Raw genomic sequence first — 57,671 nt, forward strand, 5'->3', positions numbered from 1 at the left:
ACCCCGATAGACACGACCAGCATAAGCCGACCATCAAAAGGATTGTGCTTTTTCCATCCGTTGATGAGCGGCTTATGTCTCGAGTGTCTGGGTGATGGAACAAGACGAGTTATTTCCCCACCAACCCCTTTCTATCTAGAGCAACGGGCCCAATTGTCTCGAAACTGAGTCTTCCAGAAAAGGGAGCTTTTTTGTAAGATTGAAGCGGGGGATTAACAGGATCTAATAAAAAGTAATAAAGCAGGTGAGTGAATTGAAAACGTTTCGTCTGTCGCAATCGTCATCGGCCTCAGTAGACTTGAAACCAAACGTAACAGCTGTAGGTTTCTTTGACGGGGTTCATAAAGGTCATCAGCAAGTGATCAGCACGGCTATAGAGAAAGCTCAGGAATGGAACTTGAAAAGTGCCGTAATGACTTTTGACCCTCATCCTTCTGTAGTTTTAAAAAAGGAAAAGCAGCATGCGCACTACATTACTCCCCTTAAAGAAAAACAGGAAATTCTTGAGAATATGGGAGTAGATTATTTATTCGTCATTCATTTTGATACTGACCTGGCTGCTTTATCTCCTCAAGCATTTGTAGATGAATATTTTGCTAGTTTAAAAGTAGAGCATGTCGTAGCAGGATATGACTTCAGTTATGGGCACAAGGGGAAGGGCTCCATGAAAACACTTCCTGAACATGCTAAAGGGAGATTCACTCATACTGTCGTTAAGAAAGTTGCCCAGGACGAGGATAAAGTTAGTTCTACAAGAATTCGTGCCTTACTTGATGAAGGAAGGGTTTCTGAGGTTCAAAAGCTTTTAGGGCGAAAGTTCGCGGTGCGAGGAGAAATCAGTGAAAAGAGCTCGGAGAAGTGTTTTACCATCGATGTGAGCCCTTCTTATTATCTTCCTCATTCTGGCGTTTACGCTGTAATGATCTCGTATCAACAAAGGCACTATAAAGGAATGGCGGTTCTAAAGAACAGTGAGCTTACTGGAAATGAAAAAACGAACCGAAAGCTATTTCTTCATTTTCTTGAAGCTCCACACTCTGAACTCCCTGCAGAGTTTATCGTTTATTTTCATCAATTGATCAGAGAAGAAAACCTCTCTGGTCAGATGAGTGAACTCAGTAGTCAAAGGGAAAAAGATAAAGCGGATATCCGGCATTTTTTTCGCATAGGTTAAAGGTTATCCTTGCATTTTGTCTTCAAAAATTGTAATCTTTACTATGGAACCTTCGCTTGGCGGCACGTAACTCCGACGTCCGCTCGGGGAAAGGGAATTTTAAATTTTTACAGGAGGTGTAGCTATAATGGCTATCACACAAGAACGTAAACAGGAACTAATCAATGAGTACAAGACTCATGACACTGACACTGGATCTTCTGAAGTACAAATTGCTGTACTTACAGCTAAGATTAATGCATTGAATGAGCATTTGCGTACTCACAAGCAGGACCACCACTCTCGTCGTGGCTTGCTTAAAATGGTAGGTAGACGCCGTAACCTATTGAACTACCTGCGTAATAATGACATTACACGTTACCGTGATTTAATTAAAAGTCTTGGCTTGCGTCGTTAATGATGGTAGAAAAAGCGGGAGTATTCCCGCTTTTTCTGTATGTTTACATACATAAGGGTGTAAACTGAGATTAAACCCTTAATTGTACTAATGAGTTATTTTGAGAGGAGTTAAGTTTTATATGGCAGATGAAAAGCAAGTGTTTTCAATTGATGTGGCCGGCCGTACTTTTTCTGTAGAAGTAGGCGAATTAGCAAAACAAGCTAATGGTGCTGCACTTATCCATTATGGAGATACAACCGTTCTTTCTACAGCAACGGGGTCCAAAGAACCGAAGGACCTTCCATTTTTCCCTTTAACAATTAATTATGAAGAGCGTTTATACGCAGTAGGTAAAATTCCTGGAGGTTTCATTAAGCGAGAAGGCCGTCCTAGTGATAAAGCAGTCCTGGCTTCCCGCCTGATCGACCGCCCAATCCGACCTCTTTTTCCTGAAGGATTCCGTAATGATGTTCAAGTTATAAGTTCTGTGATGAGTGTGGATCAAAATTGCTCATCAGAAATGGCAGCGATGCTGGGTTCCTCTATTTCCCTTGGCATATCCAACATTCCTTTTGAGGGGCCTATCGCCGGCGTAATTGTTGGACGGGTAAACGGTGAATTCGTGATTAATCCAACTGTAGAAGAGCAAGAGAAAAGTGATATTGATTTAACAGTAGCCGGAACGAAAGATGCGATCAACATGGTAGAAGCTGGAGCTGAGGAAGTTCCGGAAGCAGACATGTTAGAAGCAATTATGTTTGGGCACGAAGAGATTAAACGTCTGGTTGCATTCCAGGAAGAAATCATCGCGGCTGTCGGCCGTGAGAAAATGGAAGTACAGTTGTTCGATCTTGAAGCAGAACTGAAACAAAAAGTTGAAGAAGAAGCTACAACTTCCATCGTTTCTGCCATTAAAACAGAAGAGAAAAAAGCAAGAGAAGATGCGATTGAGCAAGCTAAAAATGACGTGATTGCTTCATATGAAGAACAAGAAGCAGATGAGGAAACGATCAAACAAGTTGGAGCTATTCTAGAAAATATCGTTAAGACCGAAGTGCGCCGTTTGATTACGAAAGATAAAGTTCGACCAGACGGAAGAGGTGTAGATGAAATCCGTTCCTTAACTTCTCGTGTAGGTCTACTTCCGCGGACGCATGGTTCAGGGTTGTTTACAAGAGGACAAACCCAAGCTCTTAGTGTTTGTACATTAGGTGCCTTAGGCGATGTTCAAATTTTAGATGGACTGGACTTGGAAGAATCTAAACGTTTCATGCACCACTACAATTTCCCGAAATTCTCAGTCGGAGAAACTGGGCCAATACGTGGACCTGGCAGACGGGAAATTGGACATGGCGCATTAGGGGAGCGTGCTCTCGAAGTAGTGATTCCATCAGAAACTGAATTTCCTTACACGATTCGTCTTGTATCAGAAGTTCTGGAATCCAATGGTTCTACTTCTCAGGCAAGTATTTGCGCGAGTACATTGGCCATGATGGATGCTGGTGTACCTATTAAAGCTCCAGTCGCCGGAATTGCAATGGGGCTCGTGAAATCAGGCGATGATTATACGATACTGACTGATATTCAGGGAATGGAAGATGCCCTTGGAGACATGGACTTTAAAGTAGCAGGAACTGAAACAGGTGTAACTGCTCTTCAAATGGATATAAAAATCGAAGGGTTATCCCGAGAAATTCTTGAAGAAGCACTAGATCAAGCTAAAAAAGGCCGTATGGAAATTTTGGGTCATATGCTTGAAACACTTCCAGAAACCCGAAGCGGACTTTCCCAGTACGCTCCGAAGATTATGACCATGAAGATTAATCCTGATAAAATCCGTGATGTTATTGGACCAAGCGGGAAACAAATTAATCAAATCATCGATGATACTGGCGTTAAAATCGACATTGAACAAGATGGAACCGTCTTTATTTCTTCTACGGATGCTGACATGAATGCTAACGCTCAAAAGATAATTGAAGACATCGTGCGCGAAGTAGAAGCAGGGGAAGTTTACGATGGTAAAGTGAAACGTATTGAGAAATTCGGAGCCTTTGTTGAGTTATTCAAAGGAAAAGAAGGTCTTGTACACATTTCTGAAATGGCTGAAGAACGTATCGGTAAAGTTGAGGACGTTGTATCTATTGGGGATACTATTAAGGTGAAAGTCAAAGAAATTGACAATCAGGGACGAATCAATCTTTCCCGTAAAGCTATTCTCGTAGAAGAGAAGAAAAAACAGGAAGCTAATACAGAACAGTAGCTTCAACTTAAATGAAATAAAGATGCTGGCCTGCCAGTTTCTTTTTTTCGTGTAAGGGTCTAACTAGTTTTTTACTTTCATACACTTTTTTAGGAGTGGATTGTATGAAAGTAAGAAAAGTTGGACTTTTTTTTATGGTGATTTTTTTTACTGTAGGAGTTGGACTGGCCTACCTGACAGTTGGTCTACCGGAAGCTCCGGTTTCAGGTAGTGATGCTCTATATCAGGAGATTGAGAAGAAAAAAGTTAATTATGAATGGAAAGCTGAAGATGCACGGATTGATTCTGTGTGGAAAAAAACACCTGGAATTATCGGACGCTCTGTTGATGTAGAAGCCTCTTATTTAAAGATGAAGGAAAAAGGTAAGTTTGACCCGAAACTGCTCGTATTTAAACTGATTAAGCCTAAAGTTTCCCTTAGTGATCTTCCTCCTTCTCCTATTTACAGAGGGCATCCAGAAAAGCCGATGGTTGCGTTTTTAATCAATGTATCCTGGGGAGAAGAATACATTCCTGATATGATAGAAACCTTCAATGAACATCAGGTAAAAGCAACGTTCTTTATTGACGGAGCGTTTGCACAAAAATTTAACGAACTGGTTCAGATGATTGAAGAGGAAGGGCACACCATCGGTACTCATGGTTATAACCATAAAGATATGGGGCGGATGTCGAAGGAGGAAGCCAGAAAAAATCTGGAACAAGCAAATGAATGGTTATTCGCTCTGACAAAGACTCAGGTTAAATACTTTGCGCCTCCATCAGGGAGTTATAACATGGCTGCGGTCGAAGCAGCTCACGAGATGGGAATGGAAACCGTGCTATGGACTGTGGATACGGTGGACTGGAAAAAGCCGACTCAAGACGTACTGATGAACCGAGTGATGGGACGCATTCATAACGGAGCTACCATTCTAATGCATCCTACAGAAGTTACAGCCGGCAGTCTGCCGGAGCTTATTCAGTCGATTAAAAAAGAAAATTATCGGATCGGTTCTCTTCCAACGCTGCTCAGTGAAGAACGTTAAGGAAAGGGTGGACCATAATGAGGTTAAAATCACTAGCTAAAAAGGAAGTAATTGATGTGGAAAATGGCCAGAAACTCGGTGTGCTCGGCAGAGCTGATGTCATATTTGAGCCAAGTACAGGAAAAATTGAATCTATCGTTATTCAAAACAATGGAATGACAGGGATTGGACCTGCAAGAAAAGAATTAATCATAGACTGGGAACAGATTCAGACCATAGGAGAAGATACGATTTTACTAAAAAATAGTTCAGATTAATTATAGGGTTTATATTTCATTCAAGCTCCAATGTGAGGCTTATTTCACTTCCCCTTAGTTCTTAATGTAAATCAGGACGGATAAAAAGGAGAGCAGGCGAACCCCAAAACCTGAACGATCTTCATGTTGGGATCATTTCAAGATAAGGGATAAATTAACCTATTGATGTAACAGAAAGAAAAAATAGAAGTTTAAAGAAACCATCCTATGGAATCCATAAGATGGTTTTTTAATGAATTTTTATTTCTTTGAATGGGACCCGTTCATTTGCTTTCACTAACTGTCTGGTACGGCATAGGATACAAGGAGATTAGATCATAGAAAAAGGAGACATCCGGCATGCTGACAGGATTTCATGTAGCGGTTATAGGGGGCGATGCCCGGCAGATCGAAATCATTCGAAGACTGAATGGTTGGGGTGCAACTGTTTATATAGCCGGCTTCAATCAGTTGAATGAAAGTTTTACTGAGGCCATCGACCTTGACTTTGACAGTGATCAGGTAAAACAATTGGATGCGATTATCCTTCCTATTCCAGGAATGGATGAAGACGGGAACGTGGACGGAATTTTTTCTAACCGTCTGATATCAATAACGGAAGATTGGCTTAAAAAGACCCCTGAACATTGCTTGATCTTTACAGGGATTTCAAATAATTATTTAAATGATTTAACCAAACGTGTAAACCGATCTCTTATTCCTTTGATGGATCGTGACGATGTTGCCATATTTAATTCCATACCCACTGTGGAAGGGACGCTTATGCTGGTAATCCAGCATACGGATTTTACGATTCATGGATCAAAAGTAATCGTTCTTGGATTAGGGCGCGTAGGGATGGGGCTCGCCAGGACATTTGATCATCTTGGAGCAGAGGTGTCTGTGGGGGTAAGATCTTCTAAGAGTGCTGCAAGAGTATATGAAATGGGATTGACTCCAATTGACATGACAAACCTTGAGGACGCTGACCTGGAATGCGATATACTTTTGAATACTGTTCCTCAGCTTGTGGTTGACTCTTCCATGATTAAACAGCTTCCCTCACATGCATTAATTCTAGACCTTGCTTCTAAGCCAGGAGGAACAGACTTCGGCTACGCAGATAAAAGGGGGATTAAGGCTATTCTTGCTCCGGGTCTCCCCGGTATTGTAGCGCCAAAAACAGCGGGGCAGATCATTGCTGATGTTGTCTATCGCTTATTAAGTAAGAATATTAGGAAGGAGATCGATCATGACGCATAGTTTAAAAGGAAAAACAATAGGATTTGGTCTTACCGGTTCTCATTGTACCTATCATGAAGTGTTTCCTGTTATGCGGGAACTTGTAAATATGGGAGCGATTGTAGTTCCGATCTTATCTTATACCGTGCAAAAAACGGATACTCGTTTTGGGGATGCTGCCGATCACTTGAAGACCATTGAGAAGATTACGGGGGAGAAACCGATCATGACCATTCCGGATGCTGAACCCCTGGGGCCTAAACGTCCACTGGACTGTATGGTAATTGCCCCTATGACGGGGAATTCCACCAGTAAGTTTGCTAATGCACTGACGGATTCTCCAGTTTTAATGGCTGCAAAAGCTACTCTTAGAAATGAAAATCCAGTAGTTTTAGCCATTTCAACAAATGATGCGCTGGGGTTAAATGGTGTAAATGTGATGAGGCTGATGGCCACGAAGAATATTTATTTTGTACCGCTTGGTCAGGATCATCCATACAAGAAACCGAATTCTTTGGTAGCTGACATGACGCTTATTCCGAAGACGATTGAGAAAGCGATTGAAGGGAAACAGCTTCAGCCTGTTTTAATTGAACGTTATAAAGAGTAAATTTCCTGTTAAGGACCAACTGGCTGTGGTAATATGATAAAATAACAAAAATAGTGACAAATTCAACTATTCTAACAATAAATAAAGAAAAGGGGTTACTAATTATGAGCCAATCCAACACATATAACGTTGCTGTAGTAGGTGCTACAGGAGCTGTCGGTCAAAAGATGCTTGAAACACTTGAAGATCGAAACTTTCCAATTAATCAATTAAAACTTTTATCCTCCAGTCGTTCAGCCGGTCTGAAGACGACATTTAAAGGAAAAGAGTACGTAGTAGAAGAAGCTTCTCCTGAAAGTTTCACAGATATAGACATTGCATTATTTTCTGCTGGTGGATCCGTTTCAAAAAAACTAGCTCCAGAAGCCGTGAAAAAAGGCGCTGTTGTCATCGATAATACTAGTGCATACCGTATGGCTGAAGACGTACCTCTTGTCGTACCAGAGGTGAATGAAGCAGATATTAAAAATCACAAAGGTATCATAGCCAATCCGAACTGTTCCACGATTCAAATGGTAGCAGCCCTTGAACCGATCAGAAAATCATTAGGAATAAATCGAGTAATCGTTTCCACCTATCAGGCCGTTTCAGGTGCTGGGAATGAAGCTGCAGATGAACTGAGAGAACAATCTCAGGCGTTTTTGAACGGAGAGGACCTTGAAGCTAATCTGCTTCCTGTTAAAGGAGATGAAAAGCATTACCCAATTGCCTTTAACGCCCTGCCGCAAATTGATGTTTTTCAAGATAATGGATATACATTTGAAGAAATGAAAATGATTAATGAAACCAAGAAAATTATGCATATGCCAGAGTTATCTGTTGCAGCCACATGCGTTCGTTTACCGATTTTTACATCTCATGCGGAAAGTGTGTATATTGAGGTTGAACAAGACGGTGTATCAGTGGAAGAAATCCAGCGTCTATTAGCGGAAGCTCCAGGTATTGTTCTGCAGGATGATCCTGCTACACAAACCTATCCTACTCCATTAAGTTCGGCTGAAAAAAAGGATGTATTTGTTGGACGCATCCGTAAAGATTTGGATGAAGACCGCGGATTCCATTTATGGGTGGTCTCCGATAACCTCTTAAAAGGGGCCGCATGGAATTCAGTTCAAATTGCAGAGCGAATAGTTGCTAATCAATGGCTGTAAACTTTTTATGAGTTGAGGTGGCCGAATGAAGCTGCTTGTACAAAAATTTGGAGGAACATCGGTCCGGGATCGGGAAAGCAGATCCCGGGCAATCACTCATGTCAAAAAAGCCCTTCATGAAGGGTATAAAGTAGTGGTTACCGTGTCGGCAATGGGAAGGAAAGGAAGCCCCTATGCGACCGATACGATCTTAGGTTTAATTAATTATCCAGATACGTTGGTGTCAGAACGAGAACAGGATCTTCTTATGTCTTGCGGGGAGACCATCTCCTCCATTGTTTTTACCCATGAGTTAACGAGGGAAGGGGTTTCAACTGTTTCTTTAACAGGAGCACAGGCTGGATTTTTAACGAATGACGATTTTACAAGAGCTAAAATTATTCGGATGAATCCGGCAAGAATCTATAAAGAGCTTGAAACTCATGACGTGGTAGTAGTAGCTGGTTTTCAGGGGCAGACGGAAAAAGGTGAAACGACTACGATTGGCCGAGGAGGCAGTGACACATCCGCTGCAGCACTCGGAGCGGCATTATCAGCTGAGTTCATTGATATTTTTACAGACGTAGAAGGAATCATGACGGCGGACCCACGAGTGGTTACATCAGCTCGACCATTAAATGTGATTACGTATAATGAAATCTGTAATTTAGCCTATCAAGGTGCGAAGGTTATTCATCCAAGAGCAGTTGAAATAGCAATGTACGCTAAGGTGCCTATTCGTGTCCGTTCAACTTATTCAGAGCTGCCAGGAACGTTGGTAACTGGAATAAAAGAACCTCCTGCTGGGAAAGACATTTCCGATCGTGTCGTAACAGGAATTGCCCATATGATGGGGCTGACTCAAATAAAAGTTCTCTCAAAAGAAGATCCCTCAAAATTACAATCCGATGTTTTTAAGTCTATGGCTGCTGCCAACATTTCGGTTGACTTCATCAATATTTCTCCAAGTGGCGTCATTTATACCATCAATCATATTTATACAAAAAAAGCGGTCAGCATTCTTGAGGATTTAGGGTACGAACCTGAAATAAAAGAAAAGTGTGCTAAAGTTTCTACTGTAGGAGCGGGAATCGCCGGCTTCCCTGGCGTTACGGCTAAAATCGTTCAGTCTCTAACAGATTCCGGTATCCAGATTCTCCAATCAGCTGACTCCCATACAACGATATGGGTGCTGATTAAAGAAGAGGATCTAGTTCAGGCTGTTAATGCGCTTCACGAATCTTTCCAGCTCAACGTAGAAACGGTGAAAGGGGAAAGAACATCATGAATTTCGGGAAAGTCTTAACAGCCATGGTTACCCCTTTTGATAATCATGGAAAGATGGATTTAAAGAAAACAACGGAACTTATCGACTATTTATTAGCCAATGGAACCGATGGATTAGTGATCGCTGGTACAACTGGTGAATCACCAACTCTTTCACCTGAAGAAAAAGTGGAACTCTGGGAACATGTGGTTAAGGTGGTAAATGGACGTGTTCCGGTAATTGCAGGGTCCGGGAGCAATAGTACAGATAATTCCATTCATCTATCCAAACGTGCAGAAAAAGCAGGGGTAGATGCTGTAATGCTGGTAGCTCCTTATTACAATAAACCGGACCAAAGAGGTCTGTATCAACATTTTAAGACAATTGCAGAAGCTATTAAGTTACCCGTAATGATTTATAACGTCCCAGGAAGATCCGTTGTGCAGCTGACCCCTGATACAATCGTTTCCTTATCCCATATTAAAAATATAGTATCTGTCAAAGAAGCAACAGGAGATTTAGATGGAATGTCAGAAATCATTTCCCGTACAGAGGATTCTTTCTCCTTATACAGCGGTGATGACAATCTTACACTCCCTGCTTACGCGATTGGAGCTCATGGTATTATCTCTGTATCAAGCCACATCATTGGAAATGAAATGCAGACGATGCTTAAGCTTTATAAAGAAGGAAAGGATAAAGAAGCCGCGGCTCTTCATCGAAAACTTCTGCCGCTGATGAAAGGGATGTTTAGTGCTCCCTCCCCTACACCGGTGAAAGCAGCTTTAAAGATGATTGGAATCGATACCGGAGGGGTGCGATTACCGTTAGTACCATTATCCGATAAAGACCATGCGACAATACAGCATATATTGAGGCAGGTAAAGCCTTATGAAACCGAAAAGGGAGTGTAGTCCCTTTTCGGTTTCATTTTTGGCAGGAAAACGGCTGTTTCTTTCGAGTGACTTGCATGTATGATAGCAGCTTTCTTGAGTCATACTACGTGAAAAGAGCGAAAGGAGCCCTGCCTTATGAAAGAATCTCCTCAAGAACATGAAAAGGATAAATCCAAAGGACAATCGTCCATTGTGGATAAGATCCAGCAGCTTGGTCAATCCAATGTACCTCAGCCTGCTGATTCCAATATTCACGTGCTCCCGATTATTGGGCAAATCGAGGGTCATGTTCAACTGCCTTCTCAAAACAAAACAACGAAATATGAACATATGATTCCTCAGCTTATAGCAATTGAGCAGAATCCTAAGATTGAAGGATTAGTCGTACTGTTAAATACTGTAGGTGGAGATGTGGAAGCTGGACTCGCAATTTCTGAAATGATTGCTTCTTTGTCCAAACCTACTGTTTCTATTGTTCTCGGTGGAGGGCACTCCATTGGTGTTCCTATTGCCGTTTCTTCGAATTATTCATTTATTGCTGAAACTGCAACTATGACTATTCATCCAATTCGCATGACCGGACTGGTCATAGGCGTTCCGCAAACGTTTGAATATATGGATAAGATGCAGGATCGAGTGGTTAATTTTGTGACCAGACATTCTAATGTAGACGAGGAAAAATTCAAAGAATTAATGTTCGCCAAAGGAAACCTGACCCGTGATATAGGCACAAATGTTGTCGGTCAACAAGCCGTAGACCACGGCCTTATCAATGCTGTAGGTGGAGTTAAAGAAGCCATGAGTAAACTGAATGAATTGATCGATCAGAACAAAGTTGACGGGAAGAAGGTCGTACAATGATTCACTATACACCCCTAAGTGAATACGATATTTTTCCTTCCAATGAAAAAGAACATCAAATTGTTTATAATCAGGACAAAAAGTGTTCTGTAAAATGTCAAGATATGGGTGATGGAAAAAAACAAATTGTACAGGTTTTATCTACGGATCCAGCGCATTATATGGATCCAGCCTTACAGCCAGGACAATGGTTGGACTCGTAACCCAATCATTTCCTGTGGTATAATGGTTACACTGGCTAGTCAGGATGTCGAGCATGTTTTCTTCTCCTTCTTAGAAGAGACAATCGGCATCCTTCTCTTTTCAAACTGTGTCTATTATTCTCTCAACCTATTGGATGTGTATATATCTACTTACAGGCTGCTCCAGCGCGCAAAAGTACAAACATTTTATATGGAGGTGTCTATTTTAATGGCTAGAAAAAGAAAAGCTTCTTCAAAATCTAAGAAAAAACAATCTGGATTAAAACAGCAGGTTAAGTTTGAATTGGTGGGATTGCTCTTTATCTTAATTTCTGTGTTTGGAAGCGGAGCATCAGCGATCAGCGACGGAGCTGTACCCGGTGGACTGGAGCGTATCTGGCAGTTTTTCTTCGGTGTATGGTATTTTGTGGCTTCATTATTTTTTCTTATACTCGGGATTTTCTTAATGGTTAAGAGGCGTTGGCCGTCTTTTCTACATAAACGTTTAATTGGAGTATATATTGTATTTGTCTCGCTTTTATTGTTCACTCACTTAGAAACTCTATCCGATGAACTTGCTGCAGGTGAAGGTTCAATTTTAGCTATGACCTGGGAACGTATCACTGGCATGATGAGGGGAGAGCTGTCTTTTTATAGCATCGGCGGCGGTCTTTCAGGCGCTTTCCTCTTGTCCATAACCTATTTTCTATTCTCAGGGACCGGAGCGGCCATACTATCGTTCTTTCTATTTTTAATTGGGATCATTTTTATTAGTGAATGGTCGATAGGCAACTTTGTAGGTGTGGTTGGAAACAAAGGGAAAGAGATTATGCAGGACCAGGTGAAGCGTCTAAAAGAATCCAGAACTCATTCCAAAGAGAAAAAATCTCTTTCCAAACAACCAGAAGAAACTACGGTCCTTGAAATAAATGAGCCGGAGACTCAGGAGTATGAAAATTCGGCTGAACCGATTATCCAGGACTTTACAGATCACGCTTATGCGAATGAGGAGAAGCCAGAACCTCATTCGTCCGAACAAATATCTCCTAAAGAAGAGTATGAGAGAGAGGAACCCAGTCTGGAAAAATCCATGCCTACAGCTGAATTGGAGAATTTCGATTATCAATTGCCTAGTATGGAGCTTTTAGATGAACCGACCTCCAGCCCTCAGAGTCAGGGGCGTTCCCACATTCAGGCGACGGTTCGCAAACTCGAGAAAACGTTTCAGAGTTTCGGTGTAAAAGCAAAAGTGACCAAAGTTCACGTGGGACCTGCTGTTACGAAGTATGAGGTGTATCCAGATACAGGAGTTAAAGTAAGTAAAATAGTTAATTTAAATGATGACCTGGCTCTTGCGCTGGCAGCCAAGGATATTCGAATTGAAGCCCCTATTCCCGGAAAGTCTGCAGTTGGAATTGAAGTTCCTAACCAGGAAATATCCATGGTTTCCTTAAGGGAAGTTTTGGAAACAGGGAAGTCCAACACAGAAGCGAAATTAGGTTTTGCTCTGGGCAGAGATATATCCGGTGAGGCAGTTATGTCAGAGTTAAACAAGATGCCACACCTGCTTGTAGCTGGAGCCACAGGCAGTGGTAAAAGTGTGTGTATCAATGGAATTATTACTAGCATTTTAATGAGGGCTAAACCTCACGAGGTAAAAATGATGATGATCGATCCAAAAAAAGTTGAGTTGAATGTTTACAATGGTATTCCTCATTTACTGGCTCCAGTCGTAACTGATCCAAAAAAAGCATCTCGGGCTCTTAAAAAAGTCGTCTCAGAAATGGAACGCCGCTATGATTTGTTTTCAGATACAGGTACCAGAAATATAGAAAGTTATAACGAATATATTAAAAAACACAATAAAGAAAGTGACGACACCCAGCCTCAGCTTCCTTATATCGTGGTATTAGTGGATGAATTGGCAGACTTAATGATGGTTGCTTCCAATGAAGTGGAAGATGCGATCACCCGGCTTGCCCAAATGGCACGTGCGGCGGGTATTCACCTGATTATTGCAACCCAGCGCCCTTCAGTAGATGTTATTACAGGGGTCATTAAGGCAAACATTCCTTCGCGCATTGCGTTCAGTGTGTCCTCTCAAACAGACTCCAGAACCATTTTAGATTCCGGTGGTGCTGAAAAACTGTTAGGACGAGGGGATATGCTCTTTACTCCGGTAGGATCCAATAAGCCAACCAGGGTACAGGGAGCTTTTCTGTCAGATGAAGAAGTGGAACGAGTGGTCAATTTCTGCGTGGAGCAACAGAAAGCTCAATATCAGGAAGAAATGATTCCTGAGGAAGAAAATGAAGTGAAGCAAGAGGTAGATGATGATCTTTATCCTGAAGCGGTACAAATGGTTATTGAAATGCAGAGTGCCAGTGTATCCATGATTCAGCGCAGGTTCAGGGTGGGTTATACGCGGGCTGCCCGCTTAATAGATGCGATGGAGGGTAATGGAATCGTAGGACCTTATGAAGGAAGTAAGCCAAGGTCTGTACTTGTCTCGCAAGTTTCAGAAGAGCAGTCCTCTTAATTGTTTATTAGCTGATCTAAATTCAGCACCAGCTGCTATAGTCATAAAGTCATAAATAGAGTTAGGACAAAACAGAAAAATGTCCTAACTCTATTTATTTATTTACAGAATAGTGTTATATTAATTAAAAATTGTGATGTGTCAAACGTCAGAGGTCAGATCACTCAATTGCAGTTTAATAGACTTGAGGTGTAGATAATGTCCATAAAGCATGATACGCGTCACCTGTACTTGCAGGTGATTGAGCAGATAAAAAAAGATATTGAAAACGGTATCTTTATCGAGAAACAGAAATTACCTTCTGAGTTTCAACTATCCAAATCTCTTGGGGTTTCAAGGGCGACATTAAGAGAAGCACTTCGACTCCTGGAAGAAGAAGGAGTTGTGACTAGAAGACATGGCGTAGGGACATTTGTAAATCCGAAGCCGCTTTTCACATCTGGAATAGAGGAACTTGATAGTGTAACAGGGATGATTGCGAAGTCGGGCATGAGTCCTGGAACGCAGTACTTAACGGCTGAGCTTGTGGAAGCTACTGCAGAAGACCGCAAACGCTTTGCTGTGCTGGATCTACATAATTTAGCAAAAGTGGAACGTGTCCGAACAGCAGATCAGGAACCGGTAGTTTATTGCATTGACAAAATTCCTGAGGGACTTCTGCCTATTGACCAAATTCGCGAAGCAGACTCCATGTTCGGAATTTTGGAAGCCTATACAGGTAAATCAATCAGCTATGCGGTCACCCATATCGAACCTATTGGCTATCATGAAAAAATTTCACCAATCTTGAATTGCGAACCCGAACAAGCTCTGCTGTTATTGAAACAAATGCATTATACAGCGGATGATGAACCAATGCTTCTGTCTTCCAATTACTTTAGAGCTGATAAATTCAGCTTCCACGTTTTAAGAAAAAGAGTGTAAGCGTTTTCAATAGTGTGTACCAATGAAAATATTGGGAGGTGAGGCTTGCTGAAAAAGAGGAAAAGTAACACTTTTGATGTGGTTCAGGGGTCAAACTTAATAAATTAGGGGGAGTTATTTTGTTTAAAAATCGTCGTTTTCTTTTAGTTTTTTCACTATTATTAGCCATTGTTTTAGTTCTTGGAGCGTGTGGTAGTTCTGATGGGGGCGGAGACTCAGCAGAGGACTCAGGAGGAGATAGTGAGAATAACAATGAAAACTCTTCTGAGAACGCTGGCAACGAAGATTTTTCAGTAGCCATGGTTACTGATGTAGGCGGCGTAGACGATAAATCGTTCAACCAGTCTGCATGGGAAGGTTTGCAAGCATTTGGCGAAGAAAATGGAATGTCTAAAGGTGAAGGTTACGACTATGCGCAATCAGAAAGTGATGCCGATTATACAACAAACCTTAACCGTCTTGTCCGTCAGGATTATAACTTAATTTATGGAATTGGATACTTATTACAGCCAGCTATTGAAGAGGTTGCCGCACAATATCCGGATACAAACTTTGCTATCGTTGATTCTGGCGCAGAGGGTGACAACGTGGCAAGTATCCTATTTAAAGAACACCAGGGATCTTTCCTTGCGGGTGTGGCCGCAGCAAAGAAAACCCAGTCTAATAAAGTTGGATTTGTAGGTGGAGTAGACGGAGCCTTAATCAACAAGTTTGAAGCTGGGTTTGAGGCCGGTGTTAAATCTGTAAATGCTGATATTACAGTTGATGTACAATATGCAGAAGCTTTCGACGCCCCTGATGATGGAAAACTGATCGCATCAGATATGTATTCAAAAGGTATTGATGTTATTTATCATGCTTCAGGTGCCACGGGAAATGGTGTTTTTGCTCAAGCCAAAGACCTTAAGAAAAATAACCCAGATGAAGATGTATGGGTAATCGGTGTAGACCGTGACCAGCATGAAGAAGGCGCTATTGGAGACAATAACGTAACGCTTACTTCTATGGTGAAGCGTGTGGATATTGCCGTACAGGATGTAGCTAATCAAGCTATGAACGGAGAATTCCCAGCTGGAGAAACTATTGAATACGGCTTGGACGATGAAGCCATCAGCCTGGCTCGTACAAATGAAGAAGCTTTAACAGACGACATTATTACAGCGATTGAAGATTGGAAAGAGAAAATCATCAACGGCGATGTCGAAGTACCTAGCACTCGTGAAGAATTAGAAACTTATGTGAATTCCTTATAAGGATGACTGGAAAAAGGCTGGTGTAAGCCGGCCTTTTTTTACTGTATGGAACAAAAATCATCAAATGAAGAGTTATCATACCCGGCCCTCTTCATTTGATGATTTTTAAAGAGCATGACTGGGACTTAAGCTTAGATGGATTCATCTTAGACAAAAAGGGAGTGAGGGCAGCAAATGGAATACGTTATTGAAATGCTTAACATTCGTAAAGAATTTCCAGGGATTGTGGCTAATGATAATATTAACCTTCAAGTTGAGAAAGGTGAAATCCATGCTCTGCTTGGTGAAAATGGAGCAGGAAAGTCCACATTAATGAATGTTTTATTTGGTCTTTATCAGCCTGAAAAAGGCGAAATAAAGGTAAAAGGCAAGAAAGTAAAAATTACAGATCCCAATGTAGCCAATAAGCTCGGCATTGGAATGGTTCACCAGCATTTTATGCTGGTTGATACATTTACGGTAACTGAGAATATCGTTTTAGGAAGTGAACCTAAAAAGGGTGGGACTGTAGATATAAAGAAAGCTGAAAAGGAAGTAAAAGAGCTCTCTGAGCGATATGGTTTAAATGTAGATCCAAGTGCTAAGGTTCGTGATATCTCCGTTGGGATGCAGCAGCGGGTAGAAATATTAAAAACTCTTTATCGGGGTGCTGAGATATTAATTCTGGATGAACCTACAGCCGTTTTAACCCCTCAAGAGATCAAAGAATTAATAGGGATCATGCACAGCCTTGTGAAAGAAGGAAAATCCATCATCCTCATTACTCATAAGCTGAAGGAAATTATGGAAGTCTGCGACCGATGTACGGTAATTAGAAAAGGGGAAGGAATCGGAACCGTTAATGTGGCTGATACTAATCCAACTGAATTAGCCTCGCTGATGGTTGGACGTGAAGTAAGCTTCTCTACAGAAAAAACCCCGGCTAATCCTAAGGAAACCTTCTTATCCATCAAGGACTTATATGTAAAAGATGTGCGCGGAGTGGACATGGTTAAAGGATTAAACCTCGAAGTTAAAGCAGGGGAGATTGTAGGAATTGCTGGTATTGACGGGAATGGCCAATCGGAGCTAATTGAAGCAATTGCGGGTTTGCGAAAAAGTGAATCAGGAAGCATTAAACTTCATGATCAAGTGATTACGAACTTATCACCTAGAAAGGTTACTCAGTCCGGAGTTTCTCATATTCCTCAGGATCGTCACAAATTTGGGCTCATACTAGACTTCCCGGTTGGTGAAAACATGGTGCTGCAGAGTTACTATCAGCAGCCTTTTTCCAAAAAAGGAGTCATGAATTTTAAGAATATATACAAAAAAGCACAGGAATTGATTGAAGAATATGATGTGCGTACCCCGAATGCCTATACGAAAGCTAGATCGCTGTCAGGCGGAAATCAGCAAAAAGCCATTATAGGACGTGAAGTTGACCGTTCTCCAGATTTAATTATAGCTGCGCAGCCTACACGCGGGCTTGATGTTGGGGCAATTGAATTCATCCATAAGAAATTGATTGAAGAACGTGATAAAGGGAGAGCCGTGCTGCTGCTATCTTTTGAACTGGAAGAGATCATGAATTTAAGTGATCGAATTGCGGTCATGTTTGATGGAAAAATCATTTCAGAGGTTAAACCGGAAGACACAAATGAACAGGATCTCGGTCTTATGATGGCAGGGAATACTCCACAGAAAGCAGGTGGGAGCTAAATGTTTGCCAATCGAACAGTTAATATTCTTATTCCTATAATATCCGTACTGCTCGGATTATTATCAGGGGCTGTTATTATGCTTGTTTTTGGTTACAACCCCTTGAAAGGCTACGCTGCTTTATGGACAGGCGCTTTTGGGGACGCTTATTTCTTCGGAGAAACACTGAGACAGGTTACGCCTTACATTCTTTCAGGACTCGCTGTCGCCTTTGCACTTCGTACAGGACTCTTGAATATTGGAGTCGAAGGCCAGGTCTTTGTCGGCTGGGTGGCATCCGTATGGGTGGGGGTAGCTTTTGAATTACCTATGATTATCCATCTTCCACTAGCTGTTCTGGCCGCTGCTTTTGCCGGTGCTTTTTGGGGGTTTATTCCCGGAATTTTAAAAGCTAAACTTGGCGTTCATGAAGTTATTGTCACAATTATGATGAACTACATTGCATTGTACTTATCTAATGAGATTGTAAGAAATGTTATTACAGATGGCAAAGATCGCACCGATTCTATCGCTCCTACGGCTTCACTTGCCTCTGAATGGCTGGCTGAACTGACTTTTTTTTCACGCCTTCATTGGGGATTATTGATTGCATTATTCATGGCTCTAGTCATGTGGTTTCTTCTAAATAAAACCACGCGAGGATTTGAATTACGCTCAGTGGGTTTTAATCAGCACGCATCAAACTATGCGGGCATGAGTGTAGGGAAGAATATAGTACTTGCTATGGTTATCTCGGGAGCTTTTGCGGGCCTGGCGGGCGCGATGGAAGGACTGGGAACCTTTGGTTACATGTCTGTTAAATCAGGATTTACGAATATTGGTTTTGACGGGATCGCTGTGGCTCTTCTTGGAGCGAACACTGCCCTTGGAGTGGTTCTTGCTGCCTTTTTGTTTGGTACTCTTAAAATTGGGGCCCTTAACATGCCGACCGTAGCTGGGGTTCCTACAGAGTTAGTGGAAATAGTCATCGCACTCATCATAATCTTTGTAGCATCAAGTTATATGATTCGCTGGATTATTTTACGCTTCAAAAAGGAGGGGAAATAAAATGGAATTTTTAGATATTCTGGCACGAATTATTCCACCTGCCATTTTCTTTGCATCCCCTCTGATTTTTACAGCCCTCGGAGGTGTATTTAGTGAACGTTCGGGGATCATTAATATAGGACTTGAAGGTCTTATGGTAATGGGAGCCTTTGTAGGTATTGTTTTTAATTTGACCTTTCATGAGGTTTTAGGTGATGCCACCCCTTGGGTTTCGATATTTGTAGCAATGGTAGTATCCGCTGTTTTTGCACTTGTTCACGCGGTAGCATCAATCACCTTCCGTGCCGACCAGGTGGTTAGTGGAGTGGCCATAAACTTTCTTGCCTTAGGAGTCGGTCTGTTTCTCACAAAGCAATGGTATGATAAAGGACAAACTGACATGGTGGACCGCCCTTTCTACACCATTGATATTCCTGTGCTGAATAAAATTCCAATCCTGGGTGACCTGTTTTTCTCGGGATGGTACCTAACTTCTTATTTAGCGATTATTTTAGCTTTCGCTGCCTGGTTCGTCATTTATAAAACTCCATTTGGCCTGCGTCTGCGGTCTGTCGGGGAGCATCCAATGGCTGCAGACACCAATGGTATAAATGTCTATGCTATGCGTTACGTAGCAGTTATGATCTCAGGAGCGCTTGGTGGTCTCGGTGGTTCCGTTTACGCTTTAACCATAGCACTTAACTTTTCCCATGCTACTATTGTAGGTCAAGGGTTTATGTCTCTTGCAGCCGTTATTTTCGGAAAGTGGCACCCATTGGGAGCATTAGGAGCGGCTATTTTCTTTGGACTTGCCCAAAGTTTAAGTATTGTTGGATCCAGTTTGCCTTTATTAGAAGACGTTCCTCAAATATTTTTATTAATTGCTCCTTACGTCCTGACGATTCTGGCTCTTGCTGGATTTATAGGACGAGCGGAAGCTCCTAAGTCTCTGGGTGAGGCATATGTTAAAGGAAACCGTTAGAATAAATTAAGCCCGGTCCACACACCGGGCTTAATTTTTTACATTTTGAAACATATACCTTAGCATAGGACGTAGCTTTCTATGGATGAATTACGTGGAGTGAGTCTATAATAGTAGAGAAACGACAAGGAGGATGGGAAATGAAGATTAAGGAAGAAGTACTGCTTGAAAAACAAGGATATCGATTACATATTCTACCTAGTAAAAAATACAAGACCATATCAATCGTGGCTAAATTTAAAACCCCATTAAAAAGAGAAGGAATTACAGAGCGGGCTTTGCTGCCTCACGTACTGCAGAAAGCTACGAATAATCATCCGAATGTAAGAGAATTCCAATCATCTTTTGAAAATTTATATGGAACGGTGTTATCGAGCGATGGAACGAAAAAAGGGGAAAATCACGTCATCAGTTTCCGTATGGAAGTTGTTAACGAAGCCTACCTTAATGATCAAGAGCCTATATTGGAAGAAGCTTTGAAACTGTTCAATGAAGTTCTCTATGCACCTAAAATTGAAGGAGAAGGCTTCGATTCGTCCATTGTAGAACGTGAAAAACAGACGCTCGAGCAAAAGATTACTTCAGTAAAAGACGATAAAATGAGTTATGCCAATATGCGTTTAATGGATCACATGTGTAAAGATGAACCTTATTCTTTACATGTAAGCGGTTATCAAGAGGATATCTCTTCAATCACTCCGGAAAGTCTTTACACTTATTATCGTTCGATGATAAAAAATGATTTGCTTGATGTTTATGTAATTGGAGATATAGATCAAGCTGATATTGAGAAAATGACTGATCAGTACTTCTCCCGTGAGCACAGCAGCAATCAGGATAACGATCAGGTATCTACTTCCAAAGACGTAAAAGAAGTAAATGAAGTCGTTGAACGTGAGGAAGTGAACCAGGGTAAACTTCATATTGGATACCGTACGTACACCAAATTCGGTGATTCAGATTATTATGCCCTGCAAATTTTTAACGGATTATTCGGAGGATTTCCAAGTTCTAAATTATTTATGAATGTTCGTGAGAAGCACAGTCTTGCTTATTATGCTGCTTCTCGTTTTGAAAGTCATAAAGGGTTGCTTCTTGTATTCAGTGGTGTGGATCCAAAAGACTACCAACAAGCGAAATCCATTATTTTAGAACAGATGGATGCGATGCAAAACGGAGATTTCACCGAAGATCAGGTTGAAGAAACGAAGGAACAAGTGATCCATCAGCTTCAAGAGACCATGGATAATGCCAATGGAATTATAGAGATCCTTTACCATCAAATGCTCTCCGGAGCTGAAATGCCTGTAAATGATCTAATCGAACACATCCGAAAAGTAACGAAACAGGATGTTGTATCTATGGCAAATAAGATTAAACTTGATACGATTTACTTCTTAACCAGCCTTGAGGGAGGGGAATAACTGTGGAAGAACTAGTCTATGACCAGATCAATGAAACCGTCTATACAGAAACAATGGATAATGGATTGAAAGTGTTCCTGCTTGCCAAACCGGAAATGGCTAAAACATTCGGAATTTTTACTACGAATTATGGATCCATTGACCAGACGTTCACGCCTATTGGTCAGGAAGAGAAAGTGACCGTTCCTGAGGGGATTGCACACTTCCTGGAACATAAGCTGTTTGAAAAAGAAGATCGTGATGTGTTTCAAGACTTTACGAAGCTTGGGGCGTCCGCAAATGCTTTTACTTCTTTTACAAAAACTGCTTATTTATTTACAGCGACCAGTCAAATAGAAAAGAACGTGGAGACCTTGCTTAATTTCGTTCAGGATCCATACTTCTCAGAGGAATCTGTGGAAAAAGAAAAAGGTATCATCGCTCAGGAAATCCGGATGTATGATGACCAACCGGACTGGCGTTCCTTTTTTGGAACCATTCAAAGTCTGTATCACCATCATCCTGTCAAGGTAGACATCGCAGGCACAGTAGATTCCATCCAAAACATCACAAAAGATGACCTTTATACTTGTTATGAAACATTTTATCATCCTTCCAACATGGTTTTATTTGTAGCTGGAAATATACAACCAGAAGCAATGATGGAGCAAATTCGTAACAATCAGGATAGTAAAGAGTTTCCGGCTGCTCCGGAAATTAATCGCTCTTATCCTGATGAGCCGGCGGAAGTTGCAAAAGCCAATAACTCCATCACGATGCCGGTTACGACCGCAAAAGCAATGGTCGGGGTGAAGGAAAAAGTTACTCATTTAACAGGTAAGGAATTACTTCGAGCCGAGCTCCTTTCCAGCATGATTCTTGATTACTACTTTTCTAAGAGCGGTGCTTTTTATGAAGAGTTATATCGAAATGATTTAATTGATGACAGCTTTCAGTTTGAAACAGAGCTGGATCGTCAATTCGGATTTACGATTCTTGGTGGAGATACAAGAAAGCCGGAAGAAATGACTAAACGTGTGAAAGAGATGCTTCATAAACTAAAAGAAAATAACATCTCTGATGAAGACTTCACCCGAATGAAGCGTAAAAAAATCGGTCAGTTCATGCGGGCATTAAATTCCCTGGAATTCATTGCTAACCAGTTTACTCATTACCACACGCTTGGCGTAGATCTGTTTGACGTTCTGCCGGTTATTGAATCTCTTACTTCCAAAGATGCTGAGGAATACTTGCAGCACTGGATTAATGAAGAAGCTATTTCGGTCTTCCAGGTCAAGCCTCAGGAAAATGAGTAAACGTTGTCTAATCGTTGGAGCAAGCGGTGAAATTGGATCTAGTGTCACCCAGACTCTTGTAGAAAAAGGGTATCTTGTCGGCCTGCAATACCACTCGAATTGGCGCATAATAGAAAATTTGAAAAACCAGACTCCTGAAAGCCAATGGCTTGGAGCCCTACAAGCGGATTTAACAACTACGGTGGGGATTAAAGCTTTTTTGCAACTCGTATCTAAGGAGTGGGAGGCTATTGTATTTTGTGGGGGACATCTATGGAAAGGCCTTTTCCAGGACATGACCGACGTGGAAATGGATGAATTGTATCATGTCCATCTTAAAGCTCCCTGGATGATTTCCCGGCATGTCCTTCCCTTTATGATCCATAATAAAGCAGGAAATATAGTGATCGTTTCTTCCGTATTTGGCGAAGAAGGAGCAAGTATGGAAGTAGCATACAGCTCTGTAAAAGGTGCGCAAATAAGCTTTGTGAAAGCTTTGTCTAAAGAAGTTGCGCCTAGCGGAGTTCGAGTAAATGCAGTAACGCCAGGTGTTATCGCAACAAAAATGAATGACATGCTTTCCCCTGAAGAATGGAATACTCTGGAAGATGAAATTCCTCTTGGAAGAGCTGGGCAGCCCTATGAAATAGCTGATGCCATCAGCTATTTATTGAGTGATCAATCCAGTTATGTCACAGGACATGTACTGCGAGTAAATGGCGGTTGGTAATAAAATGTGTGCATAAAATGTTTGTTTCCTCTCATACTAAGTATGAAAAACTTAGAGGAGGTAACAACAATGTCTGTTCTTGAAAATTTTGACTCTTGGAAAGACTTTCTTGGCGATCGTTTGCATCAAGCACAAGGGCAAGGGATGGATCAACAAGCTGTATCAGAACTTGCTTTCGAAATTGGTGGATATCTTGCTAATTCAGTAGATGCAGAAAATGATCAGGAAGCTGTTCTGCGTGATCTTTGGAACGTAGCTGACCAAAAGGAACAACACGCTATTGCTAATATGATGGTGAAACTCGTACGTAACGAAGGAACTCAAGCTTAATTCGTCAAAAACCGCACATGCATTGTGCGGTTTTTGCTATTTTTCAAAGATAATCCATTTCCTGGCTTTCTTATTCAATAAAAATCCTTTATGATAGATAGTGAGTTGTGCATGTTCTTAAAGGACAAAAAATGACATTTTCCAGAGGAGCTTTGTCATGGAGAAAAAAGAATGGTACTTAGAATACGAAATACAGTATAATCGGCCAGGTCTGCTTGGAGATATTTCTTCTTTGCTTGGGATGATGGCGATTAACATTGTTACAATAAATGGTGTAGAGAATTCCCACCGGGGAATGCTGCTCTTATGCAAAGATGAAGAGCAGATTATCCGTTTAAAATCAATTTTAGATACGATGGATACCATTAAAGTTACAAAATTACGCCGTCCCAAATTAAGAGATCGTCTTGCTGTCAGGCACGGAAGATACATACATAGCGATGTGGATGACCGTAAAACCTTCCGATTTAACCGTGAAGACTTAGGGGTGCTCGTCGATTTCATGGCTGAGCTGTTTATGAAAGAAGGGCATAAACTTGTCGGTATTCGCGGAATGCCCCGAGTTGGTAAAACGGAGTCTGTAGTAGCGGCAAGCGTATGTGCAAATAAAAGATGGCTTTTTGTCTCCAGTACTCTGTTAAAGCAGACGGTCAGAAACCAGTTAATTGATGAAGAGTACAGGGAAGATAATCTTTATATTATTGATGGAATTGTTTCTGCTAGACGTGCAAGTGAACAGCACTGGCAGCTTGTAAGGGAGATCATGAGGCTTCCGGCTACCAAAGTGATTGAACATCCAGACATTTTTGTACAGGAAACAGAGTATAAACTCGATGATTTCGACTACATTATTGAATTAAGAAATAACGATGATGAGGAAATCACTTACGAAACGGTGGAAAAGCCAGACATGTCGATGGGTGATGGGTTTTCCATGTTTGATTTTTAACATAATGGATGGTGTTTTACATGGAGAAGGAGATTGGAGCTCGGTTAAGGAGCGCGCGCGAGTCTAAGGATATGTCTCTTGAGCAAGTACAGGACATAACTAAAATTAAGACGCGCTACCTTCATGCTATTGAAGAAAATGACTTTAGTGTGCTACCGGGCAAGTTTTATACACGGGCTTTTGTAAGAGAATATGCCTCTGCTGTAGGTCTTGATCCTGAACAGATAATGGAAGAGCATAAAAATGAGATGCCGACATTCGAGAAAGAGGAAGCAGCTCAGTATAAACGGGTCCAGCAACAGAAAGAACCCTCTGCGAAGAGGACAAACGTTTACAAATACTTACCGACTGTCATGACGTTTGTCCTTGTTGTTGGTATATTGTTTGTCGCTTATATTTTTATAATGGGTGGTAATAATGACCTGGGAAGCGGAGCCGCTGAGCAGGAAGCTTCAAGTAACGATATCAATGTTCCAGAAGCCTCTGATACAGAAGACAGCGAAAGTACTCCCGTCAGTTCAGAATCAACAGATGAAGGCACGGTTAGTGATGAGGAAGAATCAGAAGATCAAGCCGGTGGAGAGGAGACTTCTTCAAGTGAGGAGGCTTCTTCAGAAGAATCTGAAGAAAACGAGTCTTCTGAAGTTTCCCTCGCTGAAAAAGGAACGGGCAATTTTCCAGAACATACGTATAACATCGCAACTGGAGAAGAAAAATCTTTGACTATTGAACTGGAAGGTACGGCCTATTTGGAGGTACAAGGTGAAAAAAATGGAGAAAATTTAATCTCACCTATTGAATATAGTCCGGAGGATTCACCAGTTAAAGTTGATGTTTCGGATAAGAAACAAGTGTTTATTAAAACGGGGAACGCCCTTGGAACCATTGTGAAAATCAATGGGCAACAAGTAGATTTTCAAACCGAGCAGGCTACCCAAAAGCTTTTGCTTAACTTTAATTAAGTGAAATTTTTCAAAAAGGCTGTCCTGGAGGTAGATCATAGAGGGAATGATCACCTTCTATCATTAAAGGGACAGCCTTTTATTTTAGTGTATTTTAGGAGTGTGACAAAATGAACTTACCAAACAAAATTACGATTTCAAGAATATTACTCATCCCCATTTTTATCATTTTAATGAGTGTTCCTTTCGAATGGGGTTCTATTCAAATGGGGGATCGTGAATTACCCGTGGCTCACCTGGCAGGAGCCATACTATTTATTTTAGCTTCAACGACTGACTGGATTGATGGCTATATTGCAAGAAAATATAATCTGGTAACAAATCTTGGAAAATTCTTAGATCCTCTCGCGGATAAACTTTTAGTAAGTGCAGCTCTAATTGTACTCGTAGAGATCGGTCTTGCTCCAGCTTGGATTGTAATTGTGATTATTAGCCGGGAATTTGCAGTTACAGGTCTGAGGCTTGTTGCAGCAGGTGACGGGAGCGTTTTAGCAGCGAGTCAAATGGGGAAATTGAAAACTTGGATACAAATTATTTCCATTTCTCTATTACTGCTTCACAATTGGCCTTTTGCTTACCTGAACCTGCCTTTAGGAATAATAACTCTTTACTTAGCACTTATTATTACATTCTATTCGGGTTATGAATACTTCCAGAAGAACTGGCATGTTATGAGGGATTCCAAATGAAGGCGGAAATTATAGCTGTAGGCACTGAACTGTTACTTGGCCAAATATCTAATACGAATGGACAGTGGATTTCTCAAGAATTTGCAAGCATAGGCATACCAGTTTTTCAGCATAGTGTCGTAGGTGACAACATGAAAAGAGTAGAAGATGTTTTTCACACTGCTCATAGCCGGTCGGATGTTATAGTCGTCACAGGCGGTCTTGGACCCACCGAGGATGACTTAACCAGAGAAGCTGCCCATGGCGTAATTGGGCAGAAACTCATAGAAGACCAGGATGCGATGAAGAAAATAGCTCAATTTTACGAAAAGAACAAACAAACGATGACAGCTAACAATCGAAAACAAGCACTAGTTTTCGAAAAAGGCAGGGTACTTCCTAACGAAGAAGGAATGGCGCCGGGCCAAATTGTAGAACATGAGGGGAGAGTATGGATCTTTCTTCCAGGAGTTCCCTCTGAAATGAAATCGCTTATGAAAAGCGGAGTTGTTCCTTACCTTCAGCGTACTTATAACCTGCAGTCTGATATCGTTTCTGAAATGATGTACTTTATAGGTATTGGTGAATCAACCTTGGAAAATAAGCTCTCTGCGTTAATCTTAAACCAGACGAACCCCACACTTGCTCCACTGGCAAGTGAAGGGGAAGTGGGGCTCAGAATTACCGCAACTGGAGAAACAGGAGCAGAGGCAAGACAAAAAATTTCTAAAATGAAAGAGACCATATTACAGATCGTGGGCTCCTATTACTATGGAAGTGATGATGTCTCGATTGAGTCTACAGTGCGCGATTTACTAAAAGAACGAGGTTACCGTCTCGGTGCAGCAGAAAGCCTTACAGGCGGCCAATTCATAGAGCAGCTAATTACCCTGCCTGGCGCTTCTGCTGTTACGCAGGGAAGCCTTGTAGCTTACACTCCTCTCATGAAGGAGAAAGTGATTGGGGTGCCGCCATCCCTAATTGAGCAGTATGGAACGATCAGTTATGAATGTGCAGAAAATATGGTACTGAATGCTCAAAGGATTTTAGATGCTGATGTGGCGGTCAGCTTTACAGGGGTTGCTGGACCGGATTCTAGTGAAGGACATGAACCGGGAACCGTGTTCATAGGACTGCAAATAGAGGATAAGCGCCCGTATGTATATCACTTTCAATTTCAGGGAGGCAGAGATAAGATTCGTTCTCGTGCTGTTAAAAAAGGATACGAATTAATTTTTCACCATATCAAAGATTTATAATTCTCCCGATGATCTTATGGAATAATTCCTTTTTTCGTAAGAAGAAATAGAATTTCTGATAGACATACATTTCAAAAAAGGGAACATTTATTCGCTTTTTAGTTGGCAAACTATGAAAAACAAGTTATGATAGGGATAGAAATTTTGAAAGGCGGTATATTTATATGAGTGATCGTAAACAAGCATTGGATTCAGCTTTGCGTCAAATAGAGAAGCAATTTGGTAAAGGTTCAATCATGAAAATGGGAGATGGAAGTGAACAGAAAGTAAACACAGTACCCAGCGGGTCACTGGCGTTGGATGTTGCGCTGGGGGTAGGCGGCTATCCTCGAGGCAGAATTGTAGAAATATATGGACCAGAATCTTCCGGTAAAACAACAGTAGCTCTTCACGCTATTGCAGAAGCCCAGAGAAAAGGCGGAACGGCAGCTTTCATCGATGCAGAGCACGCGCTTGATCCTGTTTACGCCCGTCGTCTAGGGGTGGATATCGAAGAGCTTCTATTATCCCAACCTGATACAGGGGAGCAAGCTCTGGAAATAGCAGAAGCGCTCGTACGTAGCGGTGCAGTAGATATGGTTGTTATTGACTCCGTAGCTGCCCTGGTTCCGAAAGCAGAAATTGAAGGGGAAATGGGTGACGCCCATGTAGGATTGCAGGCCCGTTTAATGTCTCAAGCTCTTCGTAAACTATCAGGAGCAATCAGCAAGTCAAAAACAACTGCAATCTTCATTAACCAGATTCGTGAAAAGGTTGGGGTTATGTTTGGTAATCCTGAAACGACCCCGGGCGGCCGTGCTCTTAAATTCTACTCTTCTGTCCGTTTAGAGGTGCGCCGTGCCGAAACTCTGAAACAAGGAAATGAGATGGTCGGTAATAAGACGAGGCTTAAAGTTGTAAAGAATAAAGTGGCTCCGCCTTTCAAACAAGCAGAAGTCGACATCATGTATGGGGAAGGGATCTCCAGAGAAGGAGAGTTACTGGATATCGGAACAGATCTTGACTTAATACAGAAGAGCGGTTCCTGGTACTCTTACGAAGGTGAACGGTTAGGTCAAGGAAGAGAGAATGCCAAACAGTTCCTTAAAGAAAATAGTAAGGTTTATGAAGATGTTAAGCGTCTTATTCGTGACCATTACAACATGGAACCTAAAGAAGAGGAAAGTGAAGAAAGTAAAGAAAGTAAAGGAAGTAAAGGAAGTAAAGGAAGTAAATCGGACAGTCAGGAAACCCTTGATGTGTAAATGTTTGATTTTCTGAGCTAATTTGGATTCATTCCACCATCACAGAGATTTTTCAAATAGAAGCAGTGGCTCTCATGCACTGCTTCTGTCTTTTTTTACATAAAGTTATGCTTGATAGAGGTAATGTCAGATTCGGAGTATAAAGACTGACTGTTTGAAATATTTCAACTAATCTACAGGATAGATTTGACGTTTCCTTGACATTCCATAGTGGCAGGCATAAAATGAATGTGTATCATTTTCATCTTTATAACCTTATTTAAACTTAATCACACATTGAAAATGAAACGTTTGTACTACCGACAAACGGACCAAGTTCATAGCAAGAGGAGGTGAAAACATGGGTATAATATCCTCGCTCATCTTCATTTTGCTTGCCCTTATCGTCGGTTCTGTTGTTGGTTATCTTATTCGGAAATCGATTGCGGAGGCGAAAATTTCAAGTGCTGAAGAACTTGCAAAACAGATTGTAGAAGAAGGTCGTCGTAATGCAGATTCAGCCAAAAAAGAGGCTCTTCTGGAAGCTAAAGAAGAGAACCAGAAACTTCGCCAGGAAGCGGAAAGTGAAAACCGCGAACGCCGCATGGAACTGCAGAAAACTGAAAATCGTTTAACACAGAAAGAAGAGAATCTCGATCGTAAGAGTGATATGCTTGACCAGCGTGATCTTTCACTCGAAAAGAAAGAAGGAACTCTTGCCGAGAGACAACAACAAATTGAAGAAATGGAAAGCAAAGTGAATGCTATGCTTCAAGAACAGCAAACAGAGCTTGAACGCATATCAGGCTTGACATCAGACCAGGCGAAACAGGTTATTTTAGAACGAGTTGAGCAAGAAGTATCCCACGAGTCAGCTCTTATGATTAAAGAAGCAGAAAACCGTGCCAAAGAAGAAGCTGATAAAAAAGCGAAAAGCATTCTTTCACTTGCCTTACAGCGATGTGCTGCCGATCACGTGGCAGAAACAACGGTGTCAGTAGTCAACTTGCCGAACGATGAGATGAAAGGACGTATTATCGGCCGTGAAGGTCGTAATATCCGTACTTTAGAAACATTAACAGGTATTGACTTGATTATCGATGATACACCGGAAGCTGTCATTCTCTCAGGGTTTGACCCAATCCGCCGTGAAACTGCAAGAATGGCTCTTGAAAAACTTGTGCAGGATGGACGAATCCACCCGGCTCGTATTGAAGAAATGGTGGACAAGTCACGCCGAGAAGTAGATGACTACATTCGTGAAGTAGGGGAAGAAACCACTTTTGAGGTTGGAGTGCATGGTTTACATCCTGACCTTGTTAAAATTCTTGGTCGCTTGAAATATCGTACAAGTTACGGGCAAAATGTCCTTAAACACTCCACAGAGGTTGCTTACTTATCTGGTTTACTTGCTGCAGAGTTAGGTGAAGATGAAGTGCTTGCCCGTCGAGCAGGTTTACTTCACGACATAGGTAAAGCGATTGACCATGAAGTCGAAGGAAGCCACGTAGAGATTGGGAAAGAATTGGCTACTAAGTATAAAGAAAATGAAACGGTAATTAATGCGATTGCTTCACACCACGGTGATGAAGAACCTACCTCAATCATTTCTGTACTGGTAGCAGCCGCGGATGCTCTTTCAGCAGCTCGTCCGGGTGCAAGAAGCGAGACACTTGAGAATTATATTAAGCGTCTTGAAAAACTTGAAGAAATCTCTGAGTCCTACGAAGGGGTCGAAAAATCATTTGCCATTCAAGCTGGCCGTGAAGTACGCATAATGGTTCGTCCTGATGAAATTGATGATCTTGAAGCTACTAGATTAGCCCGAGATATTCGCAACCGAATCGAGGGAGAACTCGATTATCCAGGTCATATTAAAGTAACAGTTATTCGTGAAACACGTTCAGTGGAGTATGCGAAATAAAAGATATGAAGCGGCCCGCGCGGCCGCTTCATTTATGTTTAAAATAAAATGATAATAGAAACAGAGAGGGATTAATGATGAAGATATTATTTATAGGAGATGTTGTAGGATCACCAGGCCGGGATATGGTGGATGAGTATTTGCCGAAATTAAAACAGAAATACCAGCCGACCGCAACAATAATTAATGGAGAAAATGCTGCTTCAGGTAAAGGGATTACAGAAAAAATCTATCGTCGTTTCCTGGAAAAAGGGGCACAGGCTGTAACTCTTGGAAACCATGCTTGGGATAAAAAAGAAATTTTTGACTTTATAGACGATGCAGAGTATCTCGTGCGTCCTGCCAACTTCCCGGAAGGGACTCCTGGGAAAGGTTTAACCTTCGTTAAAACTCCGAAAGCTGAGGTAGCTGTCATTAATTTGCAAGGACGCACCTTCCTTTCCCCTAATGACGACCCTTTCAGAAAAGTGGATGAATTAATAGAAGAAGCCAAGAAAAGAACATCTATCATCTTTCTTGATTTTCATGCTGAAGCCACCAGTGAAAAGCAAGCGATGGGCTGGTATGTGGATGGAAGAGTAAGTATAAATGTGGGTACACACACTCATATTCAAACCGCAGATGAGAGGATCCTCCCCGGTGGTACGGCTTATATATCGGATGTGGGTATGACCGGACCTTACGATGGGATTCTTGGTATGGAGCGGGAGGCTGTACTTAAACGCTTTCTAACAAACTTACCTGTACGTTTCGAAGTTCCAAAAAAGGGAAGATCACAATTAAGCGGATTTTTGGTAGATGTGGACGAACGGACAGGCAAAGCAAAAAAGGTAAATCGAATTCAGATCAATGATGATCATCCTTTCTTCGAATGATTATTTGAATTTTGTGACAAATTGATTCATAATGAAAAGGTAATATTCTACATCTCCAAGAATATAGTAGTTATGGAACAACTATAGTGATTGAAGGAGGAGCTAGTAATGGAAGTATTAAAAGTATCAGCTAAATCCGTACCTAATTCAGTAGCAGGGGCTTTAGCCAACGTTGTTAGAGAGCGCGGCACTGCTGAAATTCAAGCCATTGGTGCAGGTGCATTGAATCAAGCAGTTAAAGCGGTGGCAATTGCTAGAGGGTTTGTAGCCCCTAGTGGATTAGATTTGATTTGCATTCCAGCCTTTACTGACATTATGATCGACGAGGAAGAACGTACGGCGATCAAATTGATTGTCGAACCTCGATAGAATTAATATAAAGCTTACCTTCATACAAGCCGAAGTCGTACTCCTCAGAGTGCGGCTTTTTTTGTGTGCATATGTGTTTTCAGAGTGGACAGTAATAGTTGATAATAAAACTATTCATGTTAAAATTGTTTTATATAGAGGTTTTATGCCTCGTATAAATGATTAGGGGTGTTCACTGTGAATGGAACAATGAAAGCAATTGTTAAACACCATCGCGGTAAAGGAGCAGAGCTCAAGGAAGTAGCTATTCCTTCCATTCGTGATGATGAAGTACTAATACGAGTCCAGGCAACGTCCATATGTGGAACAGATGTGCACATTTATAACTGGGATGAGTGGTCTGAGAGCCGAGTGAAACCACCTTATGTTTTCGGCCATGAATTTGCAGGTGAAATTGTTGAAGTCGGAGAAAAAGTAAGTAACTTCACAGAAGGTGACTATGTGAGTGCAGAAACACATTTAGTATGCGGACACTGCCCTCAATGCCTGACGGGTAAATCCCATATTTGTGAAAATACTAAGATTATAGGTGTTGATACGCAAGGGTGCTTCGCCGAGTATGTAGCTCTTCCTGCTAGTAACTTATGGCGCAACCCGAGTGACCTACCAACAGATATAGCTTCCATACAGGAGCCGATGGGAAATGCTGTACATACCGTCCTAAATGGCGATGTGGCTGGTAAGTCTGTGGCTGTGATTGGGTGCGGCCCTATCGGTTTAATGGCTGTTGGTGTAGCTAAAGCAGCGGGAGCTTCCCAGGTATTGGCTTTTGATCTAAATCCCTATCGTTTAGAGTTAGCGAAACAAATGGGTGCTACTAAAACGATTAATTCAAGTGAAGAAGACCCTGTAGTCAAAGCTAAAGATCTTACTGATAGACACGGGGTAGATGTGGTTTGTGAAATGAGCGGACATCCTGTAGCCATGGATCAAGGGTTTAAAATGATCACAAATGGAGGGCGTGTGTCGATATTAAGCCTCCCCACGAAAAGAGTAAGCCTTGATGTAACGAATGATATTGTTTTTAAAGGGATAGAAGTGCAAGGAATTACGGGGCGCAAGATGTATGAAACGTGGCAGCAGGTTTCCCGGCTGCTTCAATCAGGACAGGTGGATGTTAAACCAATAATTACTCATCACCTGAAACTGGAAGAGTATGAAAAGGGATTTGATTTAATGAATCAAGGTGCATGTGGAAAAGTTGTATTGCATCCATAATTGTTAAGGAGGAGATACCATATGAAAGGTTTTGAATACTTGCAGGAACAATTAGAAGAAATGAAGGGTGAAGGGACATTCAGGAGTTTGATTCCTCTGGAGTCAGCTCAAGGGTCAAGAGTGACTATTAAAGGTAAAGAAGTTATCCAGCTGTCATCCAATAATTATTTGGGGTTAACATCTCACCCAAAGATGAAAAAAGCGGCGGAAATAGCAAACGAAGAATTTGGTGTTGGAACAGGATCGGTTCGTACTATTGCGGGAACATTGCAAATGCACGAAGAATTTGAAAAGAAACTTGCTAAATTCAAGCACACGGAAGCAGCTCTTGTTTTTCAATCCGGATTCACAACCAACCAGGGTGTGCTTTCTTCTATTTTAGGAAAAGAGGATGTAGTTATTTCTGATGAATTAAACCACGCCTCCATTATCGACGGCATTCGCTTAACGAAGGCGGATCGAAAAATTTATAAGCATGTGGATATGAATTCATTAGAGGAAGCCTTGCAGGCAAGCTCAGAGTACCGAACGCGTTTAGTTGTAACGGACGGAGTCTTTTCCATGGATGGGAATATTGCTCCGCTCCCGGAAATTGTAGAACTTGCAGAAAAGTATAATGCCTTAATTATGGTTGATGATGCTCATGCCAGCGGAGTGCTAGGCGATAATGGACGTGGCACGGTTAATCATTTTAATTTGGATGGTCGTGTTCATATCCAGGTGGGTACGTTAAGTAAAGCTATTGGTGTCCTCGGCGGATATGTGGCCAGTACGCAAACACTTAGAGAATACCTAATTCATAAAGGACGTCCATTTTTGTTCAGCACTTCTCATCCCCCTGCAGTTACAGCAGCTAACGATGCAGCTATCGATGTACTTCTGAATGAACCTGAGTTAATTGAAAAACTTTGGGACAATACGAAATATTTCAAAGACGGTCTATCTTCTCTTGGGTTTGATACAGGAATCAGTGAAACACCAGTGACACCTGTTATGATTGGCGACGATGCCTTAACCCATAAGTTCTCTGATGCGTTATTTGAGCATGGCGTTTTCGCTCAAGGAATTGTCTTCCCGACGGTACAGCGTGGAAAGGGAAGGGTTCGTACGATTGTAACAGCTGAACATTCAAAGGAAGAGCTTAAAGAGGCCTTAGATGCTTTTGAAGCTGTTGGTAAAAAACTAGGGATCATTTAAAGTTCATGTTAAGCCGCTGTGACCATTAGTCATGGTGGCTTTTTTTTGTGAAAACTGATACTATTTTGGAGTATGGAGATAAATTCTCAATTCTACTTAAAATTCAGAGAAAAAATTGATATAATAAGACAGTTAGAAGGCTCGGCTTGAAAGGAGATCGCAATGAACGAACAACAGCGAAATGACATGTCCCGTATTCGTCAGGTTAATCCTGAAGATACGGCGTCAGATAAAGATAATTTGGACCGTCTGAAAGAGAAATCAAGTGAAGATTTCATGAAATATTTTGAAACTACTTACCAGCCTCCAAATATGAGGGATGCACAGCGCAGAAAGAAAAAGGAAACAGACGTGCATTATGATTTTACAATACCTGAAGATATGGATCAGTCTGGTAAAGGAAAGAAATATATGATCCGTACATACGGATGTCAGATGAACGAACATGACACAGAGGTTATGGCCGGTATCTTTGAAGAAATGGGATATGAGTCCACTTCGGATACGAAAGAAGCGGATATCATCCTCCTTAATACTTGTGCGATAAGAGAGAACGCTGAAAACAAGGTTTTCGGTGAAATTGGTCACTTAAAACCATTAAAAATGGAAAACCCAAATTTAATTATCGGTGTGTGTGGATGTATGTCTCAGGAAGAATCCGTAGTGAATCGCATTCTTAAGAAGCACCCTTTTATCGATTTAATTTTTGGAACGCATAACATTCACCGGCTGCCTCAGCTTGTGAAAGAAGCTATGTTTGGAAAAGAAATGGTTATCGATGTATGGTCTAAAGAAGGGGACATCATTGAAAACCTTCCACGTTCCCGTAAAGGAAAGATTAAAGCGTGGGTTAATATCATGTACGGCTGTGATAAGTTCTGCACCTATTGCATCGTTCCATATACACGAGGCAAGGAACGAAGCCGACTGCCAGCTGATATTATTCAGGAAGTGAGGCATCTGGCTGCCCAGGGGTATAAAGAAATCACCTTGCTTGGTCAAAACGTGAACGCTTATGGTAAGGATCTTGAATTAGATTATGGACTTGGCGACTTGATGGATGAGCTTCGAAGCATCGATATTCCGCGTGTTCGATTTACGACCTCCCATCCCCGTGACTTCGATGACAGGCTCATTGAAGTACTTTCTAAGGGCGGCAATATGCTCGACCATATTCACCTGCCTGTCCAATCTGGTAATACGGATGTTCTTAAGATCATGGGACGTAAATATTCAAGAGAAGAATATTTAGAGCTTGTCCAGAAGATTCGCAAAGCGATGCCGGAAGCTACTCTTACTACGGATATTATCGTTGGTTTTCCAAATGAAACAGAAGAACAGTTCCAGGATACCTTGTCGCTTGTGGAAGAAGTCGGATTTGAAGCGGCCTATACATTTATCTACTCTCCACGGGAAAACACACCAGCTGCTAAAATGCAGGATAACGTTTCTATGGAAGAGAAAAAAGATCGTCTTCAGCGCCTAAATAAGCTGGTTAATGAACAGTCAGCACAGGCAATGAAGCAATATGAAGGCGAGATTGTGGATGTGCTTGTAGAAGGAGAAAGTAAGAATAATGAGGAAGTGCTAGCTGGATACACGAAGCGTAATAAACTAGTTAACTTCCGTGCTCCAAGATCTTCCATCGGTCAAATTGTACCGGTGAAAATAACTAAAGCGAAAACCTGGTCTCTAGATGGAGAAATGGTGGAAGCAAGCGTAGAGGTGAAGTAAATGGCAGAGTACACGAGAAAGCAAGTTATAGATGAAGCTCATAAACTGGCTAATATGATGGCAAATATAGAAGAAATCGACCGCTTTAAGCAGTTGGAAGCAAAGCTGAATGATAACCAGAAAGTACAATCTCATATTAAGAAGATTAAAGCTTTGCAGAAACAAGCTGTAAACTTTCAAGCTTATGGAAAATCAGAAGCGTTAGAGCGTGTTGAAAAAGAAATTGACCGACTGCAGGATGAGCTCGATGAAATACCTGTAGTAGCTGAATTTAAAGAGAGTCAAACAGTCATTAACGATATCCTTCAGATGGTTTCTAGCACGATCTCGCGAGAAGTCACAAATGAAGTAATCCGCTCCACAGGTGGAGACTTACTCAAGGGCGAAACGGGTTCAAAAACTAAAGGGAGCAGCTGCAGTTAATTCCTTAAATCGATGTCCCAAAAAAATATTTTTTTCGCTCAAATACATGTCCGCCATAGGGTTTATCCCTTTGGCGGATTTTTTTCGTGCAGTTTTTTTGGGCTCTTGCATAGAATGAATTAAACACGTCCTTAGATCTTTATCATGTTAGTAACCATTCGCCCAACCCCTGCATAGGATGGGCGGTAGAATAAGGAGGAGTGAAACCCTATGTCTTTTTTTGAGCGTGATTACAGGGAGATTATTACAAAAGCTGTAATTGGGAAAGGTAAAAAGTTTACAGAATCCACGCATACGATCAGCCCCTCGCACCGCCCGACAAGTATCCTGGGTTGTTGGGTCATTAACCACATTTACAATGCAAAGAAAAAAGGGGAGCATGTGGAGGTCTCAGGAAGCTACGATGTGAATGTTTGGTATTCGTATAATGATAATACGAAAACCGAGGTAGTCACAGAACGAGTGAACTATTGTGATCTTGTAAAACTCTCTATTAAAGATGACAACTGTATTCATGACGACGTGGAAGTAATAGCTAAAGTTGTCCAGCAGCCTAATTGTTTAGAAGCGAATATAACCGCCAATGGTCAAAAGATCGTTGTAGAAGTGGAAAGGGAATTTACCGTGGATGTTATCGGGGAAACCAAACTTTGCGTAAAAGTTGATCCTCATGGTTGTGATAAGGATGACGATTATGAATATGAGCTATCATCTGATGATTTTTCAACTATTGAAACTGATTTTCTTCCTTCCTCCAGTAGTGACGACGATAAGCATGATTAGATACAAACTCCTTGCTGACTTCAGCGAGGATTTTCTTTTTTTAGAACTCTTTTTACATACCGTAGATCTCTATTTTAAGTTTCTATACCTTCATATCCGATTTCGTTTATGAAAGAGTAATCAGGGTGGGGAGAACTACCTTTTCTGTACACCTTTCTCTATTCAAAAACCGTGTAACCCAGTCTTTCGAATACTATTCTATAGAGGTATAACTATTTATGACCATACACAGAAGCAGGGAATAGTACTTTTACAAGGTCGAAGTGACTACTTCCCTTTCTTAAAACAAGTGTGCTTTCATTCAAGGGAGCTAAGGATGTGTGCTATAATTGGAACAGTATGAACACAGAACGTTTTGGAGGATTGACTTTATGGCACAATACACACCTATGATGCAGCAATATTTAAAGATTAAAGCAGAAAATAAGGATGCTTTCCTTTTCTTTCGTCTTGGGGATTTTTATGAAATGTTTTTCAATGATGCGCTCCGCGCGTCCAAAGAACTTGAAATTACATTAACAAGCCGCGATGGTGGAGCTGAAGACCGGATACCTATGTGCGGTGTGCCTTATCATTCGGCTGAAAATTACATAAAGCAACTGGTTGAAAAAGGATTTAAAGTAGCGATTTGTGAACAAGTGGAAGATCCAAAAGTGGCCAAAGGAGTAGTGAGGCGAGAAGTTGTTCAGCTAATTACTCCTGGTACAGTTATGGAAGGCAGCATGCTTGAGGAAAAAGAGAACAATTACCTTGCTTCCCTTAGTGCGTTTGATGATGGTACTTATACGGTAAGCTACAATGACCTGACTACAGGAGAAAATAACGTGGCATTAATCACTGGAGGGTTCGATGCCGCAATCAGTGAATTATACAGCCGCCCTGTTAAGGAAATTGTGGTAGCAAGTGATTTCAATCACGAACAGCAGGAGATCCTTAAAGATCGACTGGGTTACACCATTTCTCATCAGGATGAGACGTCCATTCACGAAGAGTTTCAAGATTTAGTAAAAGAGGTTCATCAAGACAAGCTTCTGATTGGCTTTGGCCGTTTGCTACAATATATTCAATTGACTCAAAAACGCTCCCTCGATCATTTACAGCCTGTTAGAGTGATTGAGTTGAATCAGTATATGACCCTTGATATGTACTCAAAAAGAAATCTAGAGTTAGTCGAAACCCTGCTGAAGAAAGGGAAGTCTGGCAGCTTATTATCAGTCGTAGACAAAACAATTACGGCTATGGGAGCGCGGATGTTAAAAAAATGGATGGAGCGGCCTCTTCTTACAAAGCAGGCGATAGAAGCTCGGCATGATCAGGTAGAAGGCTTACTGAACCAATTTTTCGAGCGGGAGACTCTAAGGGATCAGTTAACCTCTGTCTATGACCTCGAACGGCTTGCTGGCAGGGTAGCCTACGGTAATGTGAATGCCAGAGATCTAATTCAACTGCGAAATTCTTTACGAAAAATACCTGAAATTCTGGACACACTGAGGTCTTTCGATCATCCGTCCATGAAAAGCCTCTATGAAACAATCGATCCGCTTCAGGATCTTAAAGACTTACTTGAAGGCAGCATAGCAGATGATCCGCCGATCACAATCAAAGAAGGTGGATTAATTCAAGACGGTTTCCACCAGCAGTTAGATGAATATCGAGATGCTTCAAAAAACGGGAAGCAATGGATCGCTCAATTGGAAAAGAAAGAAAGAGAAGCCACTGGAATAAGATCCCTTAAAATCGGCTACAATCGTGTATTCGGATATTATATTGAAGTAACGAAGGCGAATTTACGCCACCTGCCTGAGGGGATATACGAACGGAAACAGACATTAACGAATGCAGAGCGATTTATTACCCCTGAATTAAAAGAAAAAGAAACCATGATTCTGGAAGCTCAAGAAAAGAGTGTAGATTTAGAATATGAACTTTTTCTTGAAGTAAGAGAAAAAGTAAAAAAGTATGTTCAGCAACTGCAGCGATTAGCTGAACAAATCAGTCGTATTGATGTACTCCAGGGTTTTGCCCAAATTGCCGAGACGAATGGATACGTCCGTCCCGACTATGGAGAAGCCAGATTAGTAGATATTAAACAGGGGCGTCATCCAGTTGTAGAAAACGTACTTAAGAATGAAACCTTCGTTCCTAATGATATTTATATGAATGAAGAAACGGATGTGCTTCTCATTACGGGGCCGAACATGTCTGGTAAAAGTACGTATATGCGACAGCTTGCGTTGATTGCGATTCTTGGACAAATGGGAAGCTTTATACCTTGTGAATCTGCAACTCTTCCAATATTCGATCAAATCTTTACAAGAATAGGAGCCGCAGATGATCTTGTTTCCGGTCAGAGTACCTTTATGGTAGAAATGCTTGAAGCTAATCATGCTCTGAGTAACGCCACAGAACACAGTATGATCCTGCTTGATGAAATTGGCCGGGGGACAAGCACTTACGACGGGATGGCTCTTGCTCAGTCGATTGTGGAGCATATCCATGAGCATATTCATGCAAAAACACTCTTTTCCACCCATTATCATGAGTTAACTTCACTTGAAGACCAGCTTAATCGATTGAAAAATGTGCACGTACGTGCCGAAGAATACGAAGGTAATGTGGTTTTTCTTCATCAGATTAAAGAGGGACCGGCAGATGAAAGTTACGGTATTCATGTAGCGAAGCTTGCTGATCTTCCTTCCTCTCTTATTAATCGCGCAACTGCTCTTCTGACCCAATTTGAGAGTTCAAATTCGGCCGCTGAAGAGTCGAGCGCTTCCTTGGAAGAGGAGCAGCTTACGATGTTTGTTGAAGAACGGAAACCAAGCCAGAAAAAAGAAACCAAATCAAAATCAAATATAGAATCCTATCTTAAGGGATTAGATTTAATGGAAATGACACCAATGGATGCTATGAATGAGTTATATCAATTACAAAAACGGATTAAGTCGTAAAGGAGGAACAGAGATGGCGCATATTCAACTTATGCCTGACCATTTATCCAATAAAATAGCTGCTGGAGAAGTTGTGGAGCGGCCAGCCTCTGTAGTTAAAGAACTCGTTGAAAACAGTATTGATGCCGAAGCTTCATGGGTTACTATCGAACTAATGGAAGCTGGCTTACAGAAGATCCGCATTACAGATAATGGTGCTGGTATGGAAGAGGAAGATTGTGAAAGAGCTTTTTACCGTCATGCGACGAGTAAAATTAGTAATGAAAATGATCTTTTCCACGTGCGTACATTAGGCTTCCGTGGTGAAGCCTTAGCCAGTATTGCAGCAGTAAGCCGCCTGCGTGTGAAGACTTCTACAGGAGACCAAGCGGGAACAAAACTCGACTTGGAAGGCGGCAAGTTAATGAGTAAAACCAAAAGTGATGCTAGACAGGGAACAGACATCACCGTAGAAGAGCTGTTCTTTAATACTCCGGCCCGTTTGAAATATATGAAGACAATTCACACAGAGCTCGGCCATATTACGGATGTACTGAACCGGATGGCTCTCGCTCATCCCGAAATAAAGTTTAAGTGCACCCATAATGAAAAAGAAATATTTCAGACCAACGGCAGAGGTGACTTGCTACAGGTAATCGCAAAAATCTATGGAGTGAATGTAGCAAGAAAAATGATTCCCATTGAAACAGAGACTTTAGACTTTAAAGTCTCTGGATACATTGCAAAGCCTGAAGTGTATCGAGCCTCTCGAAATTATATGTCGACGATTATTAACGGTCGTTTTATTCGCAGCGTTCCATTGAATAAAGCAGTATTGCAAGGCTACCACACATTGCTCCCGATCGGGAAAAGTCCAATTGTAGTGCTTAATATTGAAATGGATCCAATACTTGTGGATGTGAATGTGCATCCTGCTAAGCTTGAGGTACGATTTAGTAAGGAAAAAGAACTGTTTGAAGCTTTGCAGGAGGCAATTACAAAAGCTTTCCGTCAGCAAACGCTAATTCCAGATGTTCAGCCTGCCACTCCTAAAACAGATAAGAAAGAAAAATCCACCCAGGAATCTTTTGATTTTTATGAGGATCAGCAAAAAGCAGCCCAGGATGCTGGAAGCCGTTCAATGGATCATATTGCAAATGATATCTCAAACCTTAAGAAAACTGAGGATGAAGCTTATCTTTCCGCCCGGCAGGATACTGTGCTGAAAGAAATGACTCCTGCTTTTGAAGTTGAGGAAAGCCCTGTCCATAAAGAACAAGATCCCGAAGTTATTCCTCAAAAAGAAGAAAAGACACCGAGCCGTGTGCCCGCTATGCACCCTGTTGGCCAGGTGCACGGAACGTATATCATTGCTCAAAATGAGGATGGGATGTACATTGTCGATCAGCATGCCGCGCAAGAGAGAATTAAATATGAATTTTTCAGGGATAAATTAGCAGAAGTAGATCACGAGGTTCAAGAATTACTGGTGCCTCTCACTTTTGATTTTAGTAAGCAGGAATCATTAAAAATTGAAGAATATAAAGAAGATCTCGAAAAAGTCGGTCTGTTCTTTGAAATGTTCGGGGAGAACAGCTATATTATTCGCAGCCATCCTCAGTGGTTTCCGAAAGGTTTTGAAGAAGAAGTTATTCATGAAATGATCGATCAGTTAATGAATGAAGATCGCATCGATGTTCTTAAATTAAGGGAAGAGGCAGCTATTCTTATGTCCTGCAAACGATCCATTAAAGCGAATCACTATTTGGACCAGGCAGGTATGTCCAGGCTATTAGAGGATTTAAGATTGTCTACCGATCCATTTACGTGTCCGCACGGGCGCCCAATTATCGTTCACTTCTCAGAATATGAAATGGAGAAGATGTTTAAAAGGGTAATGTGATGGACAATTTAAAAAAGGTCAGTACCTATACAACAGGTGCTGACCTTTTTTTAGTATTTATGATCTAGTCCATTTTTTCAACCCGTCCAATTGTTTTCTAAGCTTACTCAAGGCTTCAGAATTTTCCAGATGAATTTCAGTCTGGCATGCTGGGCAGGTAAGGGTTTGGTCAGGTCCGAAAACCGAGCTCGTTCCAATTTCTATTTCTTCATTACAATGAGGACACTGCAAATTCACTTTTTGACCTTTGAATTTTTCTTTAGCATCCATAAATTATATCTCCTCCTTAATTCTAGGATTCGACAAAAACTAATAATTACCTGTTTATGGATAAAGATTCGAGAAAATTAAAAAGCCAACATTAATTGACATAATCTATTTATGATCAATTAATGTTGGCTTTTTGTCCGCTCTAGAGGGGAGGGGACTTACGATATATTTTTTTGCTGTAATAAAAATCGGAAGTAATTGTCGATTTGTTTTATGTCATCAGGCTGGATGCCGAACCAGGCTTTTTTATCAAAAAAGACCGGTTTGTCATATCCTTTTGTTTCGAGCAGCTGCTTGATCTCTCTAATTTCATCTTCTTTTTCATCGCTCATACCCAGTAAGTAATCGGCAGTGGTTTGAAGCGCGTGAGCAATTTTTGTTAAATCACTCAAATCAGGGGAAGTATAATTCCTTTCCCAGTTTGACACGACCTGCGGAGAGACACCGACCTTTTCAGCCAAGTTCGATTGGGTTAACCTTCGATTTTTTCTTAATGAACGAATTCTTTCATGAACCACTGTGGACGCCTCCTTTTTTATACTATAACACAAACTAACGAATCTCGATAGTATAACTAACGAATATTTTGAATTATACTAACGGAATTCGTTAGTAGTGGTAACGGAATCCGTTAGTTAATGCGCTGAGGTATGATTCCTATGCGATTCATGTATAATGGGTAACAGTGATGGAGGTGTGAAAAAATGAAGCCATTAGTCATTTCTGTAGTTGGTCCGACGGCTGTTGGTAAATCAAAACTTGGAGTTGAAATTGCGAAACGTTTTGAAGGTGAAATCATCAGTGGAGATTCAATGCAGGTTTATAAATCGATGGATATTGGAACGGCAAAGGTTACGGAACAGGAAATGCAAGGTGTTCCTCATCACTTGATCGATATAAAGGAACCCGACGAAAGTTTTTCCGTAGCTGAATTTCAGCGTACGGTGCAACACCTTATACGCACGATCAGCTCACAGGGGAAATTACCGGTGATAGTTGGTGGCACTGGATTATACATACAAGCTACGCTTTTTAATTTTAATTTTTCTGAGGAAAAAAGAGACGAGCAGGTTATCAAGCGTCTGGAAAAGGAAGCTTCCGATTATAGGTTGGATTCTTTATACCGACGCTTGCAATCAGTCGATCCAGAGCAGGCAGAAAAAGTGCATCCAAATAATGAGCGGCGTGTATTAAGAGCGCTGGAAGTTTACGAAACTACAGGCAAGGTTATGAGTGATTATCAGAAACAACAGAGCGATGAATCGCCTTTCCACCCTGTAATTATTGGTCTTGAAATGGAAAGAGAAGAGTTGTATAACCGAATTAATCGCAGGGTCGATCAAATGGTAGAAGAGGGGTTAATTGCTGAGGTAAAGCGTTTATATGAAAAAGGGTACGAACATACCCAGGCGATGAAGGCCATTGGTTACAAGGAGTTTATCCCTTACTTTAATGGAGAATACAATATGGATCGTGCCATAGAGCTGCTGAAAAGAAATTCCAGGCGTTATGCTAAGCGCCAGTACACTTATTTTCGTAATAAAATGAATGTCCGGTGGTATCAGATTTCAGAACAGGGGTATGAGGAGAAATTTGAAACAATTTTAAATGATTTAGCAGGAATGATGAAGTGAGAAATAGAATGGTACTAATACAGATAGAATAGAGGAGGAAAATCCATGGCTCAATCCGTAAATATCCAAGATAACTACTTAAACCAACTGAGAAAAGATCGTATGCAAGTGACTGTCTTTCTGCTTAATGGCTTCCAGCTTCGCGGGACTGTTAAGGCATTTGATAATTTCACTGTCCTTCTCGAGACCGATGGGAAGCAGCAGTTAATTTTCAAACACGCAATTTCGACGTTTGCTCCGATGAAAAACGTTTCATTGGAGAAAGAATAGAATATTAAAAGAACGGGCGCTGTATAAGCGTCCGTTTTTTGTTTTTCTGGATATAGGCTGTTGTCACAGGTTTAGTCTAAACTGCGTATGATGAATGGAAACGAGGAGGGATCCATGTGTACACGCAGGCAAAAACTGCTAAACCTGGAACAATTAATATTGTTCTTAATGACACGAAGTCTAAAGCCGTGCCCATCCAGCACGTTCGCCCTAAAGAGCAGCCTTTAACACCTTTTCGTAGAATTGATGACTTTTTTTCATCGATCGTAGGCCTTGGGGATTTGAAAGTCCGTATAAAGGAAATCTATGCTCAAGTATTAATTGCTCATAAAAGGAAAGAACTAGGTTTAAAATCTGATCAACAAGTACTTCATATGATTTATAAAGGTAACCCCGGTACAGGGAAAACAACGATAGCCAGAATGGTAGCTCAGCTTTTTTATGAAATTGAAGTGCTGGAAAAGGGGCATTTTATAGAGGTGGACCGCAGTGACCTTGTTGGTGAATATATAGGCCACACTGCCAAAAAAACAAAAGACTTAATCCATAAGGCGCTCGGCGGCGTTCTCTTTATAGATGAAGCCTATTCACTTGCAAGAGGCGGGGAAAAAGATTTCGGGAAAGAGGCCATTGATACGATAGTGAAATGCATGGAGGATCATCATAATCAATTTATTATCATTCTAGCGGGTTACCCTGATGAAATGGATGACTTTTTGCAAATTAATCCGGGTTTAGCTTCCCGCTTTCCAATCCAGTTGTCTTTTTCGAATTATTCTGCCACTGAGTTAGCAGCTATCGCTCAAGGAATGCTCCGAGATCGTGACTATTGTCTGACTGCTGACGCAGAAAGGAAATTGTATCAGCATCTCTCCTACGTTTGTTCCCGTAGAGCCATTAATTTCTCTAACGCTCGATATGTGCGTAATGTAATAGAGGAAGCCATTCGTAAGCATGCCTGGCGTGTAATTAGCAGCCCGAATCAAAAGAAAGCAGCATTGATGACTATAGAAGCAGAAGATTTTTCAGTAGCGAACCCGCTTTCCTCTCCATAATGGTACCGTTATCTATCCGCGGTACTTTTTGGTATGATGGGGATGGAGTCATTCAGGTATATAGAAAAGAAGGTGGAATTATGCAAGGTAAAGAACGAGTGATCCTAGTAGCCAGAAAAGATCCTAACGAGGAAGACGAACGCTTTCATTCCTCTTTAGAAGAACTCCAATCGTTAACGGAAACTGCAGATGGAGATGTGTGCAGAGTTATCACGCAAAAAAGGGACCGGGTTCACCCGGCTACATATTTGGGTGAAGGGAAGTTAGAAGAGATAAAGGCTGCAGCTTTAGAAACAGAAGCTGAGCTTATTATTTTTAATGACGAGCTTACCCCTGGGCAGCTTAGGAATATTTCAGATAAAGTTGGACGACGTGTGCTTGACAGAAGTCAGCTTATTTTAGATATATTCGCCAGCCGTGCACGCACTAAGGAAGGTAAACTTCAAGTAGAATTAGCCCAGCTGCAGTACTTACTGCCTCGTCTCGCAGGACAGGGGACGGAGCTCTCCCGACTGGGCGGAGGAATTGGGACGCGTGGTCCCGGAGAGACAAAGCTCGAAACCGATCGTCGTCACATCAGACGTAGAATTGATGACATTAAAAAGCGCCTGAACTCGGTAGTCAAGCAAAGGCAACAATATCGCCAGCGCCGTAAAGAGAATCGTGCTTTTCAAATTGCGATAGTAGGATATACCAACGCAGGAAAGTCTACATTTTTTAATCGTGCGACGGAAAGTGATTCTTACGAAGAAAACCTCCTATTCGCCACTCTTGACCCACTGACAAGACAGATGAGTCTTCCGTCAGGTTTTCAAGCTCTTGTTTCTGATACAGTAGGTTTTATTCAAGACCTGCCGACAACACTGATCGCTGCTTTCCGTTCGACTTTGGAAGAAGTGACTGAAGCTGATTTTATTTTGCATATGGTGGATGCTTCTCACCCTGACCATCTGCAGCAAGAGAAGACGGTGCTGCGACTGCTTGATGAATTGGGAGCTGGGCAGTTGCCAATGCTTACGGTTTATAACAAAAAAGATCTACTTCAAGAGGATTTCATCCCTGAAACTTATCCATCTTTAACTGTTAGTGTACACGACCGAATCGACTTGAAAAGGATTTTAGATAAGATTGAAGCTGTGTTAAAGGAAGAGTGGCATGAATACGATGTGTTTATTCCTGCATCAGAAGGTAAACGCCTTCAGCAATTCAAAAAATTCAGCATGATTACCAGCATGGATTTCCACGAGGATAAAGAGGGATATGCTCTTCATGGATTCATACATCCGGACCATCCGTTAAAACATCAGATACTATAAAAAGTTAGGAAGACACCATCATGAATATCGAAACCATCAAAATACAAAGTGAAAAAGAAATAACACACGAGCATAAACGAATTAATGAAATTGTTGAATTTAATCAGGAGAAAGTACTCCATGCTTTTCAAAAATTAAGAGTGAGTGATTCTCATTTCAACCCCACAACTGGTTATGGCTACGATGACTTTGGGAGAGATACACTTGAATCTCTTTATGCAGAAATTTTCAAAGCAGAGGACGCCCTTGTCCGGCCGCAATTAATTTCAGGTACCCATGCGATTACAACGGCTTTGTTCGGCGTCCTCCGCCCCGGGGATGAGCTTTTATATATTACTGGCGAGCCCTACGACACTCTCAGGGACGTTATAGGGACAGGCCGGAAAAAGGATATGGGATCGCTGAGAGATTTCGGGGTTTCTTATCAGTCTATACCTTTAACCAGGGAGGGAGATTTTCAGGTTGAGGAAATCCTTTCGTCCATCTCTACCGCTACGAAGATGGTAGGGATTCAGCGTTCAAAAGGATATGAGGATCGGCCGTCATTCACTATAAAACAAATCTCTTCTATAATCGAACGGATCCGGGAAGTGAAAGATGATGTCATCATTTTTGTCGATAATTGTTACGGAGAGTTTGTTGAAATGAAAGAGCCGCTTGAAGCAGGAGCTGATTTAATTGCCGGGTCATTAATTAAAAACCCCGGAGGCGGGATCGCTAGAATGGGCGGTTACATAGCTGGTAAGGAAAAACTCATTGAACTATGCAGCTACCGCTTAACCGCTCCTGGGCTAGGTAAAGAAACAGGAGCGAGCCTGAATAGTCTTCAAGAAATGTATCAGGGCATCTTTCTAGCGCCTCATGTAGTAGGAGAAGCGCTAAAGGGAGCAGTGTTTACTGCTCACTTTCTTAACTTGCTGGGTTTTGACACAAACCCTGCCTATAATGCTGAGCGAACAGATTTAATTCAGTCTGTGAATTTTGATTCGGCCGAGCAAATGATTCGATTTTGCCAGTCCATTCAACATGCTTCTCCGGTTAATTCACACGTCAGCCCAGAGCCAAGCCCAATGCCCGGATATGATGATCATGTAATCATGGCTGCAGGCACATTTATCCAGGGGGCTAGTCTTGAACTGACGGCCGACGGCCCTATAAGACCTCCTTACACGGCTTTTGTACAAGGCGGGTTAACCTATTCTCACGTAAAGATAGCTGTAACAGCAGCAATTAAACGTCTGTTAGAAGAAGGGTATGTGAAGATGAGTTTAACTTAAAAAATGAGAGGTTTTCTTACTTTTTTTACTATTTCATTATATATGTGTGAACATTCCTCACATATGTTGACATATCCTCTACTTATCGTATAATTAAATCAGTATCATTCTTATGGGGAGGTGGCACACGATGAGTGATGAGATTCGTCGTTCCATGCCGTTATTCCCGATGGGGATTGTTCAATCACTGACAGACCTTTCTGCCCGGCAGATCCGCTATTATGAACAGCACCAGCTAGTACAACCTGCCCGTTCAGAAGGGAATCGCCGGCTGTTTTCATTCAATGATGTAGATCGACTGCTGGAAATTAAAGACCTCATTGAACAAGGCGTTAATATGGCAGGGATAAAGCAGGTTCTTAAGCTGACAGATCAGCCGGAGAACGAGGCATATGACGAGAAGCGAGTCGAGGAAGTTCATAGTGAACTAACTGAGAAAGAACTGCGCCGTATGCTGCAGCAAGAACTTTTCACCGCGGGAAGGCAAGGTAAACTTGGAATTAGGCAGGGGGAATTGTCTAGATTCTTCCACTAAATGTGTTGAGAGGAGACTGGAATTATGGGTTTAACTAAAGAAGAAATTTACAAGAAACTTGATGAGGAAAACGTCCGTTTTATTCGACTGCAGTTCACGGATATGCTGGGAACAATTAAAAACGTCGAAATCCCGCTTAGTCAACTGGATAAGGCTTTAGAGGGTATGATGATGTTTGATGGTTCATCTATCGAAGGCTTCGTGCGCATCGAGGAATCTGACATGTACTTAGTACCAGATTTGGATACATTTGTGGTATTCCCTTGGACATCTGAAAAAGGGAAAGTAGCCCGCTTCATTTGTGATATTTACAACCCAGACAAGACTCCTTTTGAAGGGTGCCCACGTTATAACTTAAAACGTAACATCAAGAAAATGGAAAAACTTGGTTTTTCCGCGTTTAACATAGGTACTGAGCCTGAATTCTTTTTATTCAAGCTAGATGAAAAAGGCGAACCAACCATGGAACTAAACGATAAAGGTGGTTATTTCGATCTCGCGCCAACCGATTTAGGTGAAAATTGCCGGCGGGATATTGTTCTTGAACTTGAGGAAATTGGATTTGAAATTGAAGCTTCTCACCATGAGGTAGCTCCTGGACAGCACGAGATTGATTTTAAATACTCAGATGCTGTGAAACACTGTGATGATATTCAGACGTTTAAACTAGTTGTAAAAACGATCGCGCGTCAGCACGGTCTCCACGCGACTTTCATGCCTAAACCTTTATTTGGTGTGAACGGCTCCGGGATGCATGCGAACATGTCTTTGTTTAATGAGGACGGAAATGCTTTTTATGATGAAAATGGCGATAAAGAATTATCAGAAGTTGCTTATCAGTTTACTGCAGGGATTATTAAGCATGCTACAAACTTTACGGCGATCACAAATCCTACAGTAAACTCCTATAAACGTCTTGTACCTGGTTATGAAGCTCCTTGCTATGTGGCTTGGTCCGGTCAGAACCGAAGCCCGCTTGTGCGTGTTCCTACTTCCCGCGGATTAAGTACTCGTATAGAGGTAAGAAGCGTAGACCCTGCTGCAAACCCTTATATGGCTATGGCAGTATTATTAGCTGCAGGTCTTGACGGTGTGGAGAATAAATTGAAAGCCCCAACTCCAGTCGATCGAAACATTTATGTTATGAATAAGAAAGAACGTGAAGCACACGGCATTAAAGATCTGCCTGCCACGCTTTACAATGCTCTTGAAGAACTGCAGGAAGATCCGATTATGGTCGAAGCTCTTGGCGAGCACCTGTTTGAACACTTTATTGAAGCGAAAGAAATCGAATGGGATATGTTCCGTACACAAGTACACCCTTGGGAACGTGAACAATATCTACAAACATATTAATCCTCATCAAGCCTCAGCGTCTAAGCGCTGAGGCTTTTTCTTATGCGGAGATTGATACGTTCCACTTTTCTCACTCACCCCCTTGTTAACCCCTGAAAATGAAGGTAGCAGGATATAGTTTTGCATCGCTGGGAGCCACTGATAAGAAAAGAATCAATCTGTGACATGATTGCACATTATTATAATAAGTAGATTTTATACTGAGATTTAAACTCTAATTAATTCAATTAACTTGGACGTTTGCAGAAGGTTTTTTTTATGTGAAAAAATATTAAGTAACTTATCACAACTTTTTCTTTTAGAAAAACTTTATTTCAAGACAGCCATCGTTTCACAAAAAGTGACAGTCTGAAATACTTCAGTTTGAAGTGTATTTTAGTAAAAAATGCACAAAGTTCTCAGACAAAACCTGTTTACACGTGTATCGCAACACGTGTTGTGTTATGATTTGTACACAACAATTGATTTGTTAGGGGATGTAGAATGGAACAATATACTGTCGATCAGGCCTTGGAAAAATTAAAACAATATAAAATTACGACACATAAAGAAAGTCTTCGACGTTGGCTGAGAAACGGCACAATTAAAGGCGTCGAACCAGCCACGCGTAAAGATGGATGGAGAATCAATGAAGTTGATCTATGGGCGTTTATTGAAGAGCGCACACTGGTTAATTCAACAGAGGAACCTAATGCAACAAATGTTGTTAAAAAGGATGAGCTTCGCGAATTTCACAGAGCTGAAATGTGGTGGGAAATTGCTCGCAAAAATATGTATGAAGGATCTATTGAGGTTAAAAAAACGGATGTGCGCTCATGTATTAAACAAAAAAACTATTCCGAAAAATTCGAAGCGTACATCTGGAATAGAATTACAGAGCACACGTGGCAAGCTACACCTCGCATCTTCTATTTGCATGATGCCTTTCTTTTTAGCAGCCAGCGTATAAAGATGGATACTAATTATAAAGATCGTAAAGAGCAGATCTTGTTCGCTTTAATTGATTACTTAAGAAATAATGGCATTAAGTAGGATAAATGGATAGTAAAGTTGTATAAATTTAAAAGAAAAAAGCCCCGTTGCGCTGAGCAAAAGGGCCATGTTATTTACTAACGATAGTAAAATCCTATTTAAAAATCTTACGAATGAGCTTCCCACTGACTTTACCAGCAGCTCTTCTGCCGACTCGCTGGCCAATTCGGTTATTACGAACAGCGTCCACGTCGTTCCAGATTCTTAGAATTTTTGAGAGCTTTGATTTTAAGCCCATTTTAATCAACTCCTTATTTATTATAGGTCAAGCTTTACGTATGGTTTTAGGTACCAGTGAGTCGGTTTATTACATAAGTTCCCTTAATGAAATACTTGGTAAACCAGCACTTTTCTAGAATAAGATTAATCTTGCGAGGATGAAGAAAGGAATCTGATGGGCGAAGCAGTTCAATAGACGTGGGAACCTCAATCTCGGATGGAACTTTTCAGCTGTTGCTCTTGTTCGTCTACAAAATAGTAAAGAACGTGTTTTATTTTTTCTTCTATATATTAATAGGATAAATTGGTAAAAAATGAAAAAAGGGCAGCTCTTAAGAGCTGCCCTTAATATTTGCTTAATGAACCGTACGGTATAAACCTACAACCCGTCCAAGAATAGCAACATCATTTAGAAGAATAGGTTCCATGGTAGCATTTTCAGGCTGTAACCGGATATGGTTTCTTTCTTTGAAAAAGCGCTTCACGGTAGCTTCTTCATCCTCTGTCATGGCTACTACAATATCTCCATTTTGAGCTGTCTGCTGTTGTCTCACGATCACCATATCACCATCAAGAATACCGGCTTCAATCATACTCTCGCCCTGTACAACAAGTACGAACGTGTTATCGTCTGTACCAGCTAAAGAGTCAGGCAGTGGTACATATTCTTCAATATTTTCGACTGCGGTAATAGGAGAACCTGCCGTTACTTTACCAATAACAGGCGCATAAGAGGCTTCACTTCTAGGGATACTGTGATCTTCCTCTAATTCTATCACTTCAATTGCTCTTGGTTTAGTAGGATCTCTTCGGATATACCCCTTTTTCTCTAATCTTGACAAATGTCCGTGCACAGTCGAACTGGATGCCAGACCCACGGATTGGCCGATCTCACGAACAGAAGGCGGATAACCTTTCATAATTACCTGCTCTTTAATAAAGTCTAATATTTCTTGCTGTCTCTTTGAAAGTTTACTCATAGATTTACACCTCGTACATAGGATTTATATTAACCACATTGTACCATGCCTACTTAAATAATACAAACAAGCGTTCGAAAACATCGGTTGACAAGAACTATTGTTCGTATATAATTGGTAATAGAAAAAGCGAACATTAGTTCTTAAGAACGTTCGTTCCTAAAAATGGAGGGTCTAATCATGTTCAACAAACTTTCAAAGCTCGATGTAACGTATCTCGTACTGTTTATCGCAAGTTTAGCCTTTCTTTACTTTTCAATGGTCTCCATTGGATAATCTATTATATGCTGTATGAGAAGATTTAATAGAAAGGGCCGAACATCATGAGAGTTATCCTATATTGTCGTGTAAGTACCGAAAAAGAAGCACAAGTTTCTTCATTGAACAGACAAAGAAACGAATTAAATCAGATGGCCGCACACCACAGTATGGAAGTTGTGGATTGTATAGAGGAACAAGCAAGTGGTTACGAAATTGAACGGGAGGGGATTTTCCGCTTGCTTGAGTATTTTTCTAATAGGGAAGCAGAAGCTTTGTTAATTCAAGATGAAACTCGACTTGGACGCGGGAATACCAAAATCGCATTATTTCATCAATTGAATAAATTGGACGTTCAAATCTATTCACTATCTCATGAAGGAGAACTGGAGATAGCTGAGTCTGACTCTATGGTCCTTCAGATTGTGGGTATTGTAGAAGAATACCAGCGGAAAATACATAATATGAAGATTCGTAGAGGAATGAGAAAGGCAGTAGAGGAAGGCTATAACCCTGCTGATAATCTGTCAAATCAACACTTGGCTCCTGGACGAGAACGGATTGAATTTCCCATAGATGAGGTTGTTCGTTTACGCCAGAATAAATTGTCATTTAAAGATATAGCTGCCACTCTTCGCGGACTAGGGTATGATGTATCCAAGGCAACGGTCCATAGAAGATATCAGGAGCACGTCTTACTTGAAAAAAAAGAAGAGAAGGGTTACGATTAAATAAGTGACAAGGGTCCTCTGGCCACTTGTCTTTTTCTTGTTCGCACATGAATCGATCCTGTGAGTCACAATATATACAAAAAGGGGTATTGATCTATGTTATCTAAAGAAAAAATTGATCGTATAAATGAATTGGCTAATAAATCTAAGCAGGAAGAATTAACTGCTAAGGAAAAAGAAGAACAACAGGATTTAAGACAGCAATATTTGAAGAATGTTCGTAAATCATTTAAGAATCAGTTGAAGGGCGTTACCGTTATAGACCCTGAAGGAAAAGATGTGACCCCTAAGAAATTAAGAGAAATGCAGGAAAATGAAAAGAAGAACTGATTATTAATCCGTACAGTTAATGTACGGATTTTATTTTGTTTAAAAAACCCTTTTCAGGGAAAGTTAAACAAAGGCATTGGATTTTTCTTGAAATATCGCCCTGGCGCTTGTTTCAAACGAAATTTCATTATAGGATAATACATGTACATATTTACGAAAGAGAAAGGGGAATGGCGATTATGGCAAATAGCCTTGAACAAACTTCAATAAATACAATTCGCACACTTACTATCGATGCCGTTGAAAAAGCAAGCTCCGGACATCCAGGAATGCCAATGGGGGCAGCTCCTATGGCGTATACCCTTTGGACACAGTTTATGGATCACAATCCTAAGAACTCTGACTGGTTCAACCGCGACCGCTTTGTACTATCTGCGGGGCATGGATCTATGCTTCTATACAGCCTCTTACATTTATCAGGATATAAAGTGACAATAGATGACCTTAAGTCTTTCCGTCAGTGGGACTCTAAAACTCCTGGACACCCTGAATACGGACATACAGACGGTGTAGAGGCAACTACGGGTCCACTTGGCCAAGGTTTGTCTATGGCTACCGGTATGGCAATGGCTGAAGCACATCTAGCTGCTAAATACAATCGTGACAACTATAATGTAGTAGATCATTACACCTTTGCTATTTGTGGTGATGGAGATTTAATGGAAGGCGTTTCTCAAGAAACAGCTTCTTTAGCCGGGCACCTTGGACTTGGAAAGTTAGTCGTACTGTATGACTCAAATGACATTTCCTTAGATGGAGATTTAAACCGTTCCTTTAGCGAAAGCGTTGAAAAGCGCTACGAAGCTTATGGCTGGCAAGTTATACGTGTCGAGGACGGAACGGATACAGAGGAAATTACAAAGGCTATTCAAGATGCCAAGCAGAATACAGACCAGCCGACTATGATCGAAGTGAAAACAGTAATTGGCTATGGTTCACCAAACAAATCCGGTAAGTCTGCTTCTCACGGTGCTCCGCTTGGAGAAGAAGAAGTTACAGCAGCGAAAGCTCATTATGAGTGGGAGCACGAAGAGCTCTTTCACGTACCAGAAGAAGTTTATCAGGATTTTAAAGAAAAAGTTCAACAAAACGGCGAACAGAAAGAACAGGCCTGGAATGAACTTATGAAACAATATAAAGAAAGCTACCCTGAGCTGGCTGCTGAATTTGAAACAGCAATTAAAGGGGAGCTTCCTGAAGGATGGAAGAACGAGCTTCCAACGTATCAAGCTGGTGAAGACAGTCCGGCAACCCGTGCTGCTTCAGGTGATGTGATTAATGCCCTTTCTGCTAAAGTTCCATATTTCTTCGGAGGAAGCTCAGACTTGGCAGGTTCCAATAAAACAACTGTAAAAGAAGAAGAAGATTTCTCACGCAATAACTATGCCGGCCGAAATATCTGGTTTGGTGTTAGAGAATTCGCAATGGCCGGAGCTTTAAATGGTATGGCCTTACATGGGGGGCTTAAAGTTTATGGCGGAACATTCTTTGTATTTAGTGACTACCTGAGACCAGCGCTGCGTCTATCTGCACTAATGAATCTTCCGATAAACTATGTCTTTACCCACGATTCTGTAGCTGTCGGAGAAGATGGGCCAACTCATGAGCCAATTGAGCAATTGCCTTCTCTTCGTGCAATGCCAAATCTATCTGTAATCCGTCCTGCGGATGGAAATGAAACAAGTGCGGCATGGCAGTTGGCTTTAGAATCTAATACCACTCCAAATGCGCTAGTATTAACTCGTCAGGGTCTTCCAACACTTGAAGGCACGGCAGAAAACGCTTATGAAGGTGTTAAGCATGGTGCGTATATTTTGAGTGATTCTGATAAGGAAGAGCCAGATGCCATTCTGTTAGCTTCGGGATCTGAAGTACAATTGATTGTTAAAGCACAAGATGAACTTAAGAAGAAAGGTTATGACGTTCGCGTTGTAAGTATTCCTTCTTTCGATCGCTTTAATGCTCAAAGCAGAGAATATCAAGAGAGCATCCTTCCTTCTAGCGTTCGTAAACGTCTAGCTGTAGAGATGGCTGCTTCATTTGGCTGGGAACGCTACGTAGGTCTGGACGGTTCTGTACTCGGCATCGACCGCTTCGGAGCCTCAGCCCCAGGAGATACTATTATCGAAAACTTTGGTTTCACTGTAGATAACGTAGTCAAACATGCTGAGAATTTAATGAACTCCTAAGGTCAATTAAACAAGCTGTTGGTATTCTACCGACAGCTTGTTTTTATATTTCAGCCGCTGAGTGGTAGGCAGAATACGTATGGGGAAAAATAATTTACAAATTTTCTCTCCATAACCCTCTCATAAATCTAAGAAGTAAAATGCGATAGTTAAAGGATAAAAAATTGCTTGATAGCTAAGCTTCCGTTCTTCGATAAAAACTCACAATATGATATAATAACTAATAAGAATTATTGTTGTCTTTTTCAGTGTGAAAGTCTGTGGCAGGCAGAAAATGTCGTGTTTAAGCCAGTATAGGATGTCTTCCCGCTCATTTTTAGCGTCAACCGGACGAAGATCATTATGGCTGGGTGTTCCCATTGGCAGGCGAAAGTTTATTATCGTAAACGACTATTGTATTTCTGTGAACCATTTACTATACTGTTATGGGAGATAACACGAAGGAGGAAGACGAAGACATGACTTTGGGTATTATATGGGTTATCGTCATTGCTGTACTCACTCTTATCGGAGGAGTAGCTCTTGGCTTTTTCATCGCAAGAAAGTATATGATGAACTATTTGAAGAAAAACCCGCCAATTAATGAACAGATGCTTCGCACATTGATGATGCAGATGGGACAGAAGCCGTCTCAGAAGAAGATCAATCAAATGATGCGTTCCATGAACAACCAAATGAAATAATCAAAATAAAGCCTTCTTTCTGGTTGAGGAAAGAAGGTTTTTCTTATGATCAATTTATGACGGGAAGTTCACATATGATTCATCGTTTTTTTAAATGCGGTCTGATACAATAGGAGTCTAGTATAATTATGGAGGAAGCGTTATGTCAGAAATAAACATATTTATAGCTTTTGGTGCTGGTTTCTTATCATTCATATCTCCGTGTGTACTTCCACTGTATCCTGCATTCCTCTCATACATAACAGGGATGAGTGTTAGTGAGTTAAAAGAAGATAACGCCATGCTGAAGCGCAAAAGTTTATTGCACACCATATCATTTTTATTAGGGTTTACTACAATTTTTCTAGTTCTAGGATTTTCAGGATCTTTTTTATCCCAGTTTCTTATTCAAAATGATACGATAATAAGGCGTTTAGGAGCTATTTTAATTATTTTCTTTGGCTTTGTCATTATTGGTGTCTTCAACTTTCAATTCTTAATGAAAGATCGGAAAATTTCGTTTAAAAATAGACCTGCAGGGTTTATTGGTTCTTTTTTGATTGGATTGACCTTTTCTCTTGGGTGGACACCTTGTACTGGCCCGATCCTGTCAGCCGTGTTAGTATTGGCTGCTGACAGCCCTGAATTATTTATGGTAATGATGCTTGCCTATTCACTTGGCTTTTCTGTGCCTTTCTTAGTCCTATCCTTCTTTGTAGGAAAATTAAATTGGGTAAGAAAGCATAGTGGAACTATAGTTAAAATAGGAGGTTATCTTATGATTCTAATGGGAATCGCTTTATACTTTGACTGGATGACCGACTTGACCTCTTACTTAGTTGGCTTATTTGGATTTCAGGGCTTTTAAGAAATGGATTTTCGAGAAACTTTATATTATGATGAAAACAGGAACAACAAAGTAAAGGAGTATGAATATGACCCGTACTAATGACATTATTTTACGAGCAACTACTACATTAATTGCGTTTATTATTTTAGGATTTTCCATCTATTTATTCTTCGCTGGTCACAACGCCCCAGGTGGCGGTTTTATTGGAGGATTAATGACCTCAGCAGCCTTTGTACTTATGTATATGGCCTACGGAATACGTTCCATGGAAAAAATTCTGCCGATCAACTTCCGCTACGTCATTCCTGTAGGGTTAATTATAGCTTTAGGGACAGGGATCGGTTCATTTATTTTTGGCCAGCCTTTTTTGAGTCAGACCTACGCTTACTTTCAACTTCCTATTTTAGGTAAGACGGAACTTGCCACAGCATTATTATTCGATCTGGGTGTGTATTTAACAGTCGTGGGTATAACGATGACCATCATACTCACAATTGCAAACGATCGAAGTTGAGATTTTGAGGAGGAGTTTGTACGGCTCGGATATTAGTAGTGGATGATGCCAGCTTTACACATTTAACGCTTACAATAATTTGAAAAGTGCGAACCATAAAGTCGTAGTAGAAGCGGCTGATGGAAAGAAAGCGGTAGAGCTCTATCTTTCACTTCAGCCAGATCTGATAACTATAGACATTACTATCCCTGAGATGAAAGGCCTTGAAGCACTTACACAAATTTAAAATTATTCTGAGGATACTAAAGTGGCAAAGTGTACCGCTTTGGGACAGCAAAAGTTGGTTGTGAAAGCGATAGAAAACGGAGCTAAAGAATTCATTACT

At 41.2% G+C, this 57,671-nt stretch carries 55 protein-coding genes and 1 pseudogene (1 of these 56 running past the window's edge); 52 read left to right on the top strand and 4 right to left on the bottom strand.

Annotated features, from left to right (window positions below; all coding sequences use genetic code 11):
- Positions 1 to 253 precede the first annotated feature (253 nt).
- The 37 genes from ACTWPM_RS04405 to mutL all read left to right on the top strand — a co-directional run bounded on the left by ACTWPM_RS04405 (position 254) and on the right by mutL (position 41,868).
- Positions 254 to 1,174 (top strand): riboflavin kinase, encoded by a 921-nt coding sequence (locus ACTWPM_RS04405; RefSeq protein WP_443131862.1) that lies wholly within the window; start codon positions 254 to 256, stop codon positions 1,172 to 1,174.
- A 127-nt stretch (positions 1,175 to 1,301) separates the two neighbouring features.
- Positions 1,302 to 1,571: a 30S ribosomal protein S15 gene (gene rpsO, locus ACTWPM_RS04410; RefSeq protein ID WP_443131863.1), complete on the top strand. Its 270-nt coding sequence runs from the start codon at positions 1,302 to 1,304 to the stop codon at positions 1,569 to 1,571.
- A 121-nt stretch (positions 1,572 to 1,692) separates the two neighbouring features.
- Positions 1,693 to 3,816: a polyribonucleotide nucleotidyltransferase gene (pnp, locus tag ACTWPM_RS04415; protein ID WP_443131864.1), complete on the top strand. Its 2,124-nt coding sequence runs from the start codon at positions 1,693 to 1,695 to the stop codon at positions 3,814 to 3,816.
- A gap of 104 nt (positions 3,817 to 3,920) precedes the next feature.
- The gene (locus tag ACTWPM_RS04420; protein ID WP_443131865.1) at positions 3,921 to 4,844 is read left to right on the top strand and encodes a polysaccharide deacetylase family protein; all 924 of its coding nucleotides are present in this window, start codon (positions 3,921 to 3,923) and stop codon (positions 4,842 to 4,844) included.
- A 17-nt stretch (positions 4,845 to 4,861) separates the two neighbouring features.
- The gene (locus ACTWPM_RS04425; RefSeq protein WP_443131866.1) at positions 4,862 to 5,101 is read left to right on the top strand and encodes a YlmC/YmxH family sporulation protein; all 240 of its coding nucleotides are present in this window, start codon (positions 4,862 to 4,864) and stop codon (positions 5,099 to 5,101) included.
- Between the two features lie 339 nt (positions 5,102 to 5,440).
- Positions 5,441 to 6,343 (top strand): dipicolinic acid synthetase subunit A, encoded by a 903-nt coding sequence (gene dpaA / locus ACTWPM_RS04430; RefSeq protein WP_443131867.1) that lies wholly within the window; start codon positions 5,441 to 5,443, stop codon positions 6,341 to 6,343.
- Positions 6,333 to 6,932 carry a dipicolinate synthase subunit B gene (locus tag ACTWPM_RS04435; protein WP_443131868.1) on the top strand — a complete coding sequence of 200 codons (600 nt, stop codon included), beginning with the start codon at positions 6,333 to 6,335 and terminating at the stop codon, positions 6,930 to 6,932. The genes dpaA and ACTWPM_RS04435 overlap by 11 nt, the downstream gene beginning before the upstream one ends.
- Positions 6,933 to 7,036: 104 nt before the next feature.
- Positions 7,037 to 8,083: an aspartate-semialdehyde dehydrogenase gene (gene asd, locus ACTWPM_RS04440; protein WP_443131869.1), complete on the top strand. Its 1,047-nt coding sequence runs from the start codon at positions 7,037 to 7,039 to the stop codon at positions 8,081 to 8,083.
- A gap of 25 nt (positions 8,084 to 8,108) precedes the next feature.
- Positions 8,109 to 9,350: an aspartate kinase gene (dapG, locus tag ACTWPM_RS04445; RefSeq protein WP_443131870.1), complete on the top strand. Its 1,242-nt coding sequence runs from the start codon at positions 8,109 to 8,111 to the stop codon at positions 9,348 to 9,350.
- Positions 9,344 to 10,243 (top strand): 4-hydroxy-tetrahydrodipicolinate synthase, encoded by a 900-nt coding sequence (dapA, locus tag ACTWPM_RS04450; protein ID WP_443132030.1) that lies wholly within the window; start codon positions 9,344 to 9,346, stop codon positions 10,241 to 10,243. The genes dapG and dapA overlap by 7 nt, the downstream gene beginning before the upstream one ends.
- 117 nt (positions 10,244 to 10,360) lie before the next feature.
- On the top strand, positions 10,361 to 11,086 hold the full coding sequence (locus ACTWPM_RS04455; RefSeq protein ID WP_443131871.1) for a ClpP family protease: 726 nt from the start codon (positions 10,361 to 10,363) through the stop codon (positions 11,084 to 11,086).
- Positions 11,083 to 11,289 carry a YlzJ-like family protein gene (locus ACTWPM_RS04460; protein ID WP_443131872.1) on the top strand — a complete coding sequence of 69 codons (207 nt, stop codon included), beginning with the start codon at positions 11,083 to 11,085 and terminating at the stop codon, positions 11,287 to 11,289. Before ACTWPM_RS04455 ends, ACTWPM_RS04460 begins: the two co-directional genes overlap by 4 nt.
- Before the next feature lie 208 nt (positions 11,290 to 11,497).
- Positions 11,498 to 13,807 carry a DNA translocase FtsK gene (locus ACTWPM_RS04465; RefSeq protein ID WP_443131873.1) on the top strand — a complete coding sequence of 770 codons (2,310 nt, stop codon included), beginning with the start codon at positions 11,498 to 11,500 and terminating at the stop codon, positions 13,805 to 13,807.
- Positions 13,808 to 14,005: 198 nt separating this feature from the next.
- Complete coding sequence (locus tag ACTWPM_RS04470; protein ID WP_443131874.1) at positions 14,006 to 14,731, top strand: GntR family transcriptional regulator; 726 nt, start codon at positions 14,006 to 14,008, stop codon at positions 14,729 to 14,731.
- Positions 14,732 to 14,850: 119 nt separating this feature from the next.
- The gene (locus ACTWPM_RS04475) at positions 14,851 to 15,984 is read left to right on the top strand and encodes a BMP family lipoprotein (protein WP_443131875.1); all 1,134 of its coding nucleotides are present in this window, start codon (positions 14,851 to 14,853) and stop codon (positions 15,982 to 15,984) included.
- A gap of 174 nt (positions 15,985 to 16,158) precedes the next feature.
- Complete coding sequence (locus ACTWPM_RS04480) at positions 16,159 to 17,685, top strand: ABC transporter ATP-binding protein (protein ID WP_443131876.1); 1,527 nt, start codon at positions 16,159 to 16,161, stop codon at positions 17,683 to 17,685.
- Positions 17,686 to 18,732 carry an ABC transporter permease gene (locus ACTWPM_RS04485; RefSeq protein WP_443131877.1) on the top strand — a complete coding sequence of 349 codons (1,047 nt, stop codon included), beginning with the start codon at positions 17,686 to 17,688 and terminating at the stop codon, positions 18,730 to 18,732.
- Position 18,733: 1 nt separating this feature from the next.
- Positions 18,734 to 19,693, top strand: coding sequence for an ABC transporter permease (locus ACTWPM_RS04490; RefSeq protein ID WP_443131878.1), 960 nt, complete (start codon positions 18,734 to 18,736; stop codon positions 19,691 to 19,693).
- 140 nt (positions 19,694 to 19,833) lie between these two features.
- The gene (gene yfmF, locus ACTWPM_RS04495) at positions 19,834 to 21,117 is read left to right on the top strand and encodes an EF-P 5-aminopentanol modification-associated protein YfmF (RefSeq protein WP_443131879.1); all 1,284 of its coding nucleotides are present in this window, start codon (positions 19,834 to 19,836) and stop codon (positions 21,115 to 21,117) included.
- Between the two features lie 2 nt (positions 21,118 to 21,119).
- Positions 21,120 to 22,412 carry an EF-P 5-aminopentanol modification-associated protein YfmH gene (gene yfmH / locus ACTWPM_RS04500; protein ID WP_443131880.1) on the top strand — a complete coding sequence of 431 codons (1,293 nt, stop codon included), beginning with the start codon at positions 21,120 to 21,122 and terminating at the stop codon, positions 22,410 to 22,412.
- Positions 22,405 to 23,121 carry an elongation factor P 5-aminopentanone reductase gene (gene ymfI, locus ACTWPM_RS04505; protein WP_443131881.1) on the top strand — a complete coding sequence of 239 codons (717 nt, stop codon included), beginning with the start codon at positions 22,405 to 22,407 and terminating at the stop codon, positions 23,119 to 23,121. The genes yfmH and ymfI overlap by 8 nt, the downstream gene beginning before the upstream one ends.
- Positions 23,122 to 23,190: 69 nt before the next feature.
- Complete coding sequence (locus ACTWPM_RS04510) at positions 23,191 to 23,451, top strand: DUF3243 domain-containing protein (protein ID WP_443131882.1); 261 nt, start codon at positions 23,191 to 23,193, stop codon at positions 23,449 to 23,451.
- 157 nt (positions 23,452 to 23,608) lie between these two features.
- Positions 23,609 to 24,400 (top strand): DUF3388 domain-containing protein, encoded by a 792-nt coding sequence (locus ACTWPM_RS04515; protein WP_443131883.1) that lies wholly within the window; start codon positions 23,609 to 23,611, stop codon positions 24,398 to 24,400.
- A gap of 20 nt (positions 24,401 to 24,420) precedes the next feature.
- Entirely contained in the window at positions 24,421 to 25,362 is a 942-nt protein-coding gene (locus ACTWPM_RS04520; protein WP_443131884.1) for a helix-turn-helix domain-containing protein, read from the top strand.
- Between the two features lie 110 nt (positions 25,363 to 25,472).
- Positions 25,473 to 26,051: a CDP-diacylglycerol--glycerol-3-phosphate 3-phosphatidyltransferase gene (pgsA, locus tag ACTWPM_RS04525; RefSeq protein ID WP_443131885.1), complete on the top strand. Its 579-nt coding sequence runs from the start codon at positions 25,473 to 25,475 to the stop codon at positions 26,049 to 26,051.
- Positions 26,048 to 27,289 (top strand): competence/damage-inducible protein A, encoded by a 1,242-nt coding sequence (locus ACTWPM_RS04530; RefSeq protein WP_443131886.1) that lies wholly within the window; start codon positions 26,048 to 26,050, stop codon positions 27,287 to 27,289. Before pgsA ends, ACTWPM_RS04530 begins: the two co-directional genes overlap by 4 nt.
- Before the next feature lie 164 nt (positions 27,290 to 27,453).
- Entirely contained in the window at positions 27,454 to 28,533 is a 1,080-nt protein-coding gene (gene recA / locus ACTWPM_RS04535; RefSeq protein WP_443131887.1) for a recombinase RecA, read from the top strand.
- A gap of 340 nt (positions 28,534 to 28,873) precedes the next feature.
- Positions 28,874 to 30,436 carry a ribonuclease Y gene (gene rny / locus ACTWPM_RS04540; RefSeq protein ID WP_443131888.1) on the top strand — a complete coding sequence of 521 codons (1,563 nt, stop codon included), beginning with the start codon at positions 28,874 to 28,876 and terminating at the stop codon, positions 30,434 to 30,436.
- 77 nt (positions 30,437 to 30,513) lie between these two features.
- The gene (locus tag ACTWPM_RS04545) at positions 30,514 to 31,311 is read left to right on the top strand and encodes a TIGR00282 family metallophosphoesterase (protein ID WP_443132031.1); all 798 of its coding nucleotides are present in this window, start codon (positions 30,514 to 30,516) and stop codon (positions 31,309 to 31,311) included.
- Positions 31,312 to 31,419: 108 nt separating this feature from the next.
- On the top strand, positions 31,420 to 31,680 hold the full coding sequence (locus ACTWPM_RS04550; RefSeq protein ID WP_089751022.1) for a stage V sporulation protein S: 261 nt from the start codon (positions 31,420 to 31,422) through the stop codon (positions 31,678 to 31,680).
- A 177-nt stretch (positions 31,681 to 31,857) separates the two neighbouring features.
- A complete protein-coding gene (gene tdh, locus ACTWPM_RS04555) occupies positions 31,858 to 32,898 on the top strand; it encodes an L-threonine 3-dehydrogenase (RefSeq protein ID WP_443131889.1) in 1,041 nt (346 codons plus the stop codon).
- Between the two features lie 21 nt (positions 32,899 to 32,919).
- On the top strand, positions 32,920 to 34,095 hold the full coding sequence (locus tag ACTWPM_RS04560; RefSeq protein ID WP_443131890.1) for a glycine C-acetyltransferase: 1,176 nt from the start codon (positions 32,920 to 32,922) through the stop codon (positions 34,093 to 34,095).
- A gap of 162 nt (positions 34,096 to 34,257) precedes the next feature.
- Positions 34,258 to 35,829 (top strand): tRNA (N6-isopentenyl adenosine(37)-C2)-methylthiotransferase MiaB, encoded by a 1,572-nt coding sequence (gene miaB, locus ACTWPM_RS04565; protein WP_443131891.1) that lies wholly within the window; start codon positions 34,258 to 34,260, stop codon positions 35,827 to 35,829.
- Entirely contained in the window at positions 35,830 to 36,252 is a 423-nt protein-coding gene (locus tag ACTWPM_RS04570; protein WP_443131892.1) for a RicAFT regulatory complex protein RicA family protein, read from the top strand. It abuts the gene before it with no gap.
- Between the two features lie 210 nt (positions 36,253 to 36,462).
- The gene (locus ACTWPM_RS04575; protein ID WP_014643357.1) at positions 36,463 to 37,035 is read left to right on the top strand and encodes an outer spore coat protein CotE; all 573 of its coding nucleotides are present in this window, start codon (positions 36,463 to 36,465) and stop codon (positions 37,033 to 37,035) included.
- A gap of 371 nt (positions 37,036 to 37,406) precedes the next feature.
- Positions 37,407 to 39,986, top strand: coding sequence for a DNA mismatch repair protein MutS (gene mutS / locus ACTWPM_RS04580; protein WP_443131893.1), 2,580 nt, complete (start codon positions 37,407 to 37,409; stop codon positions 39,984 to 39,986).
- A gap of 13 nt (positions 39,987 to 39,999) precedes the next feature.
- Complete coding sequence (gene mutL, locus ACTWPM_RS04585; RefSeq protein WP_443131894.1) at positions 40,000 to 41,868, top strand: DNA mismatch repair endonuclease MutL; 1,869 nt, start codon at positions 40,000 to 40,002, stop codon at positions 41,866 to 41,868.
- Between the two features lie 57 nt (positions 41,869 to 41,925).
- Here mutL and ACTWPM_RS04590 read toward each other — a convergent pair whose 3' ends face one another.
- Together ACTWPM_RS04590 and ACTWPM_RS04595 are read right to left on the bottom strand one after the other, a co-directional pair.
- Positions 41,926 to 42,138 (bottom strand): DUF7836 family putative zinc-binding protein, encoded by a 213-nt coding sequence (locus tag ACTWPM_RS04590; protein ID WP_443131895.1) that lies wholly within the window; start codon positions 42,136 to 42,138, stop codon positions 41,926 to 41,928.
- 158 nt (positions 42,139 to 42,296) lie between these two features.
- On the bottom strand, positions 42,297 to 42,656 hold the full coding sequence (locus ACTWPM_RS04595; RefSeq protein WP_014643360.1) for a helix-turn-helix domain-containing protein: 360 nt from the start codon (positions 42,654 to 42,656) through the stop codon (positions 42,297 to 42,299).
- A 186-nt stretch (positions 42,657 to 42,842) separates the two neighbouring features.
- On the opposite strand from ACTWPM_RS04595, the gene miaA reads away from it, so the two are divergent.
- The 8 genes from miaA to ACTWPM_RS04635 all read left to right on the top strand — a co-directional run bounded on the left by miaA (position 42,843) and on the right by ACTWPM_RS04635 (position 50,613).
- A complete protein-coding gene (gene miaA, locus ACTWPM_RS04600) occupies positions 42,843 to 43,772 on the top strand; it encodes a tRNA (adenosine(37)-N6)-dimethylallyltransferase MiaA (protein WP_443131896.1) in 930 nt (309 codons plus the stop codon).
- A gap of 45 nt (positions 43,773 to 43,817) precedes the next feature.
- Positions 43,818 to 44,042: an RNA chaperone Hfq gene (gene hfq, locus ACTWPM_RS04605; protein WP_089751040.1), complete on the top strand. Its 225-nt coding sequence runs from the start codon at positions 43,818 to 43,820 to the stop codon at positions 44,040 to 44,042.
- Positions 44,043 to 44,158: 116 nt separating this feature from the next.
- On the top strand, positions 44,159 to 45,097 hold the full coding sequence (locus ACTWPM_RS04610) for an AAA family ATPase (protein WP_443131897.1): 939 nt from the start codon (positions 44,159 to 44,161) through the stop codon (positions 45,095 to 45,097).
- Positions 45,098 to 45,177: 80 nt separating this feature from the next.
- Positions 45,178 to 46,413, top strand: coding sequence for a GTPase HflX (gene hflX / locus ACTWPM_RS04615; protein ID WP_443131898.1), 1,236 nt, complete (start codon positions 45,178 to 45,180; stop codon positions 46,411 to 46,413).
- A 20-nt stretch (positions 46,414 to 46,433) separates the two neighbouring features.
- The gene (locus ACTWPM_RS04620; protein ID WP_443131899.1) at positions 46,434 to 47,690 is read left to right on the top strand and encodes a methionine gamma-lyase family protein; all 1,257 of its coding nucleotides are present in this window, start codon (positions 46,434 to 46,436) and stop codon (positions 47,688 to 47,690) included.
- Positions 47,691 to 47,820: 130 nt separating this feature from the next.
- Positions 47,821 to 48,225 (top strand): MerR family transcriptional regulator, encoded by a 405-nt coding sequence (locus ACTWPM_RS04625; RefSeq protein WP_014643366.1) that lies wholly within the window; start codon positions 47,821 to 47,823, stop codon positions 48,223 to 48,225.
- A gap of 24 nt (positions 48,226 to 48,249) precedes the next feature.
- Positions 48,250 to 49,581 (top strand): type I glutamate--ammonia ligase, encoded by a 1,332-nt coding sequence (glnA, locus tag ACTWPM_RS04630; protein ID WP_443131900.1) that lies wholly within the window; start codon positions 48,250 to 48,252, stop codon positions 49,579 to 49,581.
- A 483-nt stretch (positions 49,582 to 50,064) separates the two neighbouring features.
- Positions 50,065 to 50,613 carry a hypothetical protein gene (locus tag ACTWPM_RS04635; RefSeq protein WP_443131901.1) on the top strand — a complete coding sequence of 183 codons (549 nt, stop codon included), beginning with the start codon at positions 50,065 to 50,067 and terminating at the stop codon, positions 50,611 to 50,613.
- A 94-nt stretch (positions 50,614 to 50,707) separates the two neighbouring features.
- Here ACTWPM_RS04635 and ACTWPM_RS04640 read toward each other — a convergent pair whose 3' ends face one another.
- Entirely contained in the window at positions 50,708 to 50,851 is a 144-nt protein-coding gene (locus tag ACTWPM_RS04640; protein WP_175477938.1) for a hypothetical protein, read from the bottom strand.
- 337 nt (positions 50,852 to 51,188) lie between these two features.
- The gene (gene lexA, locus ACTWPM_RS04645; RefSeq protein WP_014643370.1) at positions 51,189 to 51,812 is read right to left on the bottom strand and encodes a transcriptional repressor LexA; all 624 of its coding nucleotides are present in this window, start codon (positions 51,810 to 51,812) and stop codon (positions 51,189 to 51,191) included.
- Between the two features lie 323 nt (positions 51,813 to 52,135).
- On the opposite strand from lexA, the gene ACTWPM_RS04650 reads away from it, so the two are divergent.
- From ACTWPM_RS04650 to ACTWPM_RS04680, 7 genes and pseudogenes are all read left to right on the top strand, one after another.
- The gene (locus ACTWPM_RS04650; protein ID WP_443131902.1) at positions 52,136 to 52,801 is read left to right on the top strand and encodes a YneB family resolvase-like protein; all 666 of its coding nucleotides are present in this window, start codon (positions 52,136 to 52,138) and stop codon (positions 52,799 to 52,801) included.
- Between the two features lie 96 nt (positions 52,802 to 52,897).
- On the top strand, positions 52,898 to 53,131 hold the full coding sequence (locus tag ACTWPM_RS04655) for a DUF896 domain-containing protein (RefSeq protein ID WP_443131903.1): 234 nt from the start codon (positions 52,898 to 52,900) through the stop codon (positions 53,129 to 53,131).
- A gap of 179 nt (positions 53,132 to 53,310) precedes the next feature.
- Entirely contained in the window at positions 53,311 to 55,320 is a 2,010-nt protein-coding gene (tkt, locus tag ACTWPM_RS04660) for a transketolase (RefSeq protein ID WP_443132032.1), read from the top strand.
- Positions 55,321 to 55,784: 464 nt separating this feature from the next.
- Positions 55,785 to 56,003 (top strand): YneF family protein, encoded by a 219-nt coding sequence (locus ACTWPM_RS04665; RefSeq protein WP_173380447.1) that lies wholly within the window; start codon positions 55,785 to 55,787, stop codon positions 56,001 to 56,003.
- A 142-nt stretch (positions 56,004 to 56,145) separates the two neighbouring features.
- On the top strand, positions 56,146 to 56,850 hold the full coding sequence (locus tag ACTWPM_RS04670; RefSeq protein ID WP_443131904.1) for a cytochrome c biogenesis CcdA family protein: 705 nt from the start codon (positions 56,146 to 56,148) through the stop codon (positions 56,848 to 56,850).
- 67 nt (positions 56,851 to 56,917) lie between these two features.
- On the top strand, positions 56,918 to 57,346 hold the full coding sequence (locus ACTWPM_RS04675; RefSeq protein WP_443131905.1) for a Na(+)/H(+) antiporter subunit B: 429 nt from the start codon (positions 56,918 to 56,920) through the stop codon (positions 57,344 to 57,346).
- 29 nt (positions 57,347 to 57,375) lie between these two features.
- Positions 57,376 to 57,671: pseudogene (locus ACTWPM_RS04680) on the top strand (response regulator); it runs 53 nt beyond the window's last position.

This window comes from Halobacillus sp. K22, from assembly GCF_052246795.1.
Lineage (GTDB): Bacteria > Bacillota > Bacilli > Bacillales > Halobacillaceae > Halobacillus.

Bases quoted from the DNA above. Each gene is read 5' to 3' on its own strand.
- rpsO (WP_443131863.1), top strand. From the start codon at position 1,302: ATGGCTATCACACAAGAACGTAAACAGGAACTAATCAATGAGTACAAG.
- pnp (WP_443131864.1), top strand. From the start codon at position 1,693: ATGGCAGATGAAAAGCAAGTGTTTTCAATTGATGTGGCCGGCCGTACT.
- ACTWPM_RS04420 (WP_443131865.1), top strand. From the start codon at position 3,921: ATGAAAGTAAGAAAAGTTGGACTTTTTTTTATGGTGATTTTTTTTACT.
- ACTWPM_RS04425 (WP_443131866.1), top strand. From the start codon at position 4,862: ATGAGGTTAAAATCACTAGCTAAAAAGGAAGTAATTGATGTGGAAAAT.
- dpaA (WP_443131867.1), top strand. From the start codon at position 5,441: ATGCTGACAGGATTTCATGTAGCGGTTATAGGGGGCGATGCCCGGCAG.
- ACTWPM_RS04435 (WP_443131868.1), top strand. From the start codon at position 6,333: ATGACGCATAGTTTAAAAGGAAAAACAATAGGATTTGGTCTTACCGGT.
- asd (WP_443131869.1), top strand. From the start codon at position 7,037: ATGAGCCAATCCAACACATATAACGTTGCTGTAGTAGGTGCTACAGGA.
- dapG (WP_443131870.1), top strand. From the start codon at position 8,109: ATGAAGCTGCTTGTACAAAAATTTGGAGGAACATCGGTCCGGGATCGG.
- ACTWPM_RS04455 (WP_443131871.1), top strand. From the start codon at position 10,361: ATGAAAGAATCTCCTCAAGAACATGAAAAGGATAAATCCAAAGGACAA.
- ACTWPM_RS04460 (WP_443131872.1), top strand. From the start codon at position 11,083: ATGATTCACTATACACCCCTAAGTGAATACGATATTTTTCCTTCCAAT.
- ACTWPM_RS04465 (WP_443131873.1), top strand. From the start codon at position 11,498: ATGGCTAGAAAAAGAAAAGCTTCTTCAAAATCTAAGAAAAAACAATCT.
- ACTWPM_RS04470 (WP_443131874.1), top strand. From the start codon at position 14,006: ATGTCCATAAAGCATGATACGCGTCACCTGTACTTGCAGGTGATTGAG.
- ACTWPM_RS04480 (WP_443131876.1), top strand. From the start codon at position 16,159: ATGGAATACGTTATTGAAATGCTTAACATTCGTAAAGAATTTCCAGGG.
- ACTWPM_RS04485 (WP_443131877.1), top strand. From the start codon at position 17,686: ATGTTTGCCAATCGAACAGTTAATATTCTTATTCCTATAATATCCGTA.
- ACTWPM_RS04490 (WP_443131878.1), top strand. From the start codon at position 18,734: ATGGAATTTTTAGATATTCTGGCACGAATTATTCCACCTGCCATTTTC.
- yfmF (WP_443131879.1), top strand. From the start codon at position 19,834: ATGAAGATTAAGGAAGAAGTACTGCTTGAAAAACAAGGATATCGATTA.
- ymfI (WP_443131881.1), top strand. From the start codon at position 22,405: ATGAGTAAACGTTGTCTAATCGTTGGAGCAAGCGGTGAAATTGGATCT.
- ACTWPM_RS04510 (WP_443131882.1), top strand. From the start codon at position 23,191: ATGTCTGTTCTTGAAAATTTTGACTCTTGGAAAGACTTTCTTGGCGAT.
- ACTWPM_RS04515 (WP_443131883.1), top strand. From the start codon at position 23,609: ATGGAGAAAAAAGAATGGTACTTAGAATACGAAATACAGTATAATCGG.
- ACTWPM_RS04520 (WP_443131884.1), top strand. From the start codon at position 24,421: ATGGAGAAGGAGATTGGAGCTCGGTTAAGGAGCGCGCGCGAGTCTAAG.
- pgsA (WP_443131885.1), top strand. From the start codon at position 25,473: ATGAACTTACCAAACAAAATTACGATTTCAAGAATATTACTCATCCCC.
- ACTWPM_RS04530 (WP_443131886.1), top strand. From the start codon at position 26,048: ATGAAGGCGGAAATTATAGCTGTAGGCACTGAACTGTTACTTGGCCAA.
- recA (WP_443131887.1), top strand. From the start codon at position 27,454: ATGAGTGATCGTAAACAAGCATTGGATTCAGCTTTGCGTCAAATAGAG.
- rny (WP_443131888.1), top strand. From the start codon at position 28,874: ATGGGTATAATATCCTCGCTCATCTTCATTTTGCTTGCCCTTATCGTC.
- ACTWPM_RS04545 (WP_443132031.1), top strand. From the start codon at position 30,514: ATGAAGATATTATTTATAGGAGATGTTGTAGGATCACCAGGCCGGGAT.
- ACTWPM_RS04550 (WP_089751022.1), top strand. From the start codon at position 31,420: ATGGAAGTATTAAAAGTATCAGCTAAATCCGTACCTAATTCAGTAGCA.
- ACTWPM_RS04560 (WP_443131890.1), top strand. From the start codon at position 32,920: ATGAAAGGTTTTGAATACTTGCAGGAACAATTAGAAGAAATGAAGGGT.
- miaB (WP_443131891.1), top strand. From the start codon at position 34,258: ATGAACGAACAACAGCGAAATGACATGTCCCGTATTCGTCAGGTTAAT.
- ACTWPM_RS04570 (WP_443131892.1), top strand. From the start codon at position 35,830: ATGGCAGAGTACACGAGAAAGCAAGTTATAGATGAAGCTCATAAACTG.
- ACTWPM_RS04575 (WP_014643357.1), top strand. From the start codon at position 36,463: ATGTCTTTTTTTGAGCGTGATTACAGGGAGATTATTACAAAAGCTGTA.
- mutS (WP_443131893.1), top strand. From the start codon at position 37,407: ATGGCACAATACACACCTATGATGCAGCAATATTTAAAGATTAAAGCA.
- mutL (WP_443131894.1), top strand. From the start codon at position 40,000: ATGGCGCATATTCAACTTATGCCTGACCATTTATCCAATAAAATAGCT.
- ACTWPM_RS04590 (WP_443131895.1), bottom strand. From the start codon at position 42,138: ATGGATGCTAAAGAAAAATTCAAAGGTCAAAAAGTGAATTTGCAGTGT.
- miaA (WP_443131896.1), top strand. From the start codon at position 42,843: ATGAAGCCATTAGTCATTTCTGTAGTTGGTCCGACGGCTGTTGGTAAA.
- hfq (WP_089751040.1), top strand. From the start codon at position 43,818: ATGGCTCAATCCGTAAATATCCAAGATAACTACTTAAACCAACTGAGA.
- hflX (WP_443131898.1), top strand. From the start codon at position 45,178: ATGCAAGGTAAAGAACGAGTGATCCTAGTAGCCAGAAAAGATCCTAAC.
- ACTWPM_RS04620 (WP_443131899.1), top strand. From the start codon at position 46,434: ATGAATATCGAAACCATCAAAATACAAAGTGAAAAAGAAATAACACAC.
- ACTWPM_RS04625 (WP_014643366.1), top strand. From the start codon at position 47,821: ATGAGTGATGAGATTCGTCGTTCCATGCCGTTATTCCCGATGGGGATT.
- glnA (WP_443131900.1), top strand. From the start codon at position 48,250: ATGGGTTTAACTAAAGAAGAAATTTACAAGAAACTTGATGAGGAAAAC.
- ACTWPM_RS04635 (WP_443131901.1), top strand. From the start codon at position 50,065: ATGGAACAATATACTGTCGATCAGGCCTTGGAAAAATTAAAACAATAT.
- ACTWPM_RS04640 (WP_175477938.1), bottom strand. From the start codon at position 50,851: ATGGGCTTAAAATCAAAGCTCTCAAAAATTCTAAGAATCTGGAACGAC.
- lexA (WP_014643370.1), bottom strand. From the start codon at position 51,812: ATGAGTAAACTTTCAAAGAGACAGCAAGAAATATTAGACTTTATTAAA.
- ACTWPM_RS04650 (WP_443131902.1), top strand. From the start codon at position 52,136: ATGAGAGTTATCCTATATTGTCGTGTAAGTACCGAAAAAGAAGCACAA.
- ACTWPM_RS04655 (WP_443131903.1), top strand. From the start codon at position 52,898: ATGTTATCTAAAGAAAAAATTGATCGTATAAATGAATTGGCTAATAAA.
- tkt (WP_443132032.1), top strand. From the start codon at position 53,311: ATGGCAAATAGCCTTGAACAAACTTCAATAAATACAATTCGCACACTT.
- ACTWPM_RS04670 (WP_443131904.1), top strand. From the start codon at position 56,146: ATGTCAGAAATAAACATATTTATAGCTTTTGGTGCTGGTTTCTTATCA.
- ACTWPM_RS04675 (WP_443131905.1), top strand. From the start codon at position 56,918: ATGACCCGTACTAATGACATTATTTTACGAGCAACTACTACATTAATT.